We start from the raw sequence: 56,368 nt of genomic DNA, 5'->3' as shown, positions 1-56,368 counted from the left end.
TTTGCCTTCCAAAATGAACGGCACAAAGAAAATTATTGTTTTTGGCGGATAGAATATCGTCATTTAGGGCTACCCCGGGCGTAACCAATTCGGTGACCCCCCGCTTGACAATGCTCTTCGTCATTTTGGGATCCTCCAACTGATCACAAATGGCAACACGCTGTCCAGCCTTTACCAGTTTGGGTAAATAGGTATTTAGGGAATGATGCGGGAACCCGGCCAGTTCGGTTTTATCACCCCCGTTGTTTCTATGGGTAAGGATAATGCCCAAAATTTTGGAGGCCTTGATGGCGTCCTCCCCGAAGGTCTCATAAAAGTCACCTACCCTAAAAAGCAACAACGCATCAGGATGTTTGGTCTTGATGGTATTGTACTGCTGCATTAAAGGAGTTACCTTTTTTGATTTTGAAGAAGCTGCCAAAGCGCTGTTATTTTGGTTAAAAATGAAGAGGTTGAAACGAATGTAGCTTTTTCAGGCATTCCCCAAAATAATTGTTGATATTTTTGCCACAATAGTTGAAAAATATGAGTCGGAAACTGGAAAACAGGGAATTGGATAGATTGGACCTCGAGGGATTTAAGTCAGCCCAAAAATCCCCGATCATTCTTATTCTGGACAACATCCGAAGTCTGAACAATATTGGTTCCGTCTTTAGGACTGCAGATGCCTTTTTGGTGCAAAAAATCTATTTGTGTGGAATTACGGCGACCCCGCCCCATAAAGACATCCGAAAGACGGCTCTGGGAGCTACCGAAAGCGTGGAGTGGGAATACCGAAAGGAAACCTTGGAATTGGTTGAGGAACTCAAGGCATCTGGGGTTAAGACCCTAGCTGTAGAGCAAGCGGAAGCTGCTATCATGTTGAATGAATTTGAACCCCAGTTAGATGTGCCTTTAGCCTTGATTTTTGGACACGAAGTCAAAGGAGTTTCCCAAGAGGTGGTTTCGGCCTGCGATGCTGTTTTGGAGATTCCGCAGTTTGGTACCAAGCATTCCTTGAACATTTCGGTAAGCGCCGGGGTTGTAGTGTGGGATGTGTGGAACAAAATCAACACCCAAAAAACAAAAAAGCCCTGAAAAATCAGGGCTAAACATATAGTTTGAGTTAGTTAGTTTCTCGGTTAGAGAGGTCTAATAAAATAAAACCATTCGTTATATCCAAACATTTTACAAAAATTCTCCTAAAAATTGAGGCTTAAAATCTGGTTCTCAAGGGCTTGCAAAACCCGCTGGTAATCCGAAGAATCGTTTACAAAATCCAAATCACTCATATCCAAAATCATACTGTTCTGGTCTGGGTGGCCCTTTATAAAATCCAGATACCCTTGGTTTATTTTAGCGAGATAATCCGGTGGTATACTTTGCTCATAATCCCTCCCTCTTTTTTTAATATTGGACAATAATCGCTCCGTATTTTGGTAGAGATATAGATAAATATCCGGTTTTTTCACCTCGCGGTACATGAAGTTAAAAACCTTACGGTATAGCTTAAACTCCTCGGCTTGCAAGGTAATCTTGGCAAAAATCAGCGATTTGAAAATATCATAATCACTGACCATAAAACTTTTGAAGAGATCAAATTGGGAGGTGTCATCCGTAAACTGCTGGTAACGGTCCGCCAGAAAAGACATTTCCAAAGGAAATGCATATCGGGCTTGGTCCTTATAAAACTTTGGTAAAAAAGGGTTGTCCGCAAAACGTTCCAAAACCAGCTTGGCATTGAATTCTTCCGCAATCATTTTACATAGTGTGGTCTTGCCTGCTCCAATATTCCCCTCAATGGCGATAAATTGCAATTGCGAAAACAAATCCAAACGGCACTTATAGAGTTTATGCTTGGTTTTTTCAAGTTGATTACGGTCCTTACATTCCTGCAACAGATTACGAATATCCTTGTTTAAAACAGGATGGTACAACTGGGGAGCAATGTCAGCGAGAGGTTTCAACACAAAATTACGATCCTGCATGCTTGGATGCGGGATGTTTAAGGTAGCATCTTCAACTATTTCTGTACCATACAATAGAATGTCGATATCCAACGTACGGGATTGGTATCCTGTTTGACTTTTTCTCTCCCGTCCAAAATCCTTTTCCAACTGCAAGAGTTGTTGGAGTAATTGGGAGGGGGAAAGCTCAGTTTGAACACCAATACACGCATTGAGAAAATCACCTCCTTCAAATCCTACGGCAGCATTTTCATAAACGGAAGAAACAGCAGTAACATCACCTACTTTTTTGGCAATTTCCAGCACGGCCTTTTGCAAGTTTAGTGCGCGTTCGCCCAAATTGCTTCCTAAGGATAAATATGCCTGCTGTCTTAGTGCCATAATCAGAAGGGCAAAATAACAAAACAATCCACAATGGTTTATCTTTGGCCTTGAATAAAATTTGTTGCATGAAGTTTTTGAGAAATCTATTGGCCGCTATTTTGGGGTGTTTGATGGCGTTTGGAATCCTGATGGCCATGTTCTTTATATTCATAACCTTGATTGGAAGCGCCGATCAGGGCGTTGTGGTGAAACAAAACTCGATTTTAGAACTGAGTTTTACCGAACCCATCCGTGATTATGTGGGTCGGGATGATACTGACCCTTTTGCGGGGCTTTGGAGTAATGAGGTTGGATTGGACGATATTATTCACGGAATTAATGTGGCCGCTACCGACGATAACATCAAAGGAATAAGTTTGACCACCAGTTTCTTGCAGGCTGGTCTGGCCCAAGCCCAAGAAATACGAAAAGCGCTATCTGATTTTAAGTCGACTGGCAAATTCATTTATGCCCATTCCGATTTCTTTACCCAAAAAGATTATTACTTGGCCAGTGTGGCGGATGAACTCTACCTAAATCCAGTGGGGGCCATGGATTTTAAAGGTTTGGCTACCGAAGTGCTCTATTTCAAGGATTTACAAGAGAAAGCTGGGGTTAAGATGGAAGTAATTCGCCATGGCAAGTACAAAAGTGCCGTGGAACCTTATTTGTCCAATACCATGAGCGAGGAAAACAGGGAACAGATTGGGGAATTGATCGGTTCTATCTGGGGGCAAATGTTGGAAGATATTGGAGCATCCCGTGACATGGGCACTGACCGTCTGAATATCATTGCGGATACCTTGGGTGGAAGAACCCCAGAATTTGCGGTACAATCTGGGTTGATTGATGGAGAAATCTATTTTGATGAATACGAAACCTTGCTGAAAGCTCAGATGGGTCTGGAACCAACGGAATCCCTTAATTATGTAAAGTTTGAAGATTATTTGCAAGTATCAGGATCCAAAAGGTTAAGAAGTGGAAGGGATAAGATCGCAGTCATCTATGCAGAAGGGGAAATCTATTACGGAGAAGGCGGTAAGGAATTCATCGGTCAAGGTTTGATTACCCGAGCCTTGCAGAAAGCGGTGGAAAACGAGGATATAAAGGCTATTGTATTGCGCGTGAACTCTCCTGGGGGTAGTGCCTTGGTATCTGATATCATTTGGCGCCAAGTGGAATTGGCCAAGAAAGAAAAACCTGTGGTCGTTTCCTTTGGAAACGTGGCGGCCTCTGGAGGCTATTATATTGGTGTTGCTGCGGATAAAATTTTTGCGGAACCCACAACCATTACAGGTTCCATTGGCGTTTTTGGTACTATACCCAATGCGCACGAACTGGCTGGGAATATTGGAATAAATGCGGAGCAGGTGGGTACCAACAAAAACTCGGTGGACTATTCTTTGTTCGAGCCCATGAGCAAAGAGTTCAGGGATGTGGTCCAAGAGGGAATAGAAGATACTTACGAAACTTTTTTGGCTCGTGTGGCAGCAGGTAGAAATATGAGTTTGGAAGCTGTGGATGCCTTGGCCCAAGGTCGGGTTTGGAGTGGCGTGGATGCCGTGGAAAACGGATTGGTGGATGAATTGGGAAGTTTGGACGATGCCATAGAAGCCGCTGCAGAAATGGCCGATTTGGGGGACTTTGGTATTCGGAAGTACCCCAAGTATAAATCCGATTTCCAGCGATTTATGGATGATATGGCTGGAGCAAAGTCCAAAATGGGAGAGGTTCTAATCCAAGAGGAAATTGGGGGAGAGGCCTACCGTATACTAAAGGAGTTTAAAAATATTACCGAACAAAAAGGAATTCAGGCCAGAATGCCATTTAGCCTTAATATCAAATAAGAATGACCCAAGGGGACAAGAAAGCTGCCTTTTCCATCTACCTCTATCTTGGGGCCTTGTTTATCACCTCCTTGGTGGTTTCCAATCTTATTTTTCAAAAGTTCTTTTATTGGAATCCCTTTGGGAAAATTGAAGTTTTTGGAGCTCCCTTATTTGAAATTTCTGTGGGGATTTTACCTTATCCCATTACTTTTTTGATTACAGATTTGATTTCAGAAATTTTCGGCAAGAAAAAGGCCAACCAAGTGGTTATAGCTGGGATTTTCGCTTCATTTTTCTCCCTATTGATTGTCACTGTGGCCAATATTGCTCCTGCCACGGATTGGTCACCTGTGAACAACGAAATGTTCAAATCCGTATTTGGGAACACTATTGTGGCTGTTTTTGCCTCCATGATGGCATACCTGTTGGCCCAATTTATAGATATCCAACTGTACCACTTTTGGAAAAGGATGACCAAGGGCAAGTACCTTTGGCTGCGAAACAACTTTTCTACCTTTTCATCCCAGTTTATAGACACCTTTACGGTGGTACTTCTGCTCTGTATTTTTGGAGAGATTCCATGGGAACTTTTCTACGGTTTGGTCATCAGTGGATTCCTCTTTAAAATTTTTATTGCCCTGTTGGACACCCCTTTGCTCTATCTTTTCGTATATCTCTTTAGAAAAAGATTTAACTTAAAAATAGGGGAAGAGATTAGTCTGGATTGAGCAGTTCTTCCTTATTTTGTGGTAATTAAATCCCAAATTATGAAACGAAAGCTGCTAAAAATTGTGGGCATTGGCCTGCTTGTACTTATTGCCTTGGTCATTTCCTTGCCCTTGCTTCTGGAGGGGAAGGTTGCCGAAATCATTAAAAACAAGGTAAACCAAAACATCAACGCCACCTTGGATTTTGAGGAGGCCAACCTAAGCTTGCTCAAGAGTTTTCCCAACGCCCATGTGGAACTTCGCAATATTTCCTTGATCAATAAGGCCCCATTTGAAGGGGATACCTTGTTTGCATCTGAGAGTATAGTCCTTAAAATGGGAATTTCGGAGCTTTTTAAATCTGCTGAGGAACCTATTGGCATCAAAAGTTTGGATATAGAGGCAGCCCAGCTTCACATTGTTGTGGATGAAAATGAAAATGCCAATTATGATATTGGTAAGGAAGAAGGGGAAGAAGCGGGAAGCTCCGAAGCAACTTCAGACAGCTTTACCCTTTCTATGGATTCCTATGCCATAACCAATTCTGAAATTGTATATCATGATAAAGCTAGCGGAATGCGCTTGGCCATTTCCGAAATGAATCATTCAGGAACCGGAGACCTTTCCTTGGAGCAATCCCAATTGAAGACCTTGACCGATGCCTTGGTGTCATTTGAAATGGACAGTACCAAATACCTGAACAACAATAAGATTTATCTGGACGCCTTGATTGGCATCGACCTAAAGGAAAACAAGTATTCCTTTTTGGAAAACAAGGCTATGGTGAACCAATTATCTCTTGTGTTTGATGGCTTTGTACAGGTGAATGAAGAAAATCAGGAGGTGGATATTAGTTTTAAGACCCCGTCATCAGATTTCAAGAACTTCTTGGCGGTGATTCCAGAGGTGTATTCAAAAAACATTGAAGATGTTAATACCACCGGGAATTTTGAGGTAGCAGGTCAGTTTAAGGGAATTGTGGATGAGGAACACATCCCAACATTTCATATCAGCGTTAATTCAGAAAATGCATCTTTCAAATATCCAGATTTACCCAAATCGGTACGCAACGTCCATATTGATACGGAGATCCATAACAAAACAGGAATTACGGAAGACACCTATGTGGACATCAACAAACTATCTTTTACCATTGATCAGGATAAATTTGACCTAAATGCCAAGATTAGGGATTTGATGGGCAATACCAAGGTGAATGCCCAAATGGATGGTAAAATCAATCTGGCTAATATTTCCCAGGCATATCCTGTGTCCGAGGATTACGGACTTAAGGGCATTTTAACTACGGATGTGACCACGGCATTTGATATGGCTTCCTTGGATAATAAGCAGTACGCCAACACCCAAACCCAGGGGGATTTGGCCTTGGAAGGTTTTGAATATGCGTCGGATGAGCTTAAAAATCCAGTGGAAATCAGTTCTGCGTCCGTCAACTTTACACCAGAGAAGGTGACATTAAGCAATTTTAAGGGGAAAACGGGGAATACGGATTTTAATGCACAGGGAACCCTCAACAATTTATTGGGCTTTATGTTCAATAAGGAGAATGTGGAAGGGAACTTCACCCTAGCCTCCAATACATTTGCCCTAACCGATTTTATGGTGGAGGAATCTGGGGAGGAAGCAGGAGAAAGTACGGGAACTGTTGAGGAGCGAATCAAGATTCCATCCTTTTTGGATTGTACGATTGATGCATCAGCTAATACTGTCTTGTACGATAATTTGAATTTGAAGAATGTCAAAGGAAAATTTATTATCAAGGATGAAACAGCAACTGTTCAAGGCTTGCAATCCGATTTGTTCGGGGGTACGCTAGGTCTTAATGGTTCTGTGTCAACTAAGGAGGAAGTTTCCACTTTTGATATGGATTTGGGGATGGACAATTTCAATATTGGTGATTCCTTTGCTTCCCTGGAACTGTTTAAGGTATTGGCACCTTTGGCCAATGCGCTGCAAGGTAAATTGAATTCTGACGTGAAGATTTCAGGAAATCTGAAAGAAGATTTTACACCTAATTTGGCGACCATTTCCGGGAATGTACTGGCCGAGTTGTTGTCCACCAAAGTGGATACCCAAAAGGCACCTTTACTTTCATCCTTAAACGGGCAACTCAGCTTTTTGAATACCGAGGATTTGGATTTGAGCGATTTAAAAACCGCTTTGAGCTTTGACAATGGCTCCGTTAAGGTGAAGCCCTTTAGTCTAAAATACAAGGACATAGCGGTGAATGTGGACGGTAGCCATACCTTTGACCAACAGTTGAACTACAACGCCACCTTGGATGTGCCCGCCAAGTATTTGGGGTCTGAGGTGAACAATTTGATCGCTAAAATTGACGATTCGGACTTGGAAAACTTGACCATTCCAGTGGTGGCAAGCATTGGGGGTAATTATACCAGCCCATCGGTCAGTACGGACTTAAGTTCAGGAGTTACCAAATTGACCAATCAATTGGTGGAAATCCAGAAGCAAAAGCTGGTCAATCAGGGCAAGGACAAGGCCAAAGACTTGATTGCCGATGTGTTCAAATCCGATGAAAAAGACTCCACGACTACGGAATCCAAAGGGGTTACGGAAACTTTGGGGGATTTACTAGGGGACAAAGAGAAAACCACCGATTCCACAGAAACTAAGGCAGACCCAGTGGAGAACGCCGCAAAATCGATTTTGGGCGGTATTTTGGGCAAGAAGAAAAAGGATACTGTGAACAATTAGTCCACCGTAACCATAACTGGTAAGTGGTCTGAAACAAAAAAGCCATTTTTTCTTTTGTCATCAATGGCAATATAACTTTTCACCGTCAAGTTCTTGACCAGGATATAATCTATTCTATTCTTAAGATTGTCCATGGTTTTAAAGCTGTTGGAAGTGCCAATAGGGCCATAAGGTGTTGTTTCACTTGCCTCAAAAGCATCTTTGAATTCTTGTTTCAATATCTGGATAGGTTTGCTATCGGGAAGGCTATTCAAATCGCCGATCACGGCAACCCGTTCGTTGCCAACTCCCATTTTTTTGATCAGATCAAGGACCACTTTGGAGGAATTTTCTCGGGCCAAAGGGCCTATATGATCATAATGGCAATTGAAAACATGCAATATCTTTTGGTTGTCTTTATCCTTGAATTTTGCATAGGTAACAATTCGTTCCATGGAGGCATCCCAACCCACGGAAACCTTTTCTGGGGTTTCAGAGAGCCAATAGGTTTTGGTGTCCAGAAGCTCCAGAGACGATTTGTTGTAAAAGATAGCTGCATATTCCCCCTTTTCCTTGCCGTCGTCCCTGCCAACCCCAACGTAGTCGTATTGGGTAAGAAAGCCATCCAAAAAAGTCACCTGCTCATGTAAACCCTCCTGAATGCCCATTATTTCTGGCTTGTAAAAGTTGACCAAGGCACCAACATCCTCTTTTCTTTTTTCCCACCAATTTTCACCGTCTTTGGGATTGTTGTACCTAATATTAAAGGTCATGATGGATTGTTGGGCGTTTATGCTCACAGCAATTACCAAACAAAGACAAACAAGCGTAATTTGTTTCATTAAACAATTAGTTAATTAGCACATTTAGTTGATTCCAATACCGACAAAGTAACCCTCATTGGCCCGGACATTAAAAACGGTTTGGTCTTCAAATATGAGGTATTGTCCTTTTACTCCTTTTAAAATGCCAGAATAACTTGGTGTTTTATCCAAATTCAGGCTTTTTACCTTTTCTGGGTATTGCAATACGGGAAATTCCAAGTGCGTCTCAGCGTTGGAATCAATAAAGTAGTCCACGACTTCCTCTGGAACGTGGGTTTTAAGTTTATCCCGCCATTCTACCAAATTCACATCCTCAATATCATTTTTGAGCATTTTTTGCCAACTGGTCTTATCACTGACATGGGCTTTTAAGGCCACTTCCGTAATTCCTGCCAAATAGCGGTTTGGGACTTCCACAATTTCTATGGCCTCATGGGCACCCTGGTCTATCCATCGAGTCGGCACCTGATTTTTTCGGGTAACACCTACTTTTACATTGCTTGAATTGGCCAAGTACACAATATGGGGCTGCAATTGGGCCTTTTTTTCGTACTCCAAATCCCGATCTTCCTTGTCCAAATGGGCGGTACTCAGTTCGGGTTTCATGATCCAATCCCCAGCTGCCGGGCTTTCAAAAAAACAGGATCTGCAAAATCCTTGTCGATATATAGGAAGTTCCCTTCCGCAGTTAAGACACTGGTATTTAATAAAGTCGATTTGGATTTCCTTATCCAAAAGCTGGTTGATATTGATAAAATCGTTCTCAAAAACCAGAAAATACTGGATGGGATTCCCATTTTCGGTTCTCATTTTTCTGAGCACTCCTTGATAAAGCATGGTAAAATGGCTGTTTTTAAGCGTATTTGAAAATAAGGGGTATATGCGCTATTTTAGCTATAGGACCAAACCCCAAACTCGGTTAAAGATACCCAAAAATGCCAATACCTTTATTCAATTCCATAGCATCTTGGTTGCTTAAAAAGCGCTATCACCAAATAGAACTTTTTTTAAAATACCCTTTGGATGTGCAAAAGGAGGTTTTGTTCCATTTAGTTGACTTTTCCAAGGATACCCAAATGGGTAAAAAGTATGGGTTTGGGAACATCAACCAGTATGAGGAATTTGCAGAAAGGGTACCCATACGAAATTATGAAGGTGTGGCTGAGATGATCGAGCGCTCAAGGAGGGGGGAACAGAATCTGTTTTGGCCCACAACCATTAAATGGTTTGCCAAAAGTAGTGGTACCACCAATGCCAAGAGCAAATTTATTCCTGTGAGCACAGAGGCGTTGGAGGACTGTCACTACAAATCCAGTAAGGATCTTTTATGCCTTTATTTGAACAACAACGAGAATTCGCAGCTGTTTACGGGAAAAAGTCTGAGGCTAGGGGGGAGTAAGGAACTCTATGAGGATAACGGTACCTTTTTTGGGGATCTTTCTGCCATTTTAATTGATAACATGCCGCTTTGGGCCGAATATAGCAGTACGCCCAGTAATAGGGTTTCTTTGATGAGTGAATGGGAGTCCAAATTGGAGGCCATTATTGAAGAGAGTATCCAGGAAAATGTAACCAGTTTGGCAGGTGTGCCCTCGTGGATGTTGGTATTGTTAAACAATGTCCTGCAAAAAACTGGGAAAAGGCACCTATTTGAAATTTGGGAAAATCTTGAGGTGTACTTCCATGGCGGGGTGAGCTTTGCTCCTTACCGGGATCAGTATAAAAAGTTGTTGCCTAGAAAGAGTTTTAATTTTTACGAGACCTATAATGCCTCGGAGGGATTTTTTGGGATTCAGGATAGAAATAATGCAGATGATTTACTGTTGATGTTGGATTATGGCATTTTTTACGAGTTTATTCCCATGGACACCTATGGCAAAGAAGATAAAGCAGTACCGCTTTGGGATGTGAAAATAGGAGTGAACTATGCCATGGTTATCACCACCAATGCTGGATTGTGGCGCTACAAAATTGGGGATACGGTACGTTTTACTTCCATAGACCCTTATCGAATTCGCATAACTGGCAGAACCAAACACCATATCAATGCCTTTGGAGAAGAGTTGATCATAGAAAATGCAGAGGAGGCCCTGAAGCAGATCTGTCAAAAGACCGATTCGGAAATCATGGATTATACCGCTGCACCCATTTTTATGAATGGGCAGGAGAAAGGAGCCCATGAATGGATCATTGAGTTTCGAAAGCCGCCAAAGGATGTGGACTACTTCACCGAATTTTTGGATAATGCACTAAAATCGTTGAATTCGGATTACGAAGCGAAGCGGTATAATAATATCACCCTTAAAATGCCCAAGGTGCATATGGCTCGCCAAAATCTCTTCCATGATTGGCTGAAATCCAAGAACAAACTTGGAGGGCAACATAAGATTCCCAGATTATCCAATGAGCGTTGTTATGTGGACGAATTATTGGAAATGAACCTAAAGAGTGAGTAATTTAGTGAATAATGGATTTACGAAAACGTTTTCGTAAAACTTCCCCATTCGTCGAACAATCTTTCCTTTTGGACAAATAAATGCGGTTTTTTGGCGTTTAAGCTTGAAGTTTGGATGAACAAACAAGGTTCCCTCATCTTAAAACTAAACTAAATTATAACTGGCATGGCTGAAAAACTAGTTGTTATCTCCGATATGTGGGGGGTAAAAAAAGGACTCTGGATAACTTCGTACTTTGGGTACCTGCAGCAATACTACAATATTAAATTTTATGACTGTCAGCAGTTGGCTGATATAGACGTTCCGGTTTCTACAGAGGAGAACATCCACAAGGCCTTTGTTGAGGGCGGTATTGATACCGCTGTTGCGCATTTGTTGAAAAAGGAATCAGAGCCCAGTCATTACTTAGCGTTTAGCACAGGAGGGACCATTGCATGGAAAGCGGCCCTTAAAGGACTTCCCATGAAATCTTTGACGGCCATCTCACCAACCCGTGTTCGATACGAAGAGCAAAGCCCCAATGTGCCCATGAACCTTATTTTTGGGGAATGTGACAAATTCAAACCTGGCATGAAATGGGCCAAGCAAGTAGAGGTCGATTTGAACGTAGTCCCAAGTTTTGGGCATCAGCTCTATTCTGACGAAAAAATTATTTCTGAAGTTTGTTTGGACCTTTTGGAAAAAGTGACCAAAAAAGCAATCTAAGAAACGGCCTTTAACTTTTTGATCGTCTCGTGGGACAATTTTTCCTCGGCATAAGCCTTGGTGACCTTAAATTCCTTTTCTTCGGTACTGGGCATTTCAAACATGGCATCGGTAAACACGGCCTCGCATAAGGAACGAAGTCCACGAGCACCCAATTTGTATTCCACCGCCTTTTCCACTATATAAGAAAGTGCTTGTTCCGTGATGCTGAATGTGATTCCATCCATGGAAAAAAGCTTCTCATATTGTTTGATGATAGCATTCTTGGGTTCGGTAAGAATTGCTCTTAACGTTTTGGAATCCAATGGATTCATGTGGGTCAATACAGGAAGTCTACCAATGATTTCCGGAATCAAACCAAATTCCTTTAAGTCCTTTGGAATGATGTATTGCAATATGTTTTCATTATCCAAGCGATCTTCAGCCTTGGAAGCACTATACCCAACAGCCTGCATATTCAAGCGTTTGGTAATGATTCTTTCAATGCCGTCAAAGGCTCCACCGGCCACAAATAGGATATTTTCAGTATTTACTTCAATGAACTTTTGGTCCGGATGCTTACGCCCTCCTTTCGGGGGAACGTTGACCACAGTACCTTCCAATAATTTCAACAGTCCTTGTTGTACACCTTCCCCTGATACATCACGGGTAATGGATGGATTGTCGCTTTTACGGGCAATTTTGTCAATTTCATCAATAAAGACTATCCCTCGCTCCGCTTTCTCCAGATTATAGTCAGCCGCTTGAAGCAAGCGGGTTAGAATGCTTTCCACATCTTCCCCAACATATCCTGCCTCTGTAAGCACCGTTGCATCAACAATGGCCAAAGGAACATTTAGCATTCGGGCTATGGTTTTGGCAATCAATGTTTTACCGGTACCGGTCTGCCCCACCATTACAATGTTGCTCTTTTGGATTTCTACTTCGTCCTCCTTGTTTTTGGGCTGAAGCAATCTTTTATAGTGGTTGTAAACGGCAACGGACATTACTTTTTTGGTGCGTTCCTGCCCAATCACAAAAGTGTCCAAAAAATCACGGATTTCCATAGGTTTCTTCAAAACCAATTCTGAAGAAAGGTCTTGATTTTTGGACTGTTTGGACTCTTCCGCTACAATACTATGGGCCTGTTCAATACATCTATCACATATATGTGCATCCAGTCCGGCAATCAAAAGATTGGTCTCCGGCTTCTTTCTCCCACAAAATGAACATTCCAAATTTTCCTTTGCCATATAAGACTAACTCATAAAGTTCAACCACAATAACGGAAAAAAACTCGATTTGGTTTGTGCCAAACGCCTGTTTTTAACCGTTTTGTTCGGTTTTAGGACTTATCCCTTACTAAAATTTCATCTATCATACCATATTTTTTGGCCTCATCTGCCTTCATCCAGTAATCCCGGTCACTGTCTTCGCTTACTTTCTCAAATTTTTGACCGGAGTGTTTGGCAATAACATGATATAGCTCTTCTTTTAGCTTTAGTATTTCCCGTGCAGTAATTTCAATATCGCTGGCCTGTCCCTGGGCTCCACCCATAGGTTGGTGGATCATAACACGTGAGTGGGTCAATCCGCTACGCTTGCCTTCGTGCCCGGCACAAAGCAGTACAGCGGCCATGGAAGCGGCAATTCCTGTACAGATAGTGGCCACATCCGGTTTGATGAACTGCATGGTATCGTAGATACCCAGTCCCGCATAAACGCTACCGCCGGGCGAGTTGATATAAATTTGAATGTCCTTGGAGGCATCGGCACTCTCCAAAAAGAGCAACTGTGCTTGGACAATATTGGCCACCTGATCATTGATTCCCGTACCCAAAAAGATGATACGATCCATCATCAAACGAGAGAAAACGTCCATTGCAATGGCATTCAATTGTCTTTCCTCGATAATATTTGGGGTCATGTTCACTGGATACATGCTGCTCATGATCTTATCATAGTACATGCTGTTTATCCCGTGATGCTGGGTGGCATATTTTTTGAATTCTTTTCCGTAATCCATAGGATTTCTTTCGATTTTGCTTAAAAAAAAGGTGCCGAAAAAATAGCTTTCCGGCACCGTAAAGATACTTAATTTTCTTTTAGCCGAATCCTAGCTATAGGCTTCCTTTACAAAGTCCTCATAGGTCACTTCCTTGACCTTAAGGTTAGCCTTTTCCTTGAAGAGATCCAGAAGTTTCTGGCTCATCAACTGCTCAGATAGCCTTTTTACTTCATCCTGATTGCTCATAACCCTATTGGCCACATTTTCCAATTCCTCTTCTTGGGGATCCAAATGACCGTATTGTGCCATTTGGGATTTGATGAATCCTTTGGCAAATTCCTTCAACTCATCAAACTGTACTTGAAGATCATTTTCCTTAATGATCTTTCCTTCGATTAACTGATAGCGAAGGCCTTTTTCAGACTTTTCAAATTCTTCACTGGCCTCATCATCCGTCAATGGATTTTCGCCACTTACCTGAATCCATTTTTTAAGGAATTCCGAAGGAAGTTCAAATTTGGTATCCTCAATCAGTTTTTCAGTAACATCGTTCAATAATTTTTGGTCGGACTGCTGCTCAAACTGCTTTTCAGAATCTTCTTTGATTCGCTCACGAAGTTCCTTTTCAGATTTTACATTATCCTTACCAAACAGTTTGTCAAACAACTCTTGATCAAGTACCGCAGGCTCACGCTCATTGATTTCATCAATAGTGAAAGTAACCTCGATGTTCAGTTTTTCGGCTTTTTGACGGTCAATTCCCAAGGCACTTGAAAGCAGGTAGTCTTCCTTGAACAATCCTTTGGTCTTAAGCGCAACACTTTCACCAACCTTCTGTCCAACTAGGGCGTCAATAGCCTTTTTGCTTTTTATTTTATCAAGCTCAATGGTGGTCTTGTGCTCAATTTCCTCGGCTTCGTTTACAAACGTACCGGTGATTTCATCCTTTTTGCCAATTTCCGTTTTGGAAACCAGTTTACCATACTGCTTTTGAATTCGATCCACTTGCTCATCGATCATTTTCTTGTCGGCAACAATCTTGTATTGGGTAATGGCTTTTTTGGTTTTTACTTTAACCTCGAAACTTGGGGCAAGACCTAATTCAAATTCAAAATCAAGGTTTTCATTGTCCCAGTCAAAATTATCTTGTTGCTTGGGAAGGGGATTCCCCAATACGTCCAATTTTTCTTCCGTAAGATATTTGTTGAGGTTGTCCTGAAGTAATTTGTTTACTTCATCCACCAAAACGGCTTTACCATATTGTTTTTTGATAAGGCCCATGGGAACCTGTCCCTTGCGAAAACCAGGAATATTGGCCTGTTTTCTATAATCCTTAAGAATTTGATCAACCTTTTCTTGATAATCATCCTTGCTAATGGCAACTTTCACCACCGCATTTAGCTCATCAATCTGCTCTTTTGTGATATTCATCTCCTACCTTGTTTGCTATTCAAAAATGGGTGGCAAAAGTAAGGCATTTTAATCAGTGGGGCAACTTTTTAAAGCGTTGAATTTCAAACGAAATCTTTTCTATTTGTCTTCTTTCAGTAACGAATGCAAAATAGATTGCAAAAATGAGAGCAAAAGGCTAAAAATAATGGCCCATAAAACACCGGAAACTTGAAAACCTGAGATAAAATGTGCCGCAGTTAATATGATGATGGCATTGATGATCAATAGGAAGAGCCCTAATGTTAAAATAGTAATGGGTAGGGTGAGAATGATCAAAATGGGTTTGACCAATATGTTGAGAACACTGATCACAAGAGCCACAATAATGGCAGTTTGATAGGTGTCTACGTCCACTCCGGGAAGAACATAACTTAGAATGATTACCGCCAAGGCATTCAAAAGGAGTCTAATAATCAGTTTCATGAGGTTTGGATTTTGAACATAAAAAAAGCACCGTGTAAACGGTGCCCTTAATATAATGAAATTAAGTGTTGTTCAATTAGTCAATATAGAGTCCTGTAAAATTTAGAGGCTCTACAGGGGGAAGGTTTGAGCCAAATTTCGCGTTTATTACTTCCAAAAAGGCGTTGGCAACAATGGCGTAACCTCGAGGAGCCGGATGTACCCCATCCAGGGAGAAACCACCACCTGTGGCAAAAACATTGGTAACCACGCTACCATCGGTCTGTGGAAACCCGGTTTCCCTTAACTCGTCTAGCTTGGCATTCATGTCAACTAATCCAAGATCGTATTGGGTGGCCAAAGCAGCAATGGTGGCGTTATACGCAGTTTGGGCTGTCTCAATAGCGGTCTGTTCTTCAGGGGTTAACACCCATTGGTCTTCCAAAGGATAGGTTATTCCGTTAACGGAAAGCTGCCCCGCAGTTGCTGGATCAACTCCCAAACCTGTCAACATGGCAAATGCTTCCTCGTTCAAAGTGGCAATCTCAGAACTTGAGGTCAATACCAATAGGTCATCCGCATTGGCCTGACGAGCCTGACCGTACAGTAGACCGGTAACTCCGGCCGTTCCGGCATCTACCCCGTTCATGACCAAAGCCCCAGTTATTTGAGCCGATAAATCAGTCAAATCCTCATCTTTGATAATAACAGCACTAGCAGCGGATTCAGAAAAAACGAATTGTCTTTCTGGTACTCCCAAGGCTTGGAAAACCAAGTTCAATCCTGCAAACTGGGCGTTTAGCACCGGTATTTGTGGGCCAAAATCCGGATTGGTCGGATCAAGTGGTGCAAAAGGAACCGTGGTAAAAAACGGAATGTCCTTTACATCTGGAATATTGGCAATTACCCCATCAGCATTTCCTGCGGTCATCGCTTGCAAAATTGCATCAAGTGATCCTGCAAAAACATTTGGATCTGTAATATCATTTCTTTCGTAAGTTGCGGGATTAAAATTTCCTGTTTGGTCTGTTCCCGACCCACCATTGGTGGCATACAATAGGATATCATTGGCGCCTGTCCACAGAGTGAAAAAGCTGGGATTTTGCGCTGCAGCATCCCCAATGACCGTGGCATCCTCTGCCGAGGAAAAACGTGCGAAATAAGGATTCGCAGTTCCTAGGGCAACTCCTGTTACACTTCCATATCCTGGAGCCAACAGTTCATAACTCTTGGAACCGGGCACTCCCATATTGTTGAATGAGCCTGAAAGTTTAGTGGAAATCTCGGTGGTACCGGTTCCACTCTTAGGGGTAGGTGCAGGACCATCCGGAGTGAACAGAAGAATCAATCGGTTGCCAAGTATAGGATTTCCACCTAAGGTAGCTCCGCCTAAATCATCTGCCATAAAAGGAATATTGAAGCTTCCTCCACCAGCCAGGGCAAATTGCGTGGCCAACATATTGGGGAAAGAGGCTGCCTGTCCTGATTCAAAGAGTGCATTATCCGAAAAACCAGCGGTTAGGGAATTCCCCACGGCCACATAGTTACTAAAGTCTGCCGAACCGGACGTATATTCAACCGGTGTTGGGTCTGGATCCATGGCAACTGGTGCCTCATCATCTTCACATGCAACCATCAACCCTAGAAGGGGGAGCATTAGGGCATAAAACTTTTTCATCTTATTATCTGTTTGAGTTAGTTTATGTTAACAAGGGGTTAATCCAATGGTACCAAATCTAGATCAAAATTGTTATCCAGACAATAAAATGGGCAAAAAAATTATGCATGCATAATAAAATGCATCAAATTTTATGAATTTAAAAAATGGAGCGACTTTTCAAAAAACTGCCTTGGATTTTCGGCATGGAGCCAATGTCCCGCTTTTTCAACAGTTTGTATATCGGCATTGGGAAAATGTCTGTGTATGCCTGGAAAGTCATTGGGAAGTATATATTCCGAACGATCACCCCTAAGAAAAAGGGTAGGGCCATCAAAAGTGGCGGTGGAAGATATGTTTTCCCCTATCTCGTCCATTTTATCCTTGAGGATGTCCAGATTGAATCGAAGGCCTAGTTTGCCCGGTTCCACCCAGTACAGATTTTTTAGCAAAAATTGACGAATCCCTACTTCATTCAAGTGTTGCGCCAATGATTCATCCGCCTCTTTACGTGAGCTAATGTGATCAAAGTCCAACTGCACCAAGGCGTTTATTATGGGTTGGTGGTGCGGGGGGTAGTATTTTGGGGAAATATCGGCTGCCAGCAATTTTTCAACCTGTTGCGGTTGCTCTGTAGCTATTTGCATGGCAGTTTTACCTCCCATGGAGTGACCTATAATACTGGTTTTTTTAATTTGATGCAGATCCAAGTAGCGAAGAACATCCTGACTCATTACCTCATAATCAAATTCCTCTGAATGAAAACTTCGGCCATGGTTCCGTTGATCAACCAAATGCACTTGAAATCCATTCTGGGCATACTGGTTTCCCAAGGTTTTCCAATTGTCTGACATACCCAAAAAGCCATGTAGTATGACCAGTGGTTTACCTTCTCCAATAATTTTTGAATGAAGTATTTCCATTATTTCAATCGGTGTAAATACATGTTGACCACGTTTTCAAGTCCAAGGTAAATGGATTCACAAATCAGTGCATGACCAATGGACACCTCCAAAAGGTTGGGAATATGTTCCTTGAAGAATTGGATGTTGTCCAAACTTAAATCGTGGCCTGCATTTATTCCAAGCCCCAAGTCGTTGGCCACATGCGCAGCTTTAGCAAATGCAGCTATGCTCTCTTCCTTTTTACCTTGTGAAAAGGTATGCGCAAAACTTTCGGTGTATAATTCTATTCTATCTGTACCTGTTTGGGCTGCACCTTGCACCATCTTGTCATCTGGGTCAACAAAAATGGAGGTGCGGATTCCATGATTTTTAAAAGTCTTGATGACATCCACGAGAAAGTCCTTGTGTTTTACTGTGTCCCATCCAGCATTGGAAGTGATGGCATCTTCAGCATCGGGCACAAGGGTTACCTGGGTGGGCTTTACCTCCAACACCAAATCCACAAATTTGGGAATTGGATTTCCTTCGATGTTGAATTCAGTGGTTACTACATCTTTAAGGTCACGCGCATCTTGATAGCGGATATGCCGCTCATCGGGCCTAGGATGAACTGTGATGCCCTGCGCGCCAAAAGATTCTATGTCCTTTGCGGATTGGATAAGGTTTGGGACATTGCCACCTCTTGAATTTCTTAAGGTTGCCAGCTTATTGATATTGACACTGAGTTTTGTCATGAACTTCCTTGGTTTAGAAAGCCAAAAATAAGAATTAGGCACGCCTTTTGCGATTTAAAATTAGTATTTTGCGCCTAATAGAATTGTTATGCAAATCCAAAATAGAATAATAAACTCGGTTCCAGTTTTTGAGGTTTCGGAAACGCTGGCAGATGTGATTCGTTTTTTTGAGGAAACGACCTTTTCGCATGTGGCGGTTTCGGAGAATGGGATTTATATCGGTTCCCTTTCCGAGAACGACCTGGCCTGTTTTGAAGCGGATAAGTCCATTGAAGACTTCAGAATAGATTTGGAGTTCTTTTCAGTGACCAAGGAGACCTTGTGGCTGGATGTTCTGGAGATGTTTTCACGGAACCAAGCCAATATTCTTCCTGTTTTGGATGAAAATCAAGTGATCATCGGTTATTACGATTTGGAAGATGTGGTGGCGGATTTCATCGACACTCCTTTTTTTAAGGAGCCAGGAGGCATATTAGTAGTGGCAACTGGAATCAAGGATTATTCGTTTAGCGAGATTGCACAGATCGTGGAGGGTAACAACGCCCGCTTACTTGGGGCTTTTATCACGGACTCACAGAACGATGTGGTTCAGATTACCTTAAAAATCGGAACCCTTAACCTGAACGAAGTGGCCCAAACCTTTAGGAGGTACAACTACACCATCGTTTTTGGCAACAGTGATGATCAATTCTTGGAGGATTTGAAGCAACGATCCGATTACTTGGAAAAATACCTTAACGTTTAGCATGAAGGTCGCAATTTACGGTCAGACTTTTCAAGAGCAGGACAAGGCTTTTGTTTTGGAGCTGTTGGAGGAACTTCAGGGGATAAAAGCATCCGTTTTTATTGAGGAAGACTTTTGCAGAAAGATAGATGGCTGTCTGTCCCAATATCCCCATGGAAAATTTTCGCAAGCATCAGGCTTGGATAGTTCCTTTGATATGTTCGTGAGCTTTGGTGGGGATGGAACCATGCTCAGGGCTGTTACCTATATCAAGGATTTGGGGATTCCCATTGTTGGGGTGAATACAGGGAGATTGGGTTTTCTTTCCACCTTTAAAAAAGAAGATGTTAGAAAAGTGGTCACAGAATTTGTGGCCGGGCAGTACAGTATTGTAGAGCGAAGCTTGGTTGAAGTGGCCCTAGGCCCAGATTTGGAAGAATTTGGGGATTTGAACTTTGCTTTGAACGAAATTACCGTAAGCCGAAAGGATACCACCTCTATGATTACGGTGGAAACGTATTTGAATGAAGAGTATCTCACCTCTTACTGGGCGGATGGCTTAATTGTGTCTACCCCCACAGGATCCACCGGATATTCCTTGAGTTGTGGTGGACCCGTAATCGCGCCTTCGGCAAAATCCTTGGTGCTTACGCCCATTGCGCCGCATAACCTTAACGCAAGGCCATTGGTTATTTCGGATGATACCCAAATTAGATTAAAAGTTTCTGGTCGAGAGGAAAACCATTTGGTTTCCCTGGATTCTAGGATTGCGAGCATTGCCAACGGCATGGAAATCCGAATAAGAAAATCGGAATTCACTGTAAAAATGATAGAATATAAATCGGAAAGCTTCTTGAAGACACTTCGCAACAAATTGCTTTGGGGCCAAGATAAGCGCAATTAACCCGTTCAAAACAATAAAAGAAGCCAAAAACTGTTTAACAAAGGAGAACGTTTATAACCCAGTATTCTATTGACCTTCCTCTACCTCTAATATGTATAATTTTCTGGATAGTATGCGAATAGTTTTGTTTGCTATTTTTTTGAGCGGTATGTCCATGGTCAATGCGCAGACCTATGAAATAGGTGTATTTGCAGGCGGAGCCAATGGCATTGGGGATGTGGGGCGCACCAATTACATTTCACCTACTGGTCCTGCCTTCGGCGGAATCTTTAAATGGAACAAAAGTAAAAGATATGCCTGGCGGGCAAGTGTATTGTACGGGTCCATGTCTTTTGACGATTCCAAATCCAGCAAAAGTTCAAGGGTACAACGGGGCTATTCCATGGACAATTCGGTATTGGAAGCTTCTGTTGGCTTGGAATTCAACTTTGTTGAATACAATCTGCACAAGCTTGGTCCAGCCTTCACACCCTATCTTTACACGGGTTTCACCTACTTTAGGTACGATTTTAATTATTTTGATGCCCTTGTGGTGCAGGATATTAACCAAAAAGAAGGTAGTTTTGCAATTCCAATGACGGTGGGGGCTAAGTATCGCTTAAATCAGTTTTTGATTCTTGGTGCGGAAATTGGGGCCAGATATACCTTTACGGACAATCTGGATGCCAGTAATCCCGCAGGTTCCAATTTTGAACCTTTTAGGTTTGGAAACATTTTAAGCGATGACTGGTATGTCTTTACAGGTTTTACTTTGACGTATACCTTTGGACGTAAACCTTGCCAGGATTGTTTTGAATAGAAATGCACACTTTAGAGGACGTAGACAAGCATAAACTTCCCCAACATGTTGCCGTTATAATGGATGGCAACGGCCGCTGGGCCAAACAACGCGGAAAATTAAGGGTTTTTGGACATGAGAATGGCGTGGAAGCTGTAAGAAGAACAGTGGAGAACTGCGCTAAACTGCAGATATCCTATCTAACCCTGTATGCCTTCTCCACCGAAAACTGGAATCGCCCAAAAGTGGAAGTGGAGACCTTAATGAAACTATTGGTAGCTTCACTTCGCAAGGAACTTAAAACCTTGAACAAAAACAACATACGCCTAAATACCATTGGTAATATTGAATCCTTGCCTGCAAAGGCGCAAAAAGAACTTACCGAGGTCATTACCAAAACAGCAAACAACTCTGGAATGACGCTTACTTTAGCTTTGAGTTACGGGTCGCGGGAGGAGATAAAATCCGCCGTAAAGGACATAGCGTTCAAAGTTAAAAATAATATAATTTCACCCGAAAATATTGACGAAGCCGTTATAAATACACATCTTTACACGCATTTTTTGCCAGATGTGGACTTGCTAATTCGGACAAGTGGCGAACAAAGAATCAGTAATTTTTTACTTTGGCAAATTGCATACGCCGAATTATATTTTATTGACGTATTTTGGCCCGATTTTAGTGAGCATCATTTGGTAGAGGCAATATTAAGTTACCAAAATAGAGAACGACGATTTGGAAAAACTAGCGAACAACTCAATTGAACTAATAAAAAATAGCACCCAAGTATACCTTAAACTACTCCTTCTACTCCTTTTTACCGCCCAGAGCTTTGCACAAGAAACCTCCTTTGAGGATGGGAAGGAATACATTTTAGGTGGGTTGACTGTTACAGGGCTCCAAAGCTATAACGAGCAGACGGTTAAAACGTATACTGGACTTAGAGTAGGGCAGCCCATAACCGTTCCTGGGGACCAAATCAGTGCTGTCATTAAAAAACTCTGGAGTTTGGAGTTGTTTAGCGATGTCAATTTTTATTATACCAAAATTGAGGGCAACCAGATTTTCTTGGAATTGAACATTCTGGAACGTCCAACTCTTTCCAATGTAACGGTCTACGGGGTCAAAAAACGTAAGGTTGAGGATATCATCAATGATACAGACCTCAAAAAAGGCAAGAAAATTACGGAGAGCCTTATTGCCAATACCAAAAATTACCTTCAAAACAAATACAAAAAACAAGGATTCCTGAACGCTCAGGTACATATTGTAACCGCTTCGGATACCACCGGGACCAATACGGAAAACATGGTCATCAACGTAAAGAAAGGTGACAAGGTAAAGATCAGGAACATTGTTTTTGAAGGCAATGAAAAGCTAACGGACAAGCGTCTTCGGAAGTCTTTGAAAAAGACTAAGAAGAAGAAAATTTACCGTTTCTGGAAAAAGTCAAAATATATAGAGGCTGATTACCAGGAAGACCTTTCCAATATGGTAGATGCCTATGCGGAGAGAGGATATAGGGACGCCCGTATACTTTCCGATACCTTCGTTAAGGTGGATGAAAATAACATCGACTTAAAAATCAAAGTTGAGGAAGGGGACAAGTATTACTTTGGAGACATCAACTTTGTTGGAAACTCGGTGTATACCGACAGACAGTTGAGCCAGGTCTTGGGAATCCGAAAAGGATCCACGTACAACGGAGTATTGCTCAAAAAGCGCGTTGCAGATGATTCAAAACCGGATGGCCAAGATCTTACGAACCTATACCAAAACAACGGCTACCTTTTTTCCAGCATTAACCCTGTTGAAGTTTCAGCGGTAAATGACACCATAGATTTTGAAATCAGGATTATTGAAGGGAAAGAGACCTTTTTGGATCACGTGACCGTTGTGGGTAACGATAAAACCAATGACCACGTAATCTTTAGGGAATTGCGTACCCGTCCGGGCCAAAAATACAGCAAGGACAATATTGTACGTAGTATTCGGGAATTGGGTCAATTAGGGTTCTTTGATGCAGAACAGATTACCCCGGACATCCAAAACCCTGATCCCAATGCGGGAACTGTGGATATTCAGTACAGCTTGGTGGAGTCCGGCTCCAGCCAAATTGAACTGCAAGGTGGATTTGGTGGTGGAGGTTTCATTGGAACCCTGGGACTTTCATTCAGTAACTTTTCTCTAAAGAATATATTCAATGGCGAGGCCTATAAGCCGGTGCCTATGGGAGATGGTCAGACCTTCGCCTTACGTCTGCAGGCAAGTAGAACTTTTAGGGTTTACAGTCTAAACTTTGCTGAACCTTGGTTGGGTGGTAAAAAACCAGTTCGATTTAATTTGTCCCTTTCCAGGACACAGCAATTTGCTACAAGTTTTACCAATAGAGGTAGAATTGATGTGGACAAGGATCGTGGGTTTGCGATAACGGGAATTTCCGCAGGATTGGCAAAAAGGGTGCAATGGCCGGATGATTTCTTTACGATTTCCCATTCGGCGAGCTACCAATTGTATGATTTCAATGATTTTAACAACGGGCTTTTCAATTTTGGAAATGGAAGTTCCAATTCCTTGAGTTATACCTTGGGGATTTCCAGGAGCTCACAAGGTCCAAGTAGAATTTTCCCGCTTACGGGCTCCAATTTTGAGCTAACAGCCAAGTTTACGCCTCCATATTCCTTATTTGGTGGCAAGGACTTCAAGCAGATTCGAAGCGATATAGATGAAATTACGGCAAGGCTCTTTGAGATAGGCCCAAATCCTGCAACCGCGGAAGAACAAATCGAATTTGCCGATTTGAGTAATCAGTTGGAACTATTGGAGGAAGAACGCTTTAAACTATTGGAATTCTATAAGATCAAGTTCAAGGGAGATTGGTACACCAACCTAGTGGATAAATTGGTGCTTAGGACCAACGCCGAGTTTGGATTCTTGGGAAGCTATAACAATGACATTGGAGCCGTGCCCTTTGAGCGTTTCTTCGTTGGGGGAGATGGTCTTGGAAACTTTACCTTGGATGGTAGGGACGTTATTCAGTTACGGGGATATGAGAATAGCTCGCTTACACCATTTAGTACAAATCCGGTGACCGGAAACCAAGAGCGTGATGGTGGAACCATCTACAATAAATTCTCTATGGAATTGCGTTATCCACTTACCTTGAAACCCTCTGCATCCATTTATGCCCTATCATTTTTGGAAGCAGGTAACGCCTTTAACAATTTTAGTGAGTATAATCCGTTTGAATTAAAAAGATCTGCCGGAGTGGGGCTACGTATTTTTATGCCGGCATTCGGTCTATTGGGTATCGATTTTGGATATGGATTTGACACAGATGCCAATCCATCCTCAAGCGGACCAAGCGGCTGGCAAACGCACTTCATTATCGGGCAGCAGTTTTAACCAAAGAATAATCGGGTCTTAAAACAGATGTAAATAACTCATTTTAAATTAATTAGTTATTTTGGCACGATATTTTCTTTTTAAAAAGCGGAATCAAAAAATGAAGACCAAAGTTCTTTTGACATTAGCTGTTGTATTGGTGTCCATTAGTGGCTTCTCACAACGGGGTGTACGTATCGGATATGTAGATATGGAATACATCCTGGAAAATGTGGAGGAATATAGGGATGCCACGGAACAATTGGATGCCAAGGCCGTAAAGTGGAAACAGGAAATTGAGCTCAAACAAAGTGTGATTGAGCAGATGAAGAAGGATCTTATGGCAGAAAAAGTCTTGTTGACGGATGAATTGATTGCTGAACGAGAGGAGGAAATCCAAATTTTGGAAACCGAAATGTTGGATTATCAGCAGGATCGTTTTGGACCGCAAGGGGATTTGGTGTTACAAAAAAAACTGTTGATTCAGCCCATTCAGGACCAAGTGTTCAATGAAGTACAAAAAATAGGCGGTAATAAAAGATACGATTTTATTTTTGATAAATCCGCAGATGTTGTAATGTTGTACTCCGAAAAAAGACACGATATCAGTGACTTGGTTTTAAGGGAGATAGGCCGAACCAGAAAGGTGAGCAAATCCAACAAAAAAGCCCAGGAAAAAAATAGGCTGGATCAGTTTAGGGAGGAGCAGGCCGAAGAGGAAAAGGAGATTAGCGAAGCCCTTAAGGACCGCCAAGCCAAAGCAGAGGAAGCACAAGCTGCCAAGGCCAAGGCTGCGGAGGATAGAAGAGCTGAACAGTTAAAGCTTCGGGAAGAACGGAAGAAAGCTTACGAGGCTAGAAGGAAAAAATTATTGGAAGAGCGCGATGCCAAGCGGAAAGCCAAATTGGAGGAACGCAAAAATGCGCAAGAACAACAACAGGATTCAATACAACAATAATATTGAAACACTAAATAGTAACATTCAAAATAGTATAACTTAGAGAATCATGAGAAATGTAAAGAAGATTGCTGTAGCCCTAGTCTTATTTGTAGCAGCTACGGGGTTTGTAAACGCACAGAGCAAAGTTGCCCATATCAATGTACAGCAATTGCTATCTGATATGCCGGAGATGAAATCTGCCCAAGCGGAGCTTAAAAAATTGCAGGAAACCTATAGAGCGGATATTGAAAGCTCCATGACAGAATTTAGAAATAAGGCCACCCAATATCAAAATGAGTCCAGTGCCAAGTCTCGAGAAGAGAATGAGAAAAGAGCATTGGAACTGCAAGGATACGAACAAAACATTCAGGCAGCGGAGCAGGCCGCCATTCAGGAAATGCAGAAAAAGCAACAAGAATTGTTTGCACCTATTTCTGACAAGGCCAAAGCAGCCATTGAAAAAGTTGCCGCAGCCGAAGGCTTTGATTACGTAATTGATGCTAGCCCAGGATTGAGCTTGATCGTTGCCAAAGGAAAGGACTTGCTTCCATCTGTAAAACAGGAATTGGGCTTCTAAGTTTTACTTTATGATATTTGAAACCGCTTTTTCTTCTGAAAAGCGGTTTTTTTATGTCCAAACTTAACAATAGTAGTTACTTTTAAACATGCTTAAACCCATAGGCATTTTTGATTCCGGTATAGGGGGCACTTCCATTTGGAGAGAGATTGAAAAACTGCTTCCCTATGAGGACACCATATATCTCGCCGATAGTGCAAATGCGCCATATGGTGCTAAATCCAAAGAACAAATCCTTGAACTGAGCATCAAGAATACAGAGCTTTTACTTCAAAAGAACTGTAAACTCATCGTGGTGGCCTGCAATACCGCAACCACCAACGCAATCGATTTTCTTCGCGCCAATTATGACGTTCCATTTATAGGTATCGAACCGGCAATTAAGCCAGCCGCATTACACACCAAAACTAAAAAAGTGGGGGTGTTGGCCACCAAGGGCACCTTGTCCAGCTCTTTGTTCCACAGTACTTCCAAAATGTTTGCGCAAGGGATTACGGTATTGGAACAGGAGGGAACCGGATTGGTAGAACTGATAGAGGATGGCAAAGCACATTCAGAGGAGACCAGGATACTACTAAAAAAGTATCTAGATCCCATGTTGGAGGAGCACATTGACTGTCTTGTGCTTGGTTGTACCCACTATCCGTATTTGATCCCTTTGATCATGGAATTAGTGCCTCCTGGCCTAACTATTATTGATTCAGGTGAGGCTGTTGCAAGACAAACAAAGGCGGTATTGGAGAAGAACCAGCTGGCAGCTCCAACAAAAAATAAGGCCACGCATAGGTTTTACACCAATGCAGATACAAGTGCTTTATCTTTTTTGGTGTCTGGCCCAGGTATCTATATAGAATATCTGGACTTTTAGCAACTACTTTCTACGGTAAGTCAAGTAGGTAAAACTGTGTTTGTGCTTTTCATCAGATGGGTGAAAATCTTCTTGCACCAATTCCCAAACCTGATCATCAATTTCTGGGAAAAAGGTATCGGCTTCCACTTCAGCATGCACTCGGGTCAATTCAATGTCCGTGGCAAAATCCATCCCCTGTCGGTAGATTTCTCCTCCACCAATTATAAATGCGGTTTCTTCCGGGCCAACAAGATCCAAGGCACTTTCCAAAGAATGTACAATTTGGCAGGGAAACTTGGGCTGGTAATTTTTGTCCCGGGTTATGGCAATATGTTCCCTATTGGGCAAGGCCCTGGGGAAGCTTTCCAGGGTTTTGCGCCCCATAATTATTTTATGGCCCGAGGTAAGTTGCTTGAATCGTTTAAAATCATCGGGTAAATGCCAGGGAAGGTCGTTGTTGATACCAAGGGCATTGTTCTCCGCTGCCGCGGCAATCATGATCAATTGCTTCATTGATCTTTTTTTTTATTGATGCTGGATAACGGGAATTCAGTCTCGATCTCCTTCTGAATTTCTGAAATGCGTTGTTTTTGCTGGTTCACCAATTTTTCACGCTGTTTGCGTTCCCAATCCTTTCCCATGAATTTATGGGTGACAAAAACATTGAAGGCATGAAAAACGAATAAAAATGCCCATAAAAGAATACCCCAAACAAACCAATCGTAGGCTTCTCCGTATTTGAGTATTTTGTTGATCAAGACCAAAAAAATACTTCCTATCAAAAAAATCACAAAGTGGGTAAACAACCTTTTCTTCTGCTTTATCCTCTTTTGGGCATGTTCCAGCAGCTCGTGTTGTTCTATATCCACAGATTTTTCTTGTTTCTTTTTTGAGAACATGGAATGGCTATCTTTAACAACAAATATAACTGAATTACGACCAAAGTAGCCTTATGCAAAACCTCAGAAAAAAGTTCCCTGCCCTGCAACACTGTGTCTATGCCAACACCGCGGCAACTGGACTGTTGTACGAAGATTTGATGGAATGGCGCCAGGAGCATGATTTGGATTATCTCATAGGGGGTAGCCAAATGAAGCAAAAATGGTATGGCAAAATGAATGAGGTGAGGAGCACAGTGGGTCAATTTTTTGACTGCAAGGTCTCCAACGTTGCCCTGGTGCCCAATTTCACTTTGGGGCTTAATCTGTTGCTGGAAGGATTACCTACGAACTCGAGGGTGCTCCTTGTCCACAACGATTATCCATCCCTGAATTGGCCTTTCGAAACCAGAAAATTTGAGAAAGATTATGTATCCATTGAGTCAAATTTGGAGGCGCAGATCTATGAGAAACTCAGTGCTGGAAACTTTGATGTATTGGCCCTTAGTTTGGTACAATGGATCAACGGTATCAAAATCGATTTGGCGTTTCTAAAGAAATTAAAGCAAGAGTTTCCCAAACTTTTGATTATTGCGGATGCTACCCAATTTTGTGGCACACAAGATTTCAATTTTGAGGAATCGGGAATTGATGTCTTGGGGGCAAGCGCCTACAAGTGGTTACTGGCCGGTTATGGCAATGGATTCTTTTTGGTAAAGGAGGAAGCCAAGAAAAGGTTCAATTTAAATGCTGTGGGCAATTGGTCTGTGGATAGAATGGGGGACGATTTTCAAAACAGCCCTTTTTGCAAGCGATTGGAACCCGGGCATTTATCATCTATGAGCTTTGGGAGTCTTCAGTTTTCCTTGAACTTCTTGGAAACTGTAGGTATGGAAAATATTCAAAATCAACTTAAATTACTATCCCAAAAAGCAAAGCAGGAATTCACTTCCCTGGGTTTATTGGAGGATAGTGTGGCCAAAAGAAACATCCATAGTACCATTTTTAATATAAAGGGAGATCGGGCCCTTTTTGAAAAACTAAGCCAAGAAGATGTGGTCTGTGTGCTCCGTGGGAACGGAATTCGCCTAAGTTTTCACTTCTATAACACGGAAAATGAGATTGATGCGATTGTCGATATCTTAAAATCTTAGCTGACGCATATCATATTTTGTGAAAATTCACACCCTAATTTTGTAAAGGTAATCCTATTGTTAGGAGCATTTTATCAATATGATAAATCGGTTATAACTTATTGTACGTAAACGGTTTTATCTTTTGTTTTGCGGAGATTTTAATAGGAAAATTAAAATACCATGGCAATAAAGAAACAATACCTAAAAAGCAAGCCAGTATGTAAAGTTACATTTACTGTGCCTGCGGAAGAAGCTAAAAAAGTAGCTGTTGTTGGAGATTTCAACAACTGGAACCCAAAAGAAAGTACTTTGAAAAAGTTGAAAAACGGAACTTTCAAAGGAACCTTTGACCTTCCACAAGAGAACACCTTCGAGTTTAGATATTTAGTGGACGGAACCTACATTAATGATGCAGAGGCTGATCGTTACCAATGGAACGATTACGCTGGGACGGAAAATGCTGTTCTAGAGCTTTAATCAAAAAAAGAACCAAGAAGCAAGACTTCGTCTTGTTTCTTGGCTCCACATTCTTATGCGTTTAGGAGTGCTATTCCACCACGGATACTCCTTTCCAAAAGGCCACTCTTCCCTTAATGGTCCTGGCCAACTCACTTACTTCAGGGTAGTACCAGGCAGCATCCACATTTTCTTTTCCATCCACCTCCAAGGTATAGTAGGAGGCAACCCCTTTCCAAGGACAGGTGCTATGCGTTTCACTGGATTTAAAGTATTCTTTTTTAATGCTTTCGGCAGGAAAGTAATGATTGTTCTCAATCACAACGGTATCGTCGCTTTCTGCAATAATGGTATCGTTCCAAATAGCTTTCATGGTCTTATTTTTTAAATACATAGTTTTTGTACTGATTTTGGCTGTCGGCAAACTCGGTTACAATTTGTAAGCCGGATTGCTCTGCCAACCATTCCACAGTAGCGTCATCATATTTTTGGGAAATCTCCGTATGAATGGTTTCCCATTTTTTAAGACGTATTTGAAGCTGTAAACTTTCAATATTGATGGTTTGGGCCTCTTTGGATACCAAATAACTCTTTGCGGTTCCTGTCTCTGGGTCATAAACCTCCCAATGCAAGAAGTTGTCCAGAACAAAATCCCCACCCAATTCCCTATTGATTCGGGCTAAAATGTTTTTGTTGAAGGCTTCCGTGATTCCCGTCTTATCATTGTAGGCATCCAAAATGGTCTGCGGATTCTTTTTTTGGTCAAATCCCATCAAGATCAGATCTCCTTCGTTGACAGAATCCCGTAAGTTTTTTAAAAACTCTATGGCAGGTTCATGGAGCAGATTGCCAATATTGGATCCTAAAAATAGAATAACCTTCTTGCGGCCATTCACCTTGTCAATATCCCTTAAGGTATCAAAATAGGTGCCTTGAAGCGTATTGATTTCCACTTCTGGGATTTCCTGCTTTAATGCCGTTTCCAGTTGGTCAAGGGCATTTTGGCTTATGTCAATGGGACGGTAATCAAAAGGAACCTTGTTGTCTACAAGATATTGCAGCAATATTTTGGTCTTTTTTCCATCACCCGCACCCAATTCAAAAAGACTAAAGGCTTCCCCATCTTGTGAGAAAAGCGCTGAAATTTCGGCTTTGTTGGCTTCCAGAATATCAAACTCACAATTGGTGAGATAATATTCCGGCATTGCCATTATATCCTGAAAAAGCTTATCGCCTAGCTCATCATAGAAATATTTGGACGATAAATGTTTGGGAAAACTTGTCAATCCCTCGTAGACCTCTTGTTCAAAAGCTGAGGTGAAAGTCCTAGTTTGGTTATTTTGCATGGGAGCTTTGTCGAAATTATTTGACCAACCTTAATCCAGTAAATTGCCATCGCAATTGCGGATGGAAAAAGTTGCGGTATGTATGTCGGGTGTGTTTGGAAGGGGTAGCAACGGAACCACCTCGCAGTACTTTTTGGTTTACCATGAACTTACCATTGTATTCCCCTAGCGCACCCTCGGCTTTTTGATAATTGGGGTAGGGGAGATAGGCACTTTCTGTCCATTCCCATCTTTTGCCCCAAGGGAAAAACGCTTGGGCTGCCTCCCATTCAAATTCGGTGGGGAGTCGCATCCCTTTCCATTGGGCATAGGCAAAAGCCTCGAAATACGAAATATGGGTTACAGGCGCATCCTCATTCACTTTTTGGAGCCCCGTGGCCGTATAGTGCCACCATTGGCCGTCAATTTTATGCCAATACAGGGGAGATTTTACATCTTGTTGGTTCACCCAGTCCCAGCCTTCGGCATGCCAAAGGTCAAAGCGTTGATATGCCCCTGCTTCAATAAATGCCATGAATTCCCTATTGGTAACCAACGTATTGGAAATTTCGTAGGGCTGCAGGTAAACCTTATGCCTTCCCAACTCATTGTCATAACAAAAGGCGTTGGAATCATGACCAATTTCGTAAATCCCTTCTTCCATGGAAACCCAATCCTGCTCATGGGTTTCAACGGGATGATCCACAAACGTATTGGAATATACGGGCAGCAGTGGGTTGTTCCCAAGAATGTACTTAATATCGGTAAGCAATAATTCCTGATGTTGTTTCTCGTGGTGGATTCCTATTTCGAGTAAATCGTTCAGTTCTTGGGTTTGGGCATGGCCAAAAAACTCCTTGATTCCCTCGGTCACATAAGCACGGTAGGCATAAACCTTTTTTACCGAGGGACGGGATAAATTACCCCTTTCGGAACGCACCACCCGCTTCCCCACGGTTTCGTAATAACTATTGAAAACAAAGGAAAAATCAGGATCAAACTCTTGGTAGCCTTTGGTATGGGGTTTTAGGATAAACTCCTCAAAAAACCAGGTGGTATGGCCCAAATGCCATTTGGGGGGACTCACATCCACCACAGGTTGCACCACATAATCCTCAATTTCCAAAGGCTCACAAATGGCTTCGGAAGCTTTTCTGGTCTCCAGGAAGAAATCCAAGAGGGAATCGGTAAGAATCATAAATGATTTTTTCTACTTAAAGATAGGGAATAATGACTTAGCCAACAGCGTAAACAGGCAGGCTAAAACTAAAGGAAGTCCCCTCATTGGGTTTGCTGAAGACCTTGATGCTGCTGTCATGGATTTCCATGATTTTCTTTACAATGGCAAGGCCCAAACCTGCACCTTCCTTTTCCTGACCCGCTTTGGTTTGTCTATAACGTTCAAAAATCAATGCTTGGTTGTCTTTTTTGATACCTGGGCCAGAATCTTTAATGGTGACTTCTACATGGTCTTCTTCCGATTCCAGTTTTACGGTAACCTCTCCGCCTTCAGGAGTGAACTTCAAGGCATTGTCCATCAAGTTTTGAATGGCACGTTCTACCAGTGAGATATCAGCAAAAACCAAGGGAACATTATCAGCCATGGACAATTTCAAATCGATATTCTTTTGCTGCGCAAGCAAGGAATAATTTCGGTGGATGTCATTGGCCAGTTCACTGATCAAGAACGGTTCTTTTTCAGGCTGGATCTGATTGGCCTCCAATTTGGAGTATTCAAAGAGCTGCGAGACCAATTTGGAGAGTCTCTCGCTACTTTTTGAGACCATGCTCAAATATTCGGCCCGTTCTTCAGATGAAAGCTCGGAATCTTTCATGTGAAGTGTCTCAATATAGCCTTGTATAATGGAAAGTGGTGTTCTTAGATCGTGGGAAATGTTTGCGATCAGTTCTTGACGCAGTTGTTCCACCGATTTTATTTTTTCAATATCGGACAGAATGGTATCTGCCATGTTGTTGTAAGTGGTAGCTACGTTGGATAAATCGGTTTTTTCGGCATTTTCAATGCGATATTCCAAATCTCCCTGCTGAAAGCGTTTGGCGGCATAAATGATTTTGCGAAGACTTCGGGTCAGGTACCAAATGGCCAAAATCCCCAAAAGGGTGGCAAAAATGAGGGTAAGGACAGAACCACCTAACCCAAGTCGCATAAAATAGCTGTTGAACAGGTCGCTGCGGGTAGCCAAAAAATCTTCTCCGGCCAAAATGATATAGATATACCCTTCATGCCCATCTTTATTGAATTGGGCCGCCGAAAAAATGGTCTGCTTCGTTAAATCCTTAGGGTCGTCCCCCAGTACATAATTACTTCCACTCTCCGTAATAAATTGTTTAATGGGAGCCAGATTTACCCTTTTCTCCTTGGTTTCCGGAGCATCGTGATCCAATACCACGGAATACTTCACTTGTCCATCCAAGTCCAAAAGATAGACCTCAATAGCCCTATTTACGGCCATCATATCGTGCATAATATCCCCAAACAGGGCTTTGTTCACATTGCCTAGGGAATCAAAGGGTTGGGTATCCCTAAACTTTTCTTCAATAAGATCTTGGGCCAAGTTAGCATGCAAACGCTGGGTGGTTTCGTAGAAATACTTATTGGAGAGATAAATGGAAGTAATGGTATATCCAATTCCCGCCAAAAGCAAAATAGCCAAAAAGGACAGCGTCAGTTTTAAAATAAATCGAACGGAAAGTATATTGTTTTTCATGGTCAGTGGTTGGCTTGGGTTTCCAAAAGTTCTTCGTTGAATTTATAGCCCACACCCCAAGTGGTAAGGATGAACTTGGGATTGCTCATATCCGGTTCAATTTTGGAACGGAGTCTGTTTATATGAGAGTTCACCGTATGCTCGTAGCCTTTAAAATCGTAACCCCATATCATATTAAGAAGCTTCCCTCGATCATAGCTTTTCCCTGGGTTGGAGGAAAGCAAAACCAAAAGCTCAAATTCTTTGGGTGAAAGCTCTACTTTTTTACCATCCAAAAGCACTTTTCGCATATCAATGTCAATGGAAAGCACATCAAATTGCATCAATTTGGGATTCTTTTCACCCTCGGTTTCCACAACATCCATTTTTTGTCTCCTGAAAATGGCCTTAACCCGAGCAATGAACTCCCGAACACTGAACGGTTTAGTGAGGTAATCATCGGCTCCGACTTCCAATCCCAATACCTTATCTATTTCCTCGGAACGTGCGGTGAGCATCATTATAGGTGTGGTGACGTTGTGGGCTCGGATTTTTTGACAGATTTCAACGCCATCCATACCAGGAAGCATCACATCCAAAATAATAAGGTCTGGATTTTCTTTGAGTGCTTTTTGCAATCCAATATCTCCCCGAATGGCGGAAAGCACCTGACAACCTAAATCCTTAAGATGTATTTCCAGCAAACGAATGATTTCGATATCATCCTCTACGATCAACACTTTTTTCATGATATGGCGAATTAAAGGGTAAAGTATCACGGAAAGTTCACCTTTCCATTAAAATTTTGATGGATTACCTTCTAAAAAGTCCTTTTTAAGCCCAATTCTTTACAAAAAATACGATTTTTTAATGTAAACATCTCGTAATCAGCGTATAAGCAATTTTGATTTTTATGTGATACTTCTGCAACATCTTCCCCCGTCATTTGTGTTGCAAATAAAAAAAACACGTAAAATGAGCAACTTAAAATCTATTTGGACTCTTGTGGTCATCCTGGTTCTAGCCGCAGGATGTAGCAATGATTCCGACGATGAACCTATTGTACTGGAAGCGGGAACACTTTCAGGCGGACCTTTTACCATCACCGTTGATGGTACTCCGGATATGATTTCCGGAATTACTTTGGATGACAGCAATGTGGTTGGTAGTAACCGCACCTATGTCATTACGGACGACTCGAGAAATATTTTGGGCCTACCCCCAGACTTGGCAGCCCTTGGAGGTGTGGATTTTGACGCAGCTGGAGTGGGCACTTGCTTTGTTTACCATTTGGTATATGAGGCGGGACTTACTGGATTGGAACCCGGGATGAATTTGGATGGTCTTTCTGGGGATCACGATTTATCCAATGCCATTACAGTGACGCGCAACGGCCTTAATGCGGGGACACTTTCGGGAGGACCTTTTACCATTTTGGTGGATGGAACCCCGGACATGATTTCAGGTATCAGTTTGGATGACTCGGAATTGACCGGCACAAACCAGGGCTACGTAATTACCGATGATCAAAGAAATATCCTGGGATTGCCTCCTACAATAGAAGCTGTGGAAGGTGTGGATTTTGATGGCGCAGGTGCAGGTATTTGCTTTATCTACCACATAACTTATGAGGATGGCCTTACAGGATTGGAAGCTGGAATGAACCTGGATGATTTTAGCGGAACTTATGCCCTTTCCAATTCCATTATGGTAACCCGTAACGGTTTGAATGCAGGTTCTATTGACGGTGGGCCGTTCACCATCTTAGTGGATGGAACTCCGGATATGGTAAGTGGAATTACCTTGGATGATTCAGAACTGACCGGTTCCATGCAAGGTTGGGTAATTACCGATGATGCCAACAATATTTTGGGCTTGCCACCTACAATTGAAGCTGTTGAAGGTGTAGATTTTGATGGTGCGGGCGTTGGAACTTGTTTCATCTGGCACATTACCTATGAAGAAGGCCTTACTGGATTGGAAGCTGGAATGAACGTTGCCGATTTGGATGGATTCTATGCACTATCCAACTCTATCACGGTAAATAGAAATGGACTGAATGCTGGTTCCATTGCTGGTGGTCCTTTTACCATTTTGGTGGATGGAACTCCGGATATGGTCAACGGAATTACTTTGGATGATTCGGAATTGACCGGTTCTATGCAAGGTTGGGTGATCACGGATGATGCCAACAACATTTTAGGCTTGCCACCAACCTTGGAGGCTGTTGAAGGAGTGGATTTTGATGGTGCCGGCGTGGGAACTTGCTTGATCTGGCATATTACCTATGAGGCTGGATTGGTTAACCTTGATACAGGTTATAATGTGTCTGACTTGGAAGGATTCTATGCCCTTTCCAATTCCATTACGGTAACGAGAAACGGACTCAATGCAGGAACCCTTTCTGGCGGCCCCTTCACTTTTGATGTGGATGGTACCCCAGATATGGTGAGTGGAATTACCTTGGATGACTCAGAACTCACGGGAACAAATCAAACCTATGTGATTACGGATGATGCCAACAACATATTGGGACTTCCACCAACCTTGGAAGCAGTTGAAGGTGTTGACTTTGACGCTGCAGGTACTGGAGTTTGTTACATCTGGCATGCAACCTATGAAGATGGACTTGTAGGGTTGGAAGCAGGAATGAACGTTGCTGACCTGGACGGGTTTTATGCCCTTTCCAACGGTATTTCGGTGACAAGAAACTGATTTTTGAAAAAGAAAATTATTTGCTTTACTTGTTTCCAAAAAGGCGCCCAGACTTTCGTCTGGGCGTTTTTCCTTTGCAAAAATTCAGGGAACCTTTGATTCCAGGAATACTATTTATACTTCGTATTCCTCCGCTTCAATTTTAATACGATTCCCTCCAGCGTTAATAGCCTCATGGATTTTGTAGATACAAACCTCGGATTTATATGAGGTGATCGCATCATAGTTCAATTTTTCTTCTTCCCTTACAGATTCAATGAAGTTGTACAAGTGGGCCGTATGACTTGCCAAATTGTAAACCTTGTCCATATCTTTCATTTCATTGATATCGTAACTGATTTGTGGTGCAGTTTCCTTGATACCCGAATCACCAGATTCCTTTTCCTTGTATTTCTGCATATCTGCCAGGTTGGAGATGTACCCAGCATCAATATATTCCTGCCACTGTTTGGCTTCCACTCTTGATTCACGGAAAATCTTGTTGTCCTTTCCCTGGGAAATAATAAAGGCTCCGTCATCCCCTATAAATCGTTCATAAACTCCAATGGCCCTGGAATTGGAGATGTTCTCATAAATACCTATGGCAGGTCCTTTTGGGGTATCGTACTCCAAAATAGTGGCCATGGTATCGGCTTGTTCAAAATTGAAATAGGAGTTGTTCCCAGCTGCATATACCGTGTGCGGATATGCACCAAAGAACCAGTTAAAAATATCTATCTGGTGGGAACCCAAATCAGATACAACCCCACCACCCAACTTTTTATAATTACGCCAGTTGTAGACCTGGTCCACGGTGTCAAAACCGTATTGCTTGAGTTTGTTGAGGTCAAGGTTGTCTTTTTTATTGGGTTGCTGGGTCCAAATTTGGGACCTGTTCCATTGACCAACCGCGTGGGTCAGCCTACCGAACATTTGCTCTTTTTCGAGCAATATTTGGTGGGTAAAGCGGTAACGGTCATCACTTCGTCGCTGACGTCCAATTTGAAGCAATTTCCCCGTTCTTTTCATGGCTTCTGCCATTTTTCGGGCATCCTCCATATTGTTGGACATGGCTTTTTCACAGTACACATGAATTCCCGCTTCCAAGGCGTCCACCGCATGTTGCATGTGCCAGAAATCAGGAGTGGTTAAAACTACGGCATCCAATTTTTCCTTTTCCAACATTTCATAGAAATTCTCGTACGCCTTTACCTTGGTTCCGTATTGATCATTGAACCGGTTCTTGGCATTTTCACGACGACTTTCCACAATATCGCATACCGCTACCAAATTGGCACTCGGTATTTTGGGAATGTTCCTGAAGATGACACCGCCCCCACGGCCTCCACAGCCAACAACACCAACATTTACCTTATCACCAACTTTGAGTGGGTTGGCGGTTATGCTAAAGGGATTGGCGAGCATCAGCCCGGTTCCGAATAGGGTAGAGGTTTTAATAAAATTTCGTCTGTCCGTTTTGTTAGAAGTACTCATGCAATTTTAGTTAGTTTAGTTCAGTTCGATGGTGGCTAGCTGTCCAAATGTACATTATTTCAATCAATGGAAAAGAGCTTTCCTCTTTGACTATAGATTACCCATGCTATTTCTTGAACATTTTTAACAATATTTTCAATTTCGTTAACGGAATGTAGATATAGTCCAGTGGAAAATGCATCGGAATATGCAGCCTTTTTGCAAGCCACCCAGATACGGTCAAACTCGGAAATCCTGGTATTTTTGCCCGTTCTGGGGTCAAAAATGTGGTTGCCTTGATGAAAGGTACCCGAAGCACTCACCGCAATATTCTGTAATTGCAGTTCTTTTTGTTCCTCCGAGGAGGCTATGGAATGACTCCAGTAATCCGCATCTTCAGGGGAACCATGGGTGAGCAGTGTGCTATCCCCAGCGCTGATGCTGTAATTTTCAATATCCATTTCCCTAAGTAACAAGGCCAACTGGTCCAGAGCGTAGCCTTTTCCTATTCCCCCAAGATCAAAAAACATCCCTGGTTGGATGCAATAGAAATAGGGTTTTTCGGGATCCACATAAAGGCTTGCCCTCAATTTTTCTTCCTGGGCTTTTTCCAATGCATTGGCCATTTCAAACTCGTTGAGGATACCCTCCTTGGCCGCCCGGAAAATGTTCATGTGTTCCGCCACTCCGATATCAAAAGTTCCTTGGGTCCATTGCTGTACTTGGATGGCTTGTTTGATCACGTCCCAGGTCTCGTGCTCCAAGGCCAACTGGGCATCCGCTTTGAGTTTGTTGATGCGACTGATGTCACTACCAGCTACAAACCGGCTCAGGATTTCCTCCAACTCATCCAAGCGTTGGAAACAACGTTGGGCAACGTGTTGGGCGTAATCTGCTGCTTCCCCAGAAATGGTAAGAAGAAAGCGGGTGGCCATGGCTTGATGTTCAAAATTGTGCATTTGTATCGTGTGAAAAGCTAGTGTGGGATTGTTGGTTATCTTCCGATGGAAATATGCAAGGTTCTTCCCAATCCAATTTCAATGAGTTTATGGTATGTGGAAATTTGGATATCAGATTGGCCCCTCTCAATTCTGGAAATATAGCTTTTTTTGGTTCCTGTTCGCACTGCCAATTCCTCTTGGGTAAGCTTGGCCTCCTTACGGGCTTTTTTAAGCATTACCCCTAAACGGAAGGCAAGGGATTCCGAATCAAATTTATCACGTTCCAAGCCTCCCTTCTTACCATATTTCTCAGTGAGAAGGTCTTCAAATTGATATACTTTTTTCATGTTAACCATTTTTTGTTCGCAGGTACTCCTTTTTTAATTTCTCTGCTAACTTTATTTCCTTTCTTGGAGTTTTCTGGGTCTTTTTAATAAAACTGTTGACCAGTATCACTAAGTCAGCTCCTTCCAAAAAACATAAAATACGGATGCTTCTAAACGTTGTTATGATACGAATTTCATATATCCCTTCGGAACCTTTAAGTCGTTTAAAGAATTTGATAGGAACTTGTGGTTCAAACCGAACCAAATCCAAGACAAATTCAATTTTTTTCTGGACTTTGGGCTCCTGCTCCGAATAAAAGTCAATAAAATGATCCTTGTAAAAGAGAATTCTTCTTTCCACCTCAAAGTTAACTAATTGGTTAACAAATGCAAATGAGGTTGAAAAAATATTGAGGTTGCTCTAAACTAAGCTTTTTTACCGTTCAAACAATATCGGATTTAAGTGGGAGTCGATCACCTTCCCGATTTCCACCCCAGGACACCAGGTTTCCCAATCGTTGACCTGGCCATCGTTTTCCGGTTTTTTGAGAAGCATGTCCTTATCCATGTAAATGGAGGTCATCACCTTTCTTGTTTGGTTGGTGGTGTTGGGTCCGGCCCGGTGGAAAATCCATCCGGAATGAAAACTGACTTCCCCAACATCAAAGGGTTCGGAGATTTTGGGACAATCTGTAACACGGAGCTTTTCTCCAATCAAACTTTCGCTTTCGTCACTAATGGACAAATCCCTTCCGGTTAAAATATCCTGACTGCCCGCAGCAAATTCCAAAGGGCCCATTTCAGAAGGCACGGCCTGAAGCGGAATCCAAACGGTAATGACCCTGTCGGTGGACAATGGCCAATAGTATTGGTCCGCGTGCCATGGGGTGATACCCCCGCCGCCTTCTTTAAATAGGGCCTGATCGTGATACATGCGAACCCCATCCACTTCCATGAGGTCTGCCGCTAATTGAGCAAGTCGCTTGCTAAACATCAACTCCTTGATCTGCGCATCCTGCGTCCATAAATTAAAAATTTGTAAAAAGGCCTTGCCATAGGTATCCCGGTCTTGGAGATTCTTGGTTTGGGTATTGAGCTCATCCACTTTCGCAGAAATGACCCTATTGAAATGCGCTAGCACTTCTGGAGGTAAAACCTCTTTGATTTTGATAAAGGCATTTTTACGATAAAAGTCAATTTGTGCTTGGGAGAGTTCAAAAGGTTGCTGTAGGATATCGAAATGCATAAGAAATATTATCAGGATTTGTACAAACGGTATTCATCCACCTCCAATTTTTTGGCAGTGCCAATAGGGTAGTGGTCGGCCAATTGCAGGCCCAAGTTTTCTATAAGTTTAATGCTTTTGGCGTTACGGTTGTCCACAGGATATTTTATATAATCTACCTCCAAATTGGATATGCCCCAATTCAAAACAAATTGAACTACTTTTCGCCCAATTCCTTGACCTTGAGCCTCTTTTTTGATCCATAAACCAAAATGGGGCTGCTTGGAAGGAATGGAATGGATTCCGCAGCAACCTGCAAATTTACCTTGGTGCAGAATGACCCAGACCAAATCTTTACCTTGATCCATTTGAGTAATGGAATGTTCCACAAAGGCCCTGGTCTCGTCTATATGACTTGGGGGTTCATCCAACGGCAGATATTGGATAACCTCATAATCAAATGCATCAAAAATATCTTCAACAAAATTCAAAGCAATTGGTTCTAAACTGATATCGCCATTTACGGAATATTTCATGACCTGTTCTTGAACAAAGAATCTAATTTTTAATGCATTATTACCAAAGTAATAGAAAATTGGATTCTTTCCAATTGAAACCTTTGGACTATGAAAGGAAATTGAAGAAGAGGGCCGAGTCTAATTCGCACTCCTGGCAGCTTCAATATCCGCTTCAATTACCTCCATTTCCATTTCCATCCTGGAATTCAAAATTCGACCGTCCTTGCCAATCATAATATATCTAGGAATCTCCGTAATATTAAAATGTTGGCCAAAATCAGTTTTCATACCGTCTTTAATAAACAAGTTAAGCCCAGGTTGATTCCCTTCCTTCTCCAAGAAGGAAAGCCATAGTTCCTTTGAGGAATCCACAGAAAGCATTACAATTTCAACATTATCATTGTCATCATACTTTTTGGCAAGTTCCAAGACCTTTGGTCTATGTTGTATGCAAGGCCCGCACCAAGTAGCCCACACATCAATAAAGACTACTTTACCCTTTATATCTTCCAAATGGAGTGATTTGTTATGTTGATCAACAGCCTTAAAATTATACGCAAAGCTTTTATTTTGAGATTTGTAAAATGATTGCGCGGCCTCTTGCATTAGGGAATAATGAATGTTGTCTTTTTCGTCCATCATGATGTCACTAAGCACGTCCGTGTTGAAATGTTCTATATGCTTGCCCCAATATGATGGACTTTTAATGAGACCTTTGATATATAATGCCTTAAATAAATCCGAAGTTTCTTTATCCGGAACCATTTCATCCAAATAGCTTAAGAAATCCGAAATGTTTTGAATATTTAGGTTTTTTCTTAGATACTCAATTTCATACTTGTATAAGTAAATAGATGGGAAGGTTCTTGAGGTCCAATCTGGTGGAGGAATTTTATGGACAAAATCAAAAAAGCTATTGCTGGCCTCCAAATTCTTGGAAACTCTTCCCAGCCACAACAAAAAGGAGTAAATCCTTGCCTCATTTTGATAATGGAGGAGAGTCAAAACTTTAGGGTTTAATTCCTTTCTAAACAGATTGATTTCTTCCGCTCTTTGCTTTCGGAAAGCATCAAAAAAGATTGGAATGGAGTCGAGCGCTTCGGTTTCAAAAATGAACGACAGATTATTATTGGCAAAATCTAAATTGCTCTTCGATAAGTAATTCAAAATAGAATCGGCCTTGATGTGGGTTGTTAAACTGGAATCCGCTTTAACCAAAACGTTCAAGTCTTTTTGGGGCTCCAAAATGGTCAAATACCGATTGTTTTTCAATCTGCCATTAATCGAAGCTACGGTTGTCCATTTCAGTTTCATTTGTTGCTTCTTATTTTCAGAGTTTACCGAAGCAATTGTCCGCTCTGTTGCCGTGTCCAAAATAACAATGGAATCAAGGACATAGGTTGAATTGAGATGCACATAAGCCTCTTTATCTCCATGCTTGCAGGAAAAAGCCAGGCAAATCATAAAAACAAGCCCAATAGTATAGGATTTCATTTTGGAAATTAAGATAGTTGAAGATACAGATCTATTTCGCGAAATCAGAAGGGCTGGCCATAGATTGCCTAAACTTTGATAACGGTTTGAGCATTTATGCCTTTGGATTTTAACTCCTTGGTATTTTTCTTCAACAATCTCCTCGCAGCCTCATTGATTTTCTTAACGTCTATTTTTTCCCATTTTTCCTGGGAGGTCTCAAAATTGGATTTAAACAGTTTTTGGGACAAGTCCCGGATAAGACAATAATTGGCGACTTGGTGACCATTTTCGCTTTCCTTGTTGGCATTTTTGACAAAAAAGGCAATCAATCCGAAGAGGGTGTCTTGGGCCAAATTTAACTCGGTAAGTTTTGCCCGATATTCCAAATCGGCGGACTTTAAATGGGGCCATAATTTCTTGTCCGCGTAATGTCGGGCCTCATGCGTTAAGTAGCTGATTTTGAAATTTTCACTGTTTATGTCGTAGGCTTTTTTTACACAATAAATACCTTCCTCTTCCGTCCATCCCCCAGGATGATGGGCTCCCAAAGTGGCATACTCCATCCAACCCAAGGTGGCAAAGTCTTCCATAAAAAAGACGGTGACTTCTTGCATTTCACCCTTGCCCAAATCCACATTGTAGATTTTTTGGGTTTGTTCTTTCCAAACCAATAAATCTATAAGCCGACCTTGATAGGTGACTTCATCCGTAGTGTATAGCCCTTTCGAGCGGATATAATCCCGCAGAAAATAACCCAAACTGTCACGGGTAATTTTTTTGCCCTTAACCGGCGGATAGTTTTGCATTAGGAAGGGGACTACCTTGCCGCCCAATTCCCGCTCAAAGTTCCCTTTGGTGTCCAGAAGGGATTTTCGCCAATAGTTTTTGAAGTGGGAAATCAAGGTTTCTATTTCCGATTCTGGGCTTGATGCTCCCAAATCGGATTCCCCTTTGAATCTGCCTTCAAAATCCGATTTAAATTTTTGGTCTTTGGCATTCAATCCGTCTACTTCCAACAAAGGGAAAATAGGGGTAACATCAGTATCCATGCCATAGGCATAGATTTCCTTGTAAGGAAGCGTGTTCATTTTCTGTTGCGCCATGGCTCCGGTAAACAGGAGCGCCAGAAGGGCACAAAGGGTGCTATTTCTTTTTAACATGTTTCGAGATTTGATTGATAACACAAAAATCAATCTCAATTAGAACAAGAAATTGTACCAGATTAACTATTTAAGACTTTCCGGAAGCGGTTGGGTGAAATCCCATAGGCCATTTTAAACGACCGGATAAAATGCGCATCGTCAAAAAAACCATTGGCGAAAGAAACGTCCGAGATGGACTGCTGGGTACTGGACAACAAATACACCGCATTGTGCAACTTCGATTTCAATTGGAACTCTCCTATGGTCATGCCTTTTTCCGCTTTAAACGCGCGGGCCATATATACGGGATGCACATGAATACGTTCCGACAGCGAAGCCAAAGAATGAAATTGAGTGAGTTCATGTTTCAGAATACGCTCTACTTTGTCAACCCAAGTTTTGGAATGAACTCTAGTTTGATTCGGGCTAATGGTACACAGCCAATCCAAGATCAATTCCGTGCTGAGGTCGGCATTGTAATCGATTTTAAAGTTCAATAGCAGTTTGTACAAAGAGGGAAAGGCCGTTTTGTTGAAATGGATATGGGTATTCGGCAGTTCCACATCCCAGTCCAACCCTTTTTGCCAACCTTTTTTAAACTCGATATTGAAACAAGTAGCGGAATCTTCCAAAAAAGTGTTTTGATGGCACCAGGAGGTAGGCCGAAACAGCACATCCGAAGACTTCACCAATTTGGTAGAACCATTAATATTCTCCAAATAACTGCCCGATGTGAGCACGCTGATATAGCTGTTATCATGGTAATGATCCTCCAAGACACTATCTGGGGAATAGGCGGTTAAGCTGAGCTTAAAGAGCTCGTTTTCCCGTGCATCCAGGTATTCGCCAAAATAGGTGCCTTCCTTGAGGTTGAGCATGATATTACTACTTTTTATTGTTTATAAGTAGTGAAGTTTAGGCATCTGTTACAGTAATCAACTTTTTAAGCATGGAGATTTGCCCAAGATGGTAATAGCAGTGTTCTATGGTGCCATTAATATTTCGGTGGTAGGGGCCATATTTTTCGTCCACAAAGGGCTGGTCCAAAATGCTGTCCGGTAGTTTGGCCACCTCTCGGACAAAGGTCTCGGAATTCGCCAGAAATTCGTTTACCAAGTTTTCCCAGTCGGTCTGTGAATTGATGAGTGGAAGGTCAAAACTGTATTTGTCGCGAATCTGGAGTGGTCCACCTTGTAATACCGATATCAATCCTCCTAGATAGTAGTTGATGTGGAAGGTAAGTGCCGCTATGGTGTTGAGGTTTCCCACCTTCTGCGTGGCCACTTCCCAGCTTAGATTTTCCAGTTGTGCCTTGCAATTGGTGTTGGCCACCCAACGGCCATCCAACAATACTTCTTGCAACCTGTTTGCGAGTTCTTGACTTCTTCCCATTTCAGTTTTGATTTAACTTTTTCCAAAGCTCCTCTTTGTGCTTCTCAAAATAGACCATTTTAAGCTTGGAGTAACTCGATTTGAGGTCGTAAAACTTGTTGTCCAAGGCATTCATCGCTTCCATTAAAGACTCATTGTCGTACAAGTCTGAAGTTTTGAAAATTGTATGGAGATGCATGCCTTCGAGTTTTGTTTTGGTGATTTCCATCAGTCCACTATGCTCATTGATTATTTCCACAGCTTCTTCCAAAAGCTGTTTAGCCTCTGCATCGCCCAGCAGCTCCAGTGCTTCCAAAGTTTCTTGGGCGTATTGGCCAGAAGAGTTCGTAAAGAACTGTAACAAGCTTCCATTTTGTACCTCCATCTCCAATTCGTCTATAAGGTAGACCACTTGCAACAGTTTGGGCATTTCCTGGAAAGAAGCCTCGCCATAATTGTCCTTTTGCCTTAGTTTTTGGGTATAGTAATAGAGGAGTTCCTCCCTTTCCTCCGAATTGGATTGATCATACAGCTCCTTGTTGAGCTTGGCAAACCTTACTTTATAATGCCATTCACTTTTGTTGGGAGCTTTATCCGGTTCTCCAAATTTGACCAGCTTTGGTACTAGGTTTTTCAGTATCACAGCAACGGCAACAATGATCAAAATGGTAGTGTAATTCATGTGTAAAAGGCCGAGATTTTAGTTTGCCTCTGGGAAAGTACACTATTAAAAAAACAAAATGAAATTCGATTTTAAAACCTAGACTTCCTTCACATAAAAAAACGCCTCCCCAGAATTGTCCGTCATCAAAATTCTATCCCCTTCATCAGAGACCACAGTACCGCCCAGATTTAAGATTTTATCCCGTGTTTTGGCCAGATTTTGCACCCCAAAGGAGCAGACCCAATATTCGTATTTCCCCTTAAAATCATTTGGGAATTCCATCAGGTCTGCGATGTGTTCGCCTGTATGGTTTTGAATGTTGTAGGTGCCATGCCCATGGTCTTTAAATGTCCAATTGAAAATACCCTCATAAAAAGGAATCACCTTGGCCACGTTGGACACATGGAGTTCGTTCCAGATAAGAGTACCGGGCTCGTTCAGGGTGCGGGTGTGGGTGAGTTGGTCGCCTTCGTACACCGTAAAGCCTGACCCTTGAGGGTCGCGTATCAAGGCTACCTTACCCAAGGCGCTATCGTCCACCACTTCAATGATACCGCCCAGTTCCCGGGCCTTTTCCACAGTCTGTGCCACACTGTTTACTTGAATGTAGGACATCCAAAAATGGGGCATCCGCATCTGTTTAAACTTTTCCGGGGTTTCGTACAAACCACAGATCTCTTTATCGCCTTTATAGGCGGAATAATACCCATCAGCTTCGTAATACGTCCACCCAAAAACAGTTTGGTAGAACCCCATGGTCTCTTTGGGCGTATAGGTAGAAAGGTCGGCGAATATAAAATTGTTCGATTTCATGTGCTTAAAAATACTTATTGTTTGGGCATCCAATCCGGGGGTTTTACAAAGGCCAGCAACTTGTTGGAAAAGCCCTTGATCTGCCCCAATTTTTTCACAAAGCGACTAATGCCGTGGAAGAACACTACAATGGGGTTCACGCTGTTTATGGGTTGCGAGATGCCATAGACCACCTTTTCCTTTTCTGGCTCAAAAGTGCCCAGCATACGATCCCAAATAATCAATATTCCGGCATAGTTCTTATCCCAATACTGCCTGTTGGAGCCGTGGTGCACGCGATGGTGCGATGGCGTATTAAAGATAAACTCAATGGGTTTGGTGAGCTTGCCAATGATTTCCGTGTGCAACAAGGTCTGAAAGACCTGCACAAAAACTTCGGAGAGCAATACCAGGATGGGGTCAAAGCCCAACATTACTATCGGAAGCGAAAACACAATGGGCATAATGGCATCCAACGGCCCAAAACGGTAGGCAACGGACATATTAAAATGGGGCGAGCTGTGGTGCACCGTATGGGTGGCCCACCCAATGCCGATCCGGTGCATGGTGCGGTGCTCCCAGTAGTAGGCAAAATCCGCAAGGAGCACACAGCAGATGACCGTGGCCCAATTGAGCTCCAAATGCGGCAGACTAATGTTGTTATAGACCCAATAGTACACCTTGGTAATGGCCAGGATGCCTAAAATGATCTCGATTAAAAAGAAGCCCCCAAAGGTGATCACATTGGCAATACTGTCCAGCACCAAATCCTTGTCCAGCCGTTTTAGGTAGGCGTAGCGTATCAGCTCCAGTACAAAAAAGGGTATAATAATGTAGAGCAGACTCAGGTCGTTGAAGATGTAAAACCAATATTGTACATCCAACCATTCCAGTTTTTTGGCTAAAAAATCAATCATGATTATTGTTTTTTCCAGGTTTCCACATCGCCATAACCGTAGTAGTCATAGCTTAGGGTAAAGCTGTTTTTGTCCACTAGGGCGATCTTGCAGTCCACTTCGTATTGCTCCCCTTTGTATGCAATGCTGTAAATGCCCTTGCCCTTACTGCCATTAAATTTGGTTATGGTCAGGGTCTTGGTGCCCTCGGCCTTTTGGGAATAGCCATTTTCATCTTCGTATTGGTGGTTGTAGGCATTGAACACCTTGCCCTCTTTTTTGATATTGTAGATAATGGCCCCTTTAAAATCTTCGGTATTGTAGGCCACCTTCCATTGACCGATGAGGTGGTCGGTCTCTGGGTTATAGGCCGTTTTGGTTACGGGTTTTTCCATAGGAATTTCAGCTTTGGGCTGTTGTTCGAGAGCAGCACTGGTTTCAGTAGGGGAGGTAGGAGTATCATCACTTGCATCCACGCCAAAGGAGAACAAATGGGCCAGTCCGGCCAGGAAAATTAGGATTCCCAAACTCCTAAAAACTAAGGTCGAATTTTTCATGTGTAACTATTTTGGTCAAAAGTAGGGGGGCTTTTTTTGGGTTCTTTTGACCTAGATCAAAAAAATCACTTTTGGGCGCGAATACGGCTCAAGGTCTCTTGGGTAACGCCCAAAAAGGAGGCGATCAGCCCCAATTTTACCCGAAGCTCCAACTGTGGGAAGCTCTGCTTTAGCAATTGGTACTTTTCCTTGGCGGATAGGAAAGACCATCCCTTGGAGAACTCGTCCAAAAAGGCCAACATTTCCTCGGCCAGCAAACGGGCAAAGTTGCCAAAGGCCGGAAAGTCGGCAATAAGTTTTTGGTAGTTGGAGTAACTGATGCGGTACAGCACGCAGGCCTCCAGACATTCCACCTCCTCAAAACTGGGCTTTTGGGCATAGAAACTGTACCAGGCGGTAACAAATTGGTTTTCGGTATAGAACCATGAGGTAATGGGCTTACCGTTGTGGTGGTAATAGGTGTGGAGGGCACCTTTTTCTATAAACCAAAGGTGGCTGGCGCGGCTGTTTTCCAGTAGAATTTTATCGCCTTTTTGGGTTTCCACCACCTCAAAACAGGATTGTATGGCCTCTTTAAGGGGCACGCTTATATAGGCACGGGTGGAGATGGACTGTAAGAGGTTTTGCATGTGGACGGGTTGCTAGGTGATGGGGTTAAAGGTAGGAAAGTCTAAAAGTTGAAAAGCTCTTTAAGTTCAATTTCTGGGCAAATTAGGCAAAGTCATAATTTGTTATGACCCTTAAAACCAAGAAGGTAAATATATTTGGTTCCAAACAATTATTACGATGAAGCTTACGGATAAAATTCAAATGGTAGAGGAATTGACGGAATTGGTTATTGAGGGCTATGGATCTCCGGAGGAATTTGCCAAGGTGCTCAACTTTGGGGTGGAAATGTTATTCTATGTTGAAGAGGAGGCCTTTACCCAACAGGAAATTCAACAAGTGGTATCGGCCATTCGTGGGGTTATTGGGGTTTTGAGGGGGTGAGGGTCTTTTGGTGAAAAAGAGCTAGAAATACTTAGTTGTCTTCATATATTGTCCAACTTCCATTCTGTTTCTGTTCTTTTGTCTTTCCAGTCCCAATAAGAGGCAAAAAATTTATCATGCAACCAATCATCAACGACTTCCTCGTTTTCATTCCAGTCTTCATCAACTAACTTTAAATCATTCCATTCGTTTTTATCATCGTTTTTAGGGTGTCCCGTGCCATCAATTAAGTTGAATAAATTGAATAAAACCCCTGCAGTATTATCAGCAATAATTTTTCTCAACCCACTTTTTAGGTCAGGATTGTTTTCAAGCTTCTTTAAGGCGCAAATTTCATTCTCTGTCAAACCACCATTTGGGGGATAAGGTAGAAAATCGAATTCCTTGTTATCCAAAATTTGTTCAACGGTTGCATTGGCATATTCCTCTATATCTTGGTGAATATCCAACATCAAAATTTTTGCATTCCTTTCTGATAATTCCATTAATATTTCTGTTTAATGCCACTAACACCTTTGCTATAATTTTATTGAATAGGAATTATTAGCAGCCAAGTTCTATTTTGGCAAATGGTACAATTGTACTGCAAGTTTTACCTCTCTGTTTCCATCTCCTGTTAAATGAAATCTGTAATTAAACCAATTTTCATCTGATTTATCTACAAACCCTAAATAGTTTTCATGCTCACTAGTCCTGTCTTTTACTTTATCCAAAATTGAGCTAATTCCGTTGTTTCCATCCTTTATAGGTGATGACTATTCCAAACAGACAGAGTCCAATTCCGCTTATCCAATTGTGTTCCTTTTCATATTCATTTAGGAAAATCAACTTGCTTTTTTCTGCATTTGTGAGCATAACAATTTCCTTTTTTCCCTCGACCAATTCACAGAATTTGTGCCCAGTTCTTTTTATGATTTCCCTGCCGTTAAATTTCAGCGTGCAATATCCACCACGCCTTCCTATACGATCACAATCCGCAGGTGATTTTAAAATTTCTACGGTAACCCTTCGCCCTTCTTCGGTCATGTTCATTTGGGTTCTGGCTTTGTTCATCGCGATAAAGCCAATCAATACCATAAAAAGTCCACCAAGTATTAGTCCATAATTACCAAAAAATAAGATAAGGGCAGAAGTGATTTTGGATTTCATTGAAGTACTCTACTTTTTCTATGTTAAGGCTTGGGCTTCGTTAGGTTAAATAAGTTCTCCTTTCCCATCAAAATACTCAGAGTATTTTTCAAACACTAGTTCAGAACCAAAAGCTTGCTTATGATGCAAGACCATGTCATTTTCCATTTTGAAGTAAATATCATCAACTTTTATTAAGTCCAAAATCCTTTTGTTCTTATACTCCTTTCTTAATTTGGTTTTTAGTTCAACGATTTTCTCACTGTTATCCCATTCCCATATATAATCTCGACTAAAGCCATATTTTTTGCCGTTGTCCAACTCCATAATGAATTTATAGGTCAAAAGGACTCCCAACCCTTCAAACGGGGATTCCAGAAACGGTTTTTTAGTCCGATAAATTTTTTTCAGGGTAGCGTTTACTATATCAGATTTAAGCTTGTCAAAATTTTCCATTCCTTAATTTAATAACCATAGCAAATGCGAATTTAAAATACGCCTTTACAAACCCAATTTGGGCAAAACAAAGAAAATAAGTACAGTTGCTATGATAAACCAAAAGATAAACCCGAAGATTTTCGCCTCTGTTGCTTGTTTGGTTTTTTTATCAAACCCATGTGTTTGGAACCGTTCATATTCAGATTCTGAGAAGCTATCCTTAATCCACCGCGAATTTGGTTGTAAAAAAGACCAAAAGAAAAAGTTGAACCACTCCTCCTTGGTCAAAGGTTCATCTCTGCGCTTTTCTTGATATGCCTTGAATTTGACATACTCTTCTTCCACCTTGTTCAAGTCTGATTCGGATAAATCACGTTTATCAAATTCTGCTTGGGCTTGGTTTACCAAGGCTTTGGAAGAACCATTTTTTATTTGGTCAAGCAGTTCAACATTGGTGTATCTGTAAATTTTTTTGTTCAGCATAGAGGATTTTAGGACTGATTGGGATTAGCTAGCTGTGGCCTTACCCATTCTCATTTATTTCTTTTTTGAATTCTTGAATTTTCTGATATCCATCAATTTCCAATAAACTCAGAAGTTGGTGCCAACTAACAATCCCTTTCTTATGGTAGTGAACCAGGATTTCCTTGCAATGTTTAAGTCTATTTGATTCAGTTTGTAGAAAGTTATCCTGTATTTTTTGCCCACTTTTTAAAGTTAGCGTAAATCCACTACTCAATCCATTGGACAACATGGGAGAAAATGTAAAACGTGAACTTATGTGCTTACCTCTTACCGTAGAGTTGAGAAAACTTAATTTTTTAATTTTAGATAAATCGTATGTTTTATCATCAACGATTATTTTTTCTTCAAACAGCGATAGACTTCCTGAATATGTACCTAGTTCTTTTTCATATCTGAAGAAACAGCTGATGGTATAACCAATCATATAAAGGCCCCAAATAATGGCAAAAATGGTTTTCCAGTGTTTAAGGTCATAGCCAAATGATGGTTCTAAATAAATGATGGAAAAAACAAAAGTGGTTAAAATGATAGCTCCCCATTGCTCAGGATAAATGTATAATCCCTTCTTCTTTTTAAAAATTCTAAAGCTCCTTGGGCTCATTGAGAAATTTGAATTTAGCGTTTCAGCCGAATTTGGTAAACCTATTTTTTCCAACCATCCATGCCATAATTTTGGTCGCCCCGTAGTTCCACTTCCATAATTTGGTCTCCGTAACCCACAAAATCGTTGAACATGGCCATGTTAACCGTGCAGTTTTCTTTATCCAAATGGTATACCTCAAGCCCCTTGATCATAGTTTGCCCAATGGAAAAAGGCACCAAACGATATCCTTTGAATTGTTCCTTTATTTTTTCTTCCACCGCCTCAAAATAGGTTTTAAAATCATCAATAGGGGAAACAATGATCTCCTTAACATTCTCCACTTGATAGGGTATTGGGCCATCGTCATAAGACAATTGGGTCTTTTCAACCCCATAGATCTGAAAATAGTTGCCCAACAAGCTCACCGAAAAATGGAGTTCCTTGGAGTTGGAACGATTGCCGTTATTTTTCCAATCCAGTAGCAGATATGCACTGTAGCTGGGCGCCTGCCCGTAGGTGGTTCCAAAAGCCTTTTTTCCAAGTTCCAAACCCATTTTTTTGGTAAAGGAGACCCAATTGCTTTTCCAGGTCTTTTCATCGTGAATGTTTTCCACAAGCAAACGCTCTAACGCCTTATATCCTTGGTATTCTCGGTGAATCCCCTCGTCGTAATTTTTTGGGATACCAATGGGGTAATATTTTTGAATGGCCTGGTACAAGGGCCAAAAATCGTAGGCTTCGGAGTCAAATGAAAAGGTGTTGGTCATAGTGAGGTCGGTGTCAATTTACGACTAGCTTATAGTTGTATTTTCATTTTCCTTGCTATCGATATTCTTGGTAATCGTCTCAAAATCCTCCACCCGAATGTTCCCTTTGGTGGGAATCATGTTTTGCCATACCCAATTGTAGTGTTCTATCACCTTTTGCGCGGGTAAATGGGGTTGGTCTCCCGTGGTATGCCCGTCTGCCACCACGGTAATGTTATAATCCTTGGCCAAAGCAGATTGTATGGTGGCCTCCACACAAAAGTCGGTGGCACAGCCTGTGATCAGCAATTCTTGGGTTCCCCAAGCCGTCAACAATTCCCGTAGTTGGGATCTATAGAAGACATCGTTGGCGTATTTGTCCAGTAAGGTGTCTGTGGGTTCGGTTTGGAGTTCGTCCAACAGCTCCCAATCCCAGTTGTTTTTTTCAAACTCGCCGGTTCCCGTGCCATCGTGCTGTATGATCACCACGGGCCAACCGTTCTGGCGAAACAGTGCTGCCAATGTATTGATACGGGCTACCACACCCTCGGTGTCAAAACGTGGGGTTTTGGGCGTAAAAGAGCCTTTTTGCATATCGATGACGAGTAGGGCTTTGTTGGAATTCATGGGATTGGTAAGGGATTAGATGTGGTGCTCGGATAGTTTTTGAGTCAAGAAAGAGATATTTTATAAGGTATTACATTTCTATTTTTTTCATATTTTGAATTATAGACTCGATGTCTTCAGGAAGTATGAATTCCTTGTAGCAATCGGAGCAAATTATGTTGTTGTCAGAGGTGAAAATTTTATCATTTTCTACAATTCCGGCAACACATAAACCACAGTGCTCATGAGTCCAGAAGTTTTCAACAATTTTAAAATGTTCTTCATTGAACTTTTGTCCGACGTATGGGCGGCATGATTTTCCATCTAATTCTACCAAAGCAGGTGTACAATGCCATATGGATTCAGTCCATTGAGCTTTTCTCGCCCATTCTAATTCGCCCATCAAAATAGCGAGATTCAATTCACCTCTATTCGATGTAATTACAAATGTTGTCAATTGTCATTTTTTTAGTTGGACTCCATAGGATTGGATAACACTCATTTTCATGTTAAAGGTAAATAATCAGGACATTTTGTGAGGCAATTACGATATGTTAATCAACTTTTTCAAGCTCCACCCAAAACGGCATAATATGTTTGCGGTCCACCGCATAGTGGGCCAATAATTCGCAGTCCATGTTTGGGAGGTACACGTTTTTTAATTCCAATACATCTACATTGTCTTGGGTATTTACTTGCTGTTTTACCAAGGTGTTGGCTTCCAGATAGAGTCGGCCACCGGCTTTTAAGGGCTTTACAAACTTCATGCGAATATCATATTGCCCTTCTGCAATACTCACCTTCCATGTGCCATAGATTTCTTCTTGATCCCAGATACCACGTTCTCCTCCAGCATCGTTGCGGTTTAGGAAAATGGGATTTTCAGCTTTGTTCCCCACAACAATTCGAGGTTGGTTTACCAAATTTTCGGAGTTTATCAGTTCATTATACAATCCGTCAAGCTCTTTTTTAAGGGCTGTGGCCTTCGCTTTGTCTTCCAAAACCAAGTTGTTTTGCTCATAAGGGTCGGATTTAAGATTAAACAGTTCAAAAGCCTCAAGGGCGGCGTTGTAATTGGTCTTTCCCACCAATTTGTAACCATCTTTTTGCAACGCCATATTGTAGTACAGTTCGGGATAGCGGCGCGTCCAGTAAAAAAACAGGGAACGGTCTGCCCAGTCCACATTTTTGCCCTGAATCAGGGGCAACAGACTTTTGCCATCAATTTTTCGGTCTTGGGGCAAGTCCACTTTACACAGCTCAGCTAAGGTCGGTAGTACATCAATATGGGCGCTCATGGTCTCAATGTCCTTGTTTTGGGCAAATGCCGCTGGATATTTTACATAAAAGGGCACCCGCACCCCACCTTGGTACACATTGCCCTTTCGGCCGCGCATCCCCGCCACATAGCGACGCTGCTGCGGGCCATTGTCCGTCATAAAGACAACAAGGGTGTTTTTGGAGAGTTGCAGCTCGTCCAATTTTTTAAGGAGCTTACCCAGATTATCGTCAATATTGGTGACCATGGCATATATCTTTCGGGCATCTTCCTTATCCTTTTCACTCATTTCTGGGAAAGGGCGGTCGTCTCCGTCAAATCCCGAGGCTGGGTCTATGTCCTTGTACTTTTGGTAATATTCATCGGGTACTTGCAGGGGGGTATGCGGTGCGTTAAAGGAGAGGTAGCAAAAGAAGGGCGATGCCTTGTTGTTCTCAATAAATTGAATGGCTTGATCTGTAAAGATATCCGAGCAATAGCCCTCGTAGGCCTCTTGTTTATTGTTGTGCCAAAGCACGGGGTCAAAATAGCTGGTATCTCCTTTAAAATAGGTAGTGATGTCGCCCACCTGTCCCATACCGCCGGAAAGATGGATCACGGATTCGTCAAAACCTTGGTCGCTGGGTCGGCTGGGGTAGTTGTCGCCCAAATGCCATTTGCCAAATACGCCAGTGGTATAGCCACCCTGTTTGAGCATTTCAGCAATGGTCACCTCGTTGGAGGCCATAATGGCCCCGCCATTGTAGGTGTCACGCACGCCTGTACGCAAGGAATAGCGGCCTGTCAGTAGGCTGGAGCGGGTAGGGGCGCATACCGGGGACACATAAAAATTGTTGAAGCGGACACTTTCGGTTGCCAATTGGTCCAAGACGGGTGTCTGTACATGCGGGTTTCCGGTAATGCCCAAATCGCCATAGCCTTGATCATCAGTAATGATCACGATAACGTTGGGTCGTTCTTGGTTTTGGGCAAACAGGGGTACAGCGGATAAGGACAAACAGCAGAGTGCCAGTCCAAGTTCTTTTTTAAAGTTGATTTTCATTTTTAAAGTTTGGTTTGGATGGTACTTGCTTTTATATGATGTCCTAGCTTTTGCTACACCGCCACAACACCTTTGATGTGGGGATGCGGGTCGTAGTTCAACAGTTCAAAATCATCAAACGTAAAATCGAAGATATTTTTAACCGCTGGGTTCAATTTCATGGTAGGCAGCGGCCGTGGTTCACGGCTTAGTTGCAGTTCCACTTGCTCTCGGTGGTTGTTGTAAATATGGGTGTCACCAAAGGTGTGGATAAAATCGCCGGGCTCATAACCACATACTTGGGCCATCATCATGGTAAACAAGGCGTAGGAGGCGATATTGAAGGGAACCCCTAAAAAGACATCTGCGCTACGCTGGTACAATTGACACGATAATTTGCCATCCGCCACATAAAACTGGAAAAAAGCATGGCAGGGAGGGAGGGCAGCCTTACCGTTGGCCACATTCTCACCAAACGACACGGATGTGTCCGGCAATACACTGGGGTTCCAAGCCGATACCAGCATTCTGCGGCTGTTCGGGTTGGTTTTCAAGGTTTCAATTACCTCTTTTATCTGGTCGATTTCCTCGCTGTTCCAGTTCCGCCATTGGTGTCCGTAGACCGGACCCAAATTGCCATTATCATCCGCCCACTCATTCCAGATGCGTACTCCATTTTCCTGAAGGTAGCCCACATTGGTATCACCCTTTAAAAACCATAACAATTCATGGATAATGGATTTTAGGTGCAATTTTTTGGTGGTTACCATGGGAAAGCCTTCGGAAAGATCAAACCGCATTTGATAGCCAAAAACGCTGACGGTTCCTGTTCCTGTGCGGTCTCCTTTGGCATTTCCTTCGGTAAGTACGTGTTTGAGTAAGTCGTGGTATTGTTTCATGCTACATGCTACTAATTCGTCATTTCGAGTGTCCCAAGAAAAAACTCGGGATGTATCGAGAAATCTTTATTGGGAAAGCCTTGTTTTCGATACGAAACCTTTTGGGATTTCACTCCAACTGACGGCTTTCTTTTAACCCATCTAATTTACTTCAAGTCTTAGGTCTTATAAAGTTAATGAAGTTGGACTTATAAAGATTTTATTAACGTCATTTCGAGTGTCCCGACGTGAAGCTCGGGACGTATCGAGAAATGGTTGTGGGCAGGCCTTGTTTTCGATATATCCCGAAGCGGGTTCGGGACACTCAAACTGACGGCTTTGAACTTGCTACCCCAAAATCATCCCAGCAATAGTTGCTGAAAGCAATGAGGCCAAAGAACCGCCCAAAACGGCACGCATTCCAAATTCGGAAAGGGTTTTACGTTGACCAGGCGCTAAGGAACCGATACCCCCAATTTGGATTCCGATAGAGGCAAAATTGGCAAATCCGCATAGCATGTAGGTGGCCATAATCACGGATTTATTATAGGTGAAATGTAAATTGTTGGTCATAGTTTTGAGTTCGGCAAGTTGGATATAACCCACAAACTCACTTGCTGCCAATTTAATCCCTAACAGTTGCCCCATGAGCATAATATCCTCGTTGGCTACGCCAATCAGCCACATTAGGGGAGCGAATATGGTCCCTAGAATGGCTTCCAAAGAGAAGCTGTCATAAGGTGAGTTAGCCGCAATC

The 56,368-nt window shown here is 42.2% G+C and carries 62 protein-coding genes (2 of these 62 cut by a window edge); 18 read left to right on the top strand and 44 right to left on the bottom strand.

Annotated elements, in window-relative coordinates:
• Positions 1 to 382 carry the 5' portion of a DNA mismatch repair protein MutS gene (gene mutS, locus ACRHOZ_RS16370; protein WP_431127867.1) on the bottom strand. Its footprint begins 2,201 nt before the window's first position, so the window shows 382 of its 2,583 coding nt (coding positions 1-382); the start codon lies at positions 380 to 382; the stop codon falls past the left edge of the window.
• 143 nt (positions 383 to 525) lie between these two features.
• Between mutS and ACRHOZ_RS16365 the strand changes: the two genes are divergently transcribed.
• The gene (locus ACRHOZ_RS16365) at positions 526 to 1,077 is read left to right on the top strand and encodes an RNA methyltransferase (protein ID WP_431127747.1); all 552 of its coding nucleotides are present in this window, start codon (positions 526 to 528) and stop codon (positions 1,075 to 1,077) included.
• Positions 1,078 to 1,181: 104 nt separating this feature from the next.
• Here ACRHOZ_RS16365 and folK read toward each other — a convergent pair whose 3' ends face one another.
• Positions 1,182 to 2,327: a 2-amino-4-hydroxy-6-hydroxymethyldihydropteridine diphosphokinase gene (folK, locus tag ACRHOZ_RS16360; RefSeq protein WP_431127744.1), complete on the bottom strand. Its 1,146-nt coding sequence runs from the start codon at positions 2,325 to 2,327 to the stop codon at positions 1,182 to 1,184.
• Between the two features lie 68 nt (positions 2,328 to 2,395).
• Here folK and sppA point away from each other — a divergent pair, with 68 nt between their 5' ends.
• The 3 genes from sppA to ACRHOZ_RS16345 are packed head-to-tail and all read left to right on the top strand — an operon-like array spanning position 2,396 to position 7,581.
• Positions 2,396 to 4,156: a signal peptide peptidase SppA gene (gene sppA, locus ACRHOZ_RS16355; RefSeq protein WP_431127741.1), complete on the top strand. Its 1,761-nt coding sequence runs from the start codon at positions 2,396 to 2,398 to the stop codon at positions 4,154 to 4,156.
• A 2-nt stretch (positions 4,157 to 4,158) separates the two neighbouring features.
• On the top strand, positions 4,159 to 4,866 hold the full coding sequence (locus ACRHOZ_RS16350) for a queuosine precursor transporter (protein ID WP_431127738.1): 708 nt from the start codon (positions 4,159 to 4,161) through the stop codon (positions 4,864 to 4,866).
• Between the two features lie 39 nt (positions 4,867 to 4,905).
• Positions 4,906 to 7,581: an AsmA-like C-terminal region-containing protein gene (locus tag ACRHOZ_RS16345; RefSeq protein ID WP_431127735.1), complete on the top strand. Its 2,676-nt coding sequence runs from the start codon at positions 4,906 to 4,908 to the stop codon at positions 7,579 to 7,581.
• On the opposite strand, the gene ACRHOZ_RS16340 is transcribed toward ACRHOZ_RS16345, so the two are convergent.
• Both ACRHOZ_RS16340 and ACRHOZ_RS16335 read right to left on the bottom strand, forming a co-directional pair.
• Positions 7,578 to 8,402 (bottom strand): endonuclease/exonuclease/phosphatase family protein, encoded by an 825-nt coding sequence (locus ACRHOZ_RS16340; RefSeq protein ID WP_431127732.1) that lies wholly within the window; start codon positions 8,400 to 8,402, stop codon positions 7,578 to 7,580. The two genes, ACRHOZ_RS16345 and ACRHOZ_RS16340, sit on opposite strands and share 4 nt — an antisense overlap.
• Positions 8,403 to 8,426: 24 nt before the next feature.
• Positions 8,427 to 9,221 carry a DUF2797 domain-containing protein gene (locus ACRHOZ_RS16335; RefSeq protein ID WP_431127729.1) on the bottom strand — a complete coding sequence of 265 codons (795 nt, stop codon included), beginning with the start codon at positions 9,219 to 9,221 and terminating at the stop codon, positions 8,427 to 8,429.
• A 98-nt stretch (positions 9,222 to 9,319) separates the two neighbouring features.
• On the opposite strand from ACRHOZ_RS16335, the gene ACRHOZ_RS16330 reads away from it, so the two are divergent.
• Both ACRHOZ_RS16330 and ACRHOZ_RS16325 read left to right on the top strand, forming a co-directional pair.
• On the top strand, positions 9,320 to 10,840 hold the full coding sequence (locus ACRHOZ_RS16330; RefSeq protein ID WP_431127726.1) for a GH3 auxin-responsive promoter family protein: 1,521 nt from the start codon (positions 9,320 to 9,322) through the stop codon (positions 10,838 to 10,840).
• A gap of 165 nt (positions 10,841 to 11,005) precedes the next feature.
• Positions 11,006 to 11,545, top strand: a complete 540-nt coding sequence (locus ACRHOZ_RS16325) for a hypothetical protein (RefSeq protein WP_431127723.1) — start codon at positions 11,006 to 11,008, stop codon at positions 11,543 to 11,545.
• Here the strand turns inward: ACRHOZ_RS16325 and clpX are convergent.
• From clpX to ACRHOZ_RS16290, 7 genes are all read right to left on the bottom strand, one after another.
• On the bottom strand, positions 11,542 to 12,777 hold the full coding sequence (gene clpX / locus ACRHOZ_RS16320; RefSeq protein ID WP_431127720.1) for an ATP-dependent Clp protease ATP-binding subunit ClpX: 1,236 nt from the start codon (positions 12,775 to 12,777) through the stop codon (positions 11,542 to 11,544). The genes ACRHOZ_RS16325 and clpX overlap by 4 nt on opposite strands.
• A gap of 92 nt (positions 12,778 to 12,869) precedes the next feature.
• Entirely contained in the window at positions 12,870 to 13,550 is a 681-nt protein-coding gene (gene clpP, locus ACRHOZ_RS16315; protein WP_431127717.1) for an ATP-dependent Clp endopeptidase proteolytic subunit ClpP, read from the bottom strand.
• Between the two features lie 90 nt (positions 13,551 to 13,640).
• Positions 13,641 to 14,963, bottom strand: coding sequence for a trigger factor (gene tig, locus ACRHOZ_RS16310; protein ID WP_431127714.1), 1,323 nt, complete (start codon positions 14,961 to 14,963; stop codon positions 13,641 to 13,643).
• A 99-nt stretch (positions 14,964 to 15,062) separates the two neighbouring features.
• Complete coding sequence (locus ACRHOZ_RS16305; RefSeq protein WP_420398698.1) at positions 15,063 to 15,407, bottom strand: phage holin family protein; 345 nt, start codon at positions 15,405 to 15,407, stop codon at positions 15,063 to 15,065.
• Positions 15,408 to 15,483: 76 nt separating this feature from the next.
• Positions 15,484 to 17,064, bottom strand: coding sequence for a G-D-S-L family lipolytic protein (locus tag ACRHOZ_RS16300; protein ID WP_431127710.1), 1,581 nt, complete (start codon positions 17,062 to 17,064; stop codon positions 15,484 to 15,486).
• A gap of 131 nt (positions 17,065 to 17,195) precedes the next feature.
• Positions 17,196 to 17,966 (bottom strand): alpha/beta fold hydrolase, encoded by a 771-nt coding sequence (locus tag ACRHOZ_RS16295; protein WP_431127707.1) that lies wholly within the window; start codon positions 17,964 to 17,966, stop codon positions 17,196 to 17,198.
• Positions 17,966 to 18,682, bottom strand: a complete 717-nt coding sequence (locus tag ACRHOZ_RS16290) for a pyridoxine 5'-phosphate synthase (RefSeq protein WP_431127704.1) — start codon at positions 18,680 to 18,682, stop codon at positions 17,966 to 17,968. Before ACRHOZ_RS16290 ends, ACRHOZ_RS16295 begins: the two co-directional genes overlap by 1 nt.
• 88 nt (positions 18,683 to 18,770) lie before the next feature.
• Here ACRHOZ_RS16290 and ACRHOZ_RS16285 point away from each other — a divergent pair, with 88 nt between their 5' ends.
• The 8 genes from ACRHOZ_RS16285 to murI all read left to right on the top strand — a co-directional run bounded on the left by ACRHOZ_RS16285 (position 18,771) and on the right by murI (position 26,857).
• Complete coding sequence (locus ACRHOZ_RS16285; RefSeq protein ID WP_431127701.1) at positions 18,771 to 19,427, top strand: CBS domain-containing protein; 657 nt, start codon at positions 18,771 to 18,773, stop codon at positions 19,425 to 19,427.
• 1 nt (position 19,428) lies between these two features.
• Positions 19,429 to 20,310, top strand: a complete 882-nt coding sequence (locus ACRHOZ_RS16280; protein WP_431127698.1) for an NAD kinase — start codon at positions 19,429 to 19,431, stop codon at positions 20,308 to 20,310.
• A gap of 112 nt (positions 20,311 to 20,422) precedes the next feature.
• Positions 20,423 to 21,109, top strand: a complete 687-nt coding sequence (locus ACRHOZ_RS16275) for a DUF6089 family protein (RefSeq protein ID WP_431127695.1) — start codon at positions 20,423 to 20,425, stop codon at positions 21,107 to 21,109.
• 2 nt (positions 21,110 to 21,111) lie between these two features.
• Positions 21,112 to 21,852 (top strand): isoprenyl transferase, encoded by a 741-nt coding sequence (locus ACRHOZ_RS16270; protein WP_420398705.1) that lies wholly within the window; start codon positions 21,112 to 21,114, stop codon positions 21,850 to 21,852.
• A complete protein-coding gene (locus ACRHOZ_RS16265) occupies positions 21,824 to 24,493 on the top strand; it encodes a BamA/OMP85 family outer membrane protein (protein ID WP_431127692.1) in 2,670 nt (889 codons plus the stop codon). Before ACRHOZ_RS16270 ends, ACRHOZ_RS16265 begins: the two co-directional genes overlap by 29 nt.
• A gap of 100 nt (positions 24,494 to 24,593) precedes the next feature.
• Positions 24,594 to 25,430, top strand: coding sequence for an OmpH family outer membrane protein (locus ACRHOZ_RS16260; protein WP_431127689.1), 837 nt, complete (start codon positions 24,594 to 24,596; stop codon positions 25,428 to 25,430).
• A gap of 49 nt (positions 25,431 to 25,479) precedes the next feature.
• A complete protein-coding gene (locus ACRHOZ_RS16255) occupies positions 25,480 to 25,989 on the top strand; it encodes an OmpH family outer membrane protein (protein ID WP_431127686.1) in 510 nt (169 codons plus the stop codon).
• A gap of 88 nt (positions 25,990 to 26,077) precedes the next feature.
• Positions 26,078 to 26,857: a glutamate racemase gene (gene murI, locus ACRHOZ_RS16250; RefSeq protein WP_431127683.1), complete on the top strand. Its 780-nt coding sequence runs from the start codon at positions 26,078 to 26,080 to the stop codon at positions 26,855 to 26,857.
• A 3-nt stretch (positions 26,858 to 26,860) separates the two neighbouring features.
• Here the strand turns inward: murI and ACRHOZ_RS16245 are convergent, their stop codons facing one another.
• Entirely contained in the window at positions 26,861 to 27,352 is a 492-nt protein-coding gene (locus ACRHOZ_RS16245; protein WP_431127680.1) for a dihydrofolate reductase, read from the bottom strand.
• Entirely contained in the window at positions 27,349 to 27,738 is a 390-nt protein-coding gene (locus ACRHOZ_RS16240) for a 2TM domain-containing protein (RefSeq protein ID WP_431127677.1), read from the bottom strand. The genes ACRHOZ_RS16245 and ACRHOZ_RS16240 overlap by 4 nt, the downstream gene beginning before the upstream one ends.
• Positions 27,739 to 27,791: 53 nt before the next feature.
• Between ACRHOZ_RS16240 and ACRHOZ_RS16235 the strand changes: the two genes are divergently transcribed.
• Together ACRHOZ_RS16235 and ACRHOZ_RS16230 are read left to right on the top strand one after the other, a co-directional pair.
• Complete coding sequence (locus ACRHOZ_RS16235) at positions 27,792 to 28,871, top strand: aminotransferase class V-fold PLP-dependent enzyme (protein ID WP_431127674.1); 1,080 nt, start codon at positions 27,792 to 27,794, stop codon at positions 28,869 to 28,871.
• Between the two features lie 162 nt (positions 28,872 to 29,033).
• On the top strand, positions 29,034 to 29,330 hold the full coding sequence (locus tag ACRHOZ_RS16230; protein WP_420398713.1) for an isoamylase early set domain-containing protein: 297 nt from the start codon (positions 29,034 to 29,036) through the stop codon (positions 29,328 to 29,330).
• Positions 29,331 to 29,400: 70 nt separating this feature from the next.
• On the opposite strand, the gene ACRHOZ_RS16225 is transcribed toward ACRHOZ_RS16230, so the two are convergent.
• Genes ACRHOZ_RS16225 through ACRHOZ_RS16205 form a run of 5 tightly spaced genes read right to left on the bottom strand, consistent with a single transcriptional unit; the run spans position 29,401 to position 34,091 of the window.
• Positions 29,401 to 29,682, bottom strand: coding sequence for a DUF427 domain-containing protein (locus ACRHOZ_RS16225; RefSeq protein WP_420398714.1), 282 nt, complete (start codon positions 29,680 to 29,682; stop codon positions 29,401 to 29,403).
• A 4-nt stretch (positions 29,683 to 29,686) separates the two neighbouring features.
• On the bottom strand, positions 29,687 to 30,655 hold the full coding sequence (locus ACRHOZ_RS16220; RefSeq protein ID WP_431127670.1) for an L-histidine N(alpha)-methyltransferase: 969 nt from the start codon (positions 30,653 to 30,655) through the stop codon (positions 29,687 to 29,689).
• A 16-nt stretch (positions 30,656 to 30,671) separates the two neighbouring features.
• Positions 30,672 to 31,832, bottom strand: coding sequence for an ergothioneine biosynthesis protein EgtB (gene egtB / locus ACRHOZ_RS16215; protein ID WP_431127667.1), 1,161 nt, complete (start codon positions 31,830 to 31,832; stop codon positions 30,672 to 30,674).
• A gap of 37 nt (positions 31,833 to 31,869) precedes the next feature.
• Positions 31,870 to 33,363: a sensor histidine kinase gene (locus ACRHOZ_RS16210; RefSeq protein ID WP_431127664.1), complete on the bottom strand. Its 1,494-nt coding sequence runs from the start codon at positions 33,361 to 33,363 to the stop codon at positions 31,870 to 31,872.
• 2 nt (positions 33,364 to 33,365) lie between these two features.
• Positions 33,366 to 34,091, bottom strand: a complete 726-nt coding sequence (locus tag ACRHOZ_RS16205; RefSeq protein WP_431127661.1) for a response regulator transcription factor — start codon at positions 34,089 to 34,091, stop codon at positions 33,366 to 33,368.
• A 226-nt stretch (positions 34,092 to 34,317) separates the two neighbouring features.
• On the opposite strand from ACRHOZ_RS16205, the gene ACRHOZ_RS16200 reads away from it, so the two are divergent.
• Positions 34,318 to 36,057: a hypothetical protein gene (locus ACRHOZ_RS16200; protein WP_431127658.1), complete on the top strand. Its 1,740-nt coding sequence runs from the start codon at positions 34,318 to 34,320 to the stop codon at positions 36,055 to 36,057.
• A 114-nt stretch (positions 36,058 to 36,171) separates the two neighbouring features.
• Here the strand turns inward: ACRHOZ_RS16200 and ACRHOZ_RS16195 are convergent, their stop codons facing one another.
• The 15 genes from ACRHOZ_RS16195 to ACRHOZ_RS16125 all read right to left on the bottom strand — a co-directional run bounded on the left by ACRHOZ_RS16195 (position 36,172) and on the right by ACRHOZ_RS16125 (position 48,046).
• Positions 36,172 to 37,530 (bottom strand): Gfo/Idh/MocA family protein, encoded by a 1,359-nt coding sequence (locus ACRHOZ_RS16195; RefSeq protein WP_431127656.1) that lies wholly within the window; start codon positions 37,528 to 37,530, stop codon positions 36,172 to 36,174.
• 59 nt (positions 37,531 to 37,589) lie between these two features.
• Positions 37,590 to 38,468 carry an FAD:protein FMN transferase gene (locus ACRHOZ_RS16190; RefSeq protein WP_431127653.1) on the bottom strand — a complete coding sequence of 293 codons (879 nt, stop codon included), beginning with the start codon at positions 38,466 to 38,468 and terminating at the stop codon, positions 37,590 to 37,592.
• 35 nt (positions 38,469 to 38,503) lie between these two features.
• Entirely contained in the window at positions 38,504 to 38,797 is a 294-nt protein-coding gene (locus ACRHOZ_RS16185; RefSeq protein ID WP_431127650.1) for a helix-turn-helix domain-containing protein, read from the bottom strand.
• 1 nt (position 38,798) lies between these two features.
• Positions 38,799 to 39,137, bottom strand: coding sequence for a type II toxin-antitoxin system RelE/ParE family toxin (locus ACRHOZ_RS16180; protein WP_431127647.1), 339 nt, complete (start codon positions 39,135 to 39,137; stop codon positions 38,799 to 38,801).
• A 75-nt stretch (positions 39,138 to 39,212) separates the two neighbouring features.
• Complete coding sequence (locus ACRHOZ_RS16175) at positions 39,213 to 40,022, bottom strand: phytanoyl-CoA dioxygenase family protein (RefSeq protein WP_431127644.1); 810 nt, start codon at positions 40,020 to 40,022, stop codon at positions 39,213 to 39,215.
• Positions 40,023 to 40,033: 11 nt separating this feature from the next.
• Complete coding sequence (locus tag ACRHOZ_RS16170) at positions 40,034 to 40,537, bottom strand: GNAT family N-acetyltransferase (RefSeq protein ID WP_431127641.1); 504 nt, start codon at positions 40,535 to 40,537, stop codon at positions 40,034 to 40,036.
• A 120-nt stretch (positions 40,538 to 40,657) separates the two neighbouring features.
• Positions 40,658 to 42,013, bottom strand: coding sequence for a TlpA family protein disulfide reductase (locus ACRHOZ_RS16165; RefSeq protein ID WP_431127638.1), 1,356 nt, complete (start codon positions 42,011 to 42,013; stop codon positions 40,658 to 40,660).
• A 68-nt stretch (positions 42,014 to 42,081) separates the two neighbouring features.
• Positions 42,082 to 43,155, bottom strand: a complete 1,074-nt coding sequence (locus tag ACRHOZ_RS16160) for a hypothetical protein (protein WP_431127635.1) — start codon at positions 43,153 to 43,155, stop codon at positions 42,082 to 42,084.
• A gap of 62 nt (positions 43,156 to 43,217) precedes the next feature.
• The gene (locus tag ACRHOZ_RS16155; RefSeq protein WP_431127632.1) at positions 43,218 to 44,015 is read right to left on the bottom strand and encodes a helix-turn-helix transcriptional regulator; all 798 of its coding nucleotides are present in this window, start codon (positions 44,013 to 44,015) and stop codon (positions 43,218 to 43,220) included.
• A gap of 37 nt (positions 44,016 to 44,052) precedes the next feature.
• Positions 44,053 to 44,529, bottom strand: a complete 477-nt coding sequence (locus ACRHOZ_RS16150; protein WP_431127629.1) for a DUF1572 domain-containing protein — start codon at positions 44,527 to 44,529, stop codon at positions 44,053 to 44,055.
• A gap of 1 nt (position 44,530) precedes the next feature.
• Positions 44,531 to 45,190, bottom strand: coding sequence for a DMP19 family protein (locus ACRHOZ_RS16145; protein WP_431127626.1), 660 nt, complete (start codon positions 45,188 to 45,190; stop codon positions 44,531 to 44,533).
• A gap of 78 nt (positions 45,191 to 45,268) precedes the next feature.
• Positions 45,269 to 45,985 (bottom strand): VOC family protein, encoded by a 717-nt coding sequence (locus ACRHOZ_RS16140; RefSeq protein WP_431127624.1) that lies wholly within the window; start codon positions 45,983 to 45,985, stop codon positions 45,269 to 45,271.
• Positions 45,986 to 45,999: 14 nt separating this feature from the next.
• A complete protein-coding gene (locus tag ACRHOZ_RS16135) occupies positions 46,000 to 46,881 on the bottom strand; it encodes a sterol desaturase family protein (RefSeq protein WP_431127621.1) in 882 nt (293 codons plus the stop codon).
• A gap of 2 nt (positions 46,882 to 46,883) precedes the next feature.
• A complete protein-coding gene (locus ACRHOZ_RS16130) occupies positions 46,884 to 47,417 on the bottom strand; it encodes a hypothetical protein (protein WP_431127618.1) in 534 nt (177 codons plus the stop codon).
• 65 nt (positions 47,418 to 47,482) lie between these two features.
• Positions 47,483 to 48,046: a Crp/Fnr family transcriptional regulator gene (locus tag ACRHOZ_RS16125; protein ID WP_431127615.1), complete on the bottom strand. Its 564-nt coding sequence runs from the start codon at positions 48,044 to 48,046 to the stop codon at positions 47,483 to 47,485.
• A 157-nt stretch (positions 48,047 to 48,203) separates the two neighbouring features.
• Between ACRHOZ_RS16125 and ACRHOZ_RS16120 the strand changes: the two genes are divergently transcribed.
• Entirely contained in the window at positions 48,204 to 48,407 is a 204-nt protein-coding gene (locus ACRHOZ_RS16120; RefSeq protein WP_138838697.1) for a hypothetical protein, read from the top strand.
• Positions 48,408 to 48,448: 41 nt separating this feature from the next.
• On the opposite strand, the gene ACRHOZ_RS16115 is transcribed toward ACRHOZ_RS16120, so the two are convergent.
• The 11 genes from ACRHOZ_RS16115 to ACRHOZ_RS16065 form a co-directional block, all read right to left on the bottom strand.
• Positions 48,449 to 48,892, bottom strand: a complete 444-nt coding sequence (locus ACRHOZ_RS16115) for a hypothetical protein (protein WP_431127612.1) — start codon at positions 48,890 to 48,892, stop codon at positions 48,449 to 48,451.
• 235 nt (positions 48,893 to 49,127) lie between these two features.
• Positions 49,128 to 49,556, bottom strand: coding sequence for a hypothetical protein (locus ACRHOZ_RS16110; protein WP_431127609.1), 429 nt, complete (start codon positions 49,554 to 49,556; stop codon positions 49,128 to 49,130).
• A 45-nt stretch (positions 49,557 to 49,601) separates the two neighbouring features.
• Complete coding sequence (locus ACRHOZ_RS16105; protein WP_431127607.1) at positions 49,602 to 49,991, bottom strand: hypothetical protein; 390 nt, start codon at positions 49,989 to 49,991, stop codon at positions 49,602 to 49,604.
• Between the two features lie 45 nt (positions 49,992 to 50,036).
• Entirely contained in the window at positions 50,037 to 50,456 is a 420-nt protein-coding gene (locus ACRHOZ_RS16100; protein WP_431127604.1) for a hypothetical protein, read from the bottom strand.
• Positions 50,457 to 50,496: 40 nt separating this feature from the next.
• Entirely contained in the window at positions 50,497 to 51,153 is a 657-nt protein-coding gene (locus tag ACRHOZ_RS16095; RefSeq protein ID WP_431127601.1) for a hypothetical protein, read from the bottom strand.
• Complete coding sequence (locus ACRHOZ_RS16090) at positions 51,141 to 51,848, bottom strand: hypothetical protein (protein WP_431127598.1); 708 nt, start codon at positions 51,846 to 51,848, stop codon at positions 51,141 to 51,143. The genes ACRHOZ_RS16095 and ACRHOZ_RS16090 overlap by 13 nt, the downstream gene beginning before the upstream one ends.
• Before the next feature lie 24 nt (positions 51,849 to 51,872).
• Positions 51,873 to 52,454: a cysteine hydrolase family protein gene (locus ACRHOZ_RS16085; protein ID WP_431127595.1), complete on the bottom strand. Its 582-nt coding sequence runs from the start codon at positions 52,452 to 52,454 to the stop codon at positions 51,873 to 51,875.
• Positions 52,455 to 52,524: 70 nt separating this feature from the next.
• Complete coding sequence (locus ACRHOZ_RS16080; protein WP_431127593.1) at positions 52,525 to 52,890, bottom strand: hypothetical protein; 366 nt, start codon at positions 52,888 to 52,890, stop codon at positions 52,525 to 52,527.
• A gap of 97 nt (positions 52,891 to 52,987) precedes the next feature.
• Positions 52,988 to 54,754 (bottom strand): arylsulfatase, encoded by a 1,767-nt coding sequence (locus tag ACRHOZ_RS16075; protein WP_431127590.1) that lies wholly within the window; start codon positions 54,752 to 54,754, stop codon positions 52,988 to 52,990.
• Positions 54,755 to 54,807: 53 nt separating this feature from the next.
• On the bottom strand, positions 54,808 to 55,632 hold the full coding sequence (locus ACRHOZ_RS16070; protein ID WP_431127587.1) for a thymidylate synthase: 825 nt from the start codon (positions 55,630 to 55,632) through the stop codon (positions 54,808 to 54,810).
• Positions 55,633 to 55,959: 327 nt separating this feature from the next.
• Positions 55,960 to 56,368, bottom strand: partial view of a NupC/NupG family nucleoside CNT transporter gene (locus ACRHOZ_RS16065; protein ID WP_431127584.1) — the final stretch only. Its footprint extends 1,055 nt past the window's final position; 409 of the gene's 1,464 nt are visible here — the last part of the coding sequence; its start codon lies beyond the right edge, outside the window; it ends in the stop codon at positions 55,960 to 55,962.

The organism is Flagellimonas flava, from assembly GCF_050617915.1.
In the GTDB taxonomy this organism is placed as follows: Bacteria; Bacteroidota; Bacteroidia; order Flavobacteriales; family Flavobacteriaceae; genus Flagellimonas; species Flagellimonas flava_A.
This window is presented reverse-complemented; position numbering and strand designations above follow the sequence as displayed.

Coding starts and splice junctions, on each gene's coding strand:
- ACRHOZ_RS16365 (WP_431127747.1), top strand. CDS start 526: ATGAGTCGGAAACTGGAAAACAGGGAATTGGATAGATTGGACCTCGAG.
- folK (WP_431127744.1), bottom strand. CDS start 2,327: ATGGCACTAAGACAGCAGGCATATTTATCCTTAGGAAGCAATTTGGGC.
- sppA (WP_431127741.1), top strand. CDS start 2,396: ATGAAGTTTTTGAGAAATCTATTGGCCGCTATTTTGGGGTGTTTGATG.
- ACRHOZ_RS16350 (WP_431127738.1), top strand. CDS start 4,159: ATGACCCAAGGGGACAAGAAAGCTGCCTTTTCCATCTACCTCTATCTT.
- ACRHOZ_RS16345 (WP_431127735.1), top strand. CDS start 4,906: ATGAAACGAAAGCTGCTAAAAATTGTGGGCATTGGCCTGCTTGTACTT.
- ACRHOZ_RS16340 (WP_431127732.1), bottom strand. CDS start 8,402: ATGAAACAAATTACGCTTGTTTGTCTTTGTTTGGTAATTGCTGTGAGC.
- ACRHOZ_RS16335 (WP_431127729.1), bottom strand. CDS start 9,221: ATGCTTTATCAAGGAGTGCTCAGAAAAATGAGAACCGAAAATGGGAAT.
- ACRHOZ_RS16330 (WP_431127726.1), top strand. CDS start 9,320: ATGCCAATACCTTTATTCAATTCCATAGCATCTTGGTTGCTTAAAAAG.
- ACRHOZ_RS16325 (WP_431127723.1), top strand. CDS start 11,006: ATGGCTGAAAAACTAGTTGTTATCTCCGATATGTGGGGGGTAAAAAAA.
- clpX (WP_431127720.1), bottom strand. CDS start 12,777: ATGGCAAAGGAAAATTTGGAATGTTCATTTTGTGGGAGAAAGAAGCCG.
- clpP (WP_431127717.1), bottom strand. CDS start 13,550: ATGGATTACGGAAAAGAATTCAAAAAATATGCCACCCAGCATCACGGG.
- tig (WP_431127714.1), bottom strand. CDS start 14,963: ATGAATATCACAAAAGAGCAGATTGATGAGCTAAATGCGGTGGTGAAA.
- ACRHOZ_RS16305 (WP_420398698.1), bottom strand. CDS start 15,407: ATGAAACTGATTATTAGACTCCTTTTGAATGCCTTGGCGGTAATCATT.
- ACRHOZ_RS16300 (WP_431127710.1), bottom strand. CDS start 17,064: ATGAAAAAGTTTTATGCCCTAATGCTCCCCCTTCTAGGGTTGATGGTT.
- ACRHOZ_RS16295 (WP_431127707.1), bottom strand. CDS start 17,966: ATGGAAATACTTCATTCAAAAATTATTGGAGAAGGTAAACCACTGGTC.
- ACRHOZ_RS16290 (WP_431127704.1), bottom strand. CDS start 18,682: ATGACAAAACTCAGTGTCAATATCAATAAGCTGGCAACCTTAAGAAAT.
- ACRHOZ_RS16285 (WP_431127701.1), top strand. CDS start 18,771: ATGCAAATCCAAAATAGAATAATAAACTCGGTTCCAGTTTTTGAGGTT.
- ACRHOZ_RS16280 (WP_431127698.1), top strand. CDS start 19,429: ATGAAGGTCGCAATTTACGGTCAGACTTTTCAAGAGCAGGACAAGGCT.
- ACRHOZ_RS16275 (WP_431127695.1), top strand. CDS start 20,423: ATGCGAATAGTTTTGTTTGCTATTTTTTTGAGCGGTATGTCCATGGTC.
- ACRHOZ_RS16270 (WP_420398705.1), top strand. CDS start 21,112: ATGCACACTTTAGAGGACGTAGACAAGCATAAACTTCCCCAACATGTT.
- ACRHOZ_RS16260 (WP_431127689.1), top strand. CDS start 24,594: ATGAAGACCAAAGTTCTTTTGACATTAGCTGTTGTATTGGTGTCCATT.
- ACRHOZ_RS16255 (WP_431127686.1), top strand. CDS start 25,480: ATGAGAAATGTAAAGAAGATTGCTGTAGCCCTAGTCTTATTTGTAGCA.
- murI (WP_431127683.1), top strand. CDS start 26,078: ATGCTTAAACCCATAGGCATTTTTGATTCCGGTATAGGGGGCACTTCC.
- ACRHOZ_RS16245 (WP_431127680.1), bottom strand. CDS start 27,352: ATGAAGCAATTGATCATGATTGCCGCGGCAGCGGAGAACAATGCCCTT.
- ACRHOZ_RS16240 (WP_431127677.1), bottom strand. CDS start 27,738: ATGTTCTCAAAAAAGAAACAAGAAAAATCTGTGGATATAGAACAACAC.
- ACRHOZ_RS16235 (WP_431127674.1), top strand. CDS start 27,792: ATGCAAAACCTCAGAAAAAAGTTCCCTGCCCTGCAACACTGTGTCTAT.
- ACRHOZ_RS16230 (WP_420398713.1), top strand. CDS start 29,034: ATGGCAATAAAGAAACAATACCTAAAAAGCAAGCCAGTATGTAAAGTT.
- ACRHOZ_RS16225 (WP_420398714.1), bottom strand. CDS start 29,682: ATGAAAGCTATTTGGAACGATACCATTATTGCAGAAAGCGACGATACC.
- ACRHOZ_RS16220 (WP_431127670.1), bottom strand. CDS start 30,655: ATGCAAAATAACCAAACTAGGACTTTCACCTCAGCTTTTGAACAAGAG.
- egtB (WP_431127667.1), bottom strand. CDS start 31,832: ATGATTCTTACCGATTCCCTCTTGGATTTCTTCCTGGAGACCAGAAAA.
- ACRHOZ_RS16210 (WP_431127664.1), bottom strand. CDS start 33,363: ATGAAAAACAATATACTTTCCGTTCGATTTATTTTAAAACTGACGCTG.
- ACRHOZ_RS16205 (WP_431127661.1), bottom strand. CDS start 34,091: ATGAAAAAAGTGTTGATCGTAGAGGATGATATCGAAATCATTCGTTTG.
- ACRHOZ_RS16200 (WP_431127658.1), top strand. CDS start 34,318: ATGAGCAACTTAAAATCTATTTGGACTCTTGTGGTCATCCTGGTTCTA.
- ACRHOZ_RS16195 (WP_431127656.1), bottom strand. CDS start 37,530: ATGAGTACTTCTAACAAAACGGACAGACGAAATTTTATTAAAACCTCT.
- ACRHOZ_RS16190 (WP_431127653.1), bottom strand. CDS start 38,468: ATGCACAATTTTGAACATCAAGCCATGGCCACCCGCTTTCTTCTTACC.
- ACRHOZ_RS16185 (WP_431127650.1), bottom strand. CDS start 38,797: ATGAAAAAAGTATATCAATTTGAAGACCTTCTCACTGAGAAATATGGT.
- ACRHOZ_RS16175 (WP_431127644.1), bottom strand. CDS start 40,022: ATGCATTTCGATATCCTACAGCAACCTTTTGAACTCTCCCAAGCACAA.
- ACRHOZ_RS16170 (WP_431127641.1), bottom strand. CDS start 40,537: ATGAAATATTCCGTAAATGGCGATATCAGTTTAGAACCAATTGCTTTG.
- ACRHOZ_RS16165 (WP_431127638.1), bottom strand. CDS start 42,013: ATGAAATCCTATACTATTGGGCTTGTTTTTATGATTTGCCTGGCTTTT.
- ACRHOZ_RS16160 (WP_431127635.1), bottom strand. CDS start 43,155: ATGTTAAAAAGAAATAGCACCCTTTGTGCCCTTCTGGCGCTCCTGTTT.
- ACRHOZ_RS16155 (WP_431127632.1), bottom strand. CDS start 44,015: ATGCTCAACCTCAAGGAAGGCACCTATTTTGGCGAATACCTGGATGCA.
- ACRHOZ_RS16150 (WP_431127629.1), bottom strand. CDS start 44,529: ATGGGAAGAAGTCAAGAACTCGCAAACAGGTTGCAAGAAGTATTGTTG.
- ACRHOZ_RS16145 (WP_431127626.1), bottom strand. CDS start 45,190: ATGAATTACACTACCATTTTGATCATTGTTGCCGTTGCTGTGATACTG.
- ACRHOZ_RS16140 (WP_431127624.1), bottom strand. CDS start 45,985: ATGAAATCGAACAATTTTATATTCGCCGACCTTTCTACCTATACGCCC.
- ACRHOZ_RS16135 (WP_431127621.1), bottom strand. CDS start 46,881: ATGATTGATTTTTTAGCCAAAAAACTGGAATGGTTGGATGTACAATAT.
- ACRHOZ_RS16130 (WP_431127618.1), bottom strand. CDS start 47,417: ATGAAAAATTCGACCTTAGTTTTTAGGAGTTTGGGAATCCTAATTTTC.
- ACRHOZ_RS16125 (WP_431127615.1), bottom strand. CDS start 48,046: ATGCAAAACCTCTTACAGTCCATCTCCACCCGTGCCTATATAAGCGTG.
- ACRHOZ_RS16120 (WP_138838697.1), top strand. CDS start 48,204: ATGAAGCTTACGGATAAAATTCAAATGGTAGAGGAATTGACGGAATTG.
- ACRHOZ_RS16115 (WP_431127612.1), bottom strand. CDS start 48,892: ATGGAATTATCAGAAAGGAATGCAAAAATTTTGATGTTGGATATTCAC.
- ACRHOZ_RS16110 (WP_431127609.1), bottom strand. CDS start 49,556: ATGAAATCCAAAATCACTTCTGCCCTTATCTTATTTTTTGGTAATTAT.
- ACRHOZ_RS16105 (WP_431127607.1), bottom strand. CDS start 49,991: ATGGAAAATTTTGACAAGCTTAAATCTGATATAGTAAACGCTACCCTG.
- ACRHOZ_RS16100 (WP_431127604.1), bottom strand. CDS start 50,456: ATGCTGAACAAAAAAATTTACAGATACACCAATGTTGAACTGCTTGAC.
- ACRHOZ_RS16090 (WP_431127598.1), bottom strand. CDS start 51,848: ATGACCAACACCTTTTCATTTGACTCCGAAGCCTACGATTTTTGGCCC.
- ACRHOZ_RS16085 (WP_431127595.1), bottom strand. CDS start 52,454: ATGAATTCCAACAAAGCCCTACTCGTCATCGATATGCAAAAAGGCTCT.
- ACRHOZ_RS16075 (WP_431127590.1), bottom strand. CDS start 54,754: ATGAAAATCAACTTTAAAAAAGAACTTGGACTGGCACTCTGCTGTTTG.
- ACRHOZ_RS16070 (WP_431127587.1), bottom strand. CDS start 55,632: ATGAAACAATACCACGACTTACTCAAACACGTACTTACCGAAGGAAAT.